Annotated in this window: 53 protein-coding genes and 1 pseudogene; 9 read left to right on the forward strand and 45 right to left on the reverse strand. The window is 30.3% G+C overall.

Features of this window, described 5'->3' with window-relative positions; all coding sequences use genetic code 11:
• Positions 1–97: 97 nt before the first annotated feature.
• A complete protein-coding gene (locus AC2FB1_RS05995) occupies positions 98–1,744 on the reverse strand; it encodes a glycine betaine uptake BCCT transporter (RefSeq protein ID WP_490674376.1) in 1,647 nt (548 codons plus the stop codon).
• Between the two features lie 215 nt (positions 1,745–1,959).
• Between AC2FB1_RS05995 and mscL the strand changes: the two genes are divergently transcribed.
• A complete protein-coding gene (mscL, locus tag AC2FB1_RS06000) occupies positions 1,960–2,313 on the forward strand; it encodes a large conductance mechanosensitive channel protein MscL (protein WP_490674377.1) in 354 nt (117 codons plus the stop codon).
• A gap of 6 nt (positions 2,314–2,319) precedes the next feature.
• Here the strand turns inward: mscL and AC2FB1_RS06005 are convergent.
• The 9 genes and pseudogenes from AC2FB1_RS06005 to sosA all read right to left on the reverse strand — a co-directional run.
• Positions 2,320–3,267 (reverse strand): annotated as a pseudogene (locus AC2FB1_RS06005) (transposase); the annotation flags it as partial.
• A gap of 360 nt (positions 3,268–3,627) precedes the next feature.
• Positions 3,628–6,663: an exonuclease subunit SbcC gene (sbcC, locus tag AC2FB1_RS06010; RefSeq protein ID WP_490674378.1), complete on the reverse strand. Its 3,036-nt coding sequence runs from the start codon at positions 6,661–6,663 to the stop codon at positions 3,628–3,630.
• Between the two features lies 1 nt (position 6,664).
• Entirely contained in the window at positions 6,665–7,789 is a 1,125-nt protein-coding gene (gene sbcD, locus AC2FB1_RS06015) for an exonuclease subunit SbcD (RefSeq protein ID WP_490674379.1), read from the reverse strand.
• A gap of 163 nt (positions 7,790–7,952) precedes the next feature.
• Entirely contained in the window at positions 7,953–8,420 is a 468-nt protein-coding gene (locus AC2FB1_RS06020; RefSeq protein WP_490674380.1) for a CcdC family protein, read from the reverse strand.
• 132 nt (positions 8,421–8,552) lie between these two features.
• Entirely contained in the window at positions 8,553–8,795 is a 243-nt protein-coding gene (locus AC2FB1_RS06025) for a YneF family protein (protein WP_037541068.1), read from the reverse strand.
• Positions 8,796–9,028: 233 nt separating this feature from the next.
• A complete protein-coding gene (gene tkt, locus AC2FB1_RS06030) occupies positions 9,029–11,017 on the reverse strand; it encodes a transketolase (RefSeq protein WP_490674381.1) in 1,989 nt (662 codons plus the stop codon).
• A 101-nt stretch (positions 11,018–11,118) separates the two neighbouring features.
• Positions 11,119–11,358, reverse strand: coding sequence for a DUF896 domain-containing protein (locus tag AC2FB1_RS06035; protein ID WP_490674382.1), 240 nt, complete (start codon positions 11,356–11,358; stop codon positions 11,119–11,121).
• A gap of 181 nt (positions 11,359–11,539) precedes the next feature.
• Complete coding sequence (locus tag AC2FB1_RS06040) at positions 11,540–12,073, reverse strand: GNAT family N-acetyltransferase (protein WP_490674383.1); 534 nt, start codon at positions 12,071–12,073, stop codon at positions 11,540–11,542.
• Between the two features lie 383 nt (positions 12,074–12,456).
• Positions 12,457–12,690, reverse strand: coding sequence for a DNA damage-induced cell division inhibitor SosA (gene sosA, locus AC2FB1_RS06045; RefSeq protein ID WP_490674384.1), 234 nt, complete (start codon positions 12,688–12,690; stop codon positions 12,457–12,459).
• A gap of 143 nt (positions 12,691–12,833) precedes the next feature.
• Between sosA and lexA the strand changes: the two genes are divergently transcribed.
• Positions 12,834–13,454 carry a transcriptional repressor LexA gene (gene lexA, locus AC2FB1_RS06050; RefSeq protein WP_490674385.1) on the forward strand — a complete coding sequence of 207 codons (621 nt, stop codon included), beginning with the start codon at positions 12,834–12,836 and terminating at the stop codon, positions 13,452–13,454.
• A gap of 203 nt (positions 13,455–13,657) precedes the next feature.
• On the opposite strand, the gene AC2FB1_RS06055 is transcribed toward lexA, so the two are convergent.
• The 4 genes from AC2FB1_RS06055 to rpmG all read right to left on the reverse strand — a co-directional run bounded on the left by AC2FB1_RS06055 (position 13,658) and on the right by rpmG (position 16,543).
• Positions 13,658–14,683, reverse strand: a complete 1,026-nt coding sequence (locus AC2FB1_RS06055) for a CAP domain-containing protein (protein WP_490674386.1) — start codon at positions 14,681–14,683, stop codon at positions 13,658–13,660.
• Positions 14,684–14,697: 14 nt separating this feature from the next.
• Positions 14,698–15,675, reverse strand: a complete 978-nt coding sequence (guaC, locus tag AC2FB1_RS06060; RefSeq protein WP_490674387.1) for a GMP reductase — start codon at positions 15,673–15,675, stop codon at positions 14,698–14,700.
• A 278-nt stretch (positions 15,676–15,953) separates the two neighbouring features.
• Positions 15,954–16,223: a 30S ribosomal protein S14 gene (gene rpsN, locus AC2FB1_RS06065; protein WP_490674388.1), complete on the reverse strand. Its 270-nt coding sequence runs from the start codon at positions 16,221–16,223 to the stop codon at positions 15,954–15,956.
• 170 nt (positions 16,224–16,393) lie between these two features.
• On the reverse strand, positions 16,394–16,543 hold the full coding sequence (rpmG, locus tag AC2FB1_RS06070) for a 50S ribosomal protein L33 (protein WP_001265708.1): 150 nt from the start codon (positions 16,541–16,543) through the stop codon (positions 16,394–16,396).
• Positions 16,544–16,796: 253 nt separating this feature from the next.
• Between rpmG and AC2FB1_RS06075 the strand changes: the two genes are divergently transcribed.
• Positions 16,797–18,245, forward strand: a complete 1,449-nt coding sequence (locus tag AC2FB1_RS06075; RefSeq protein WP_490674389.1) for an amino acid permease — start codon at positions 16,797–16,799, stop codon at positions 18,243–18,245.
• 203 nt (positions 18,246–18,448) lie between these two features.
• On the forward strand, positions 18,449–18,763 hold the full coding sequence (locus AC2FB1_RS06080; protein ID WP_490674390.1) for a hypothetical protein: 315 nt from the start codon (positions 18,449–18,451) through the stop codon (positions 18,761–18,763).
• A gap of 84 nt (positions 18,764–18,847) precedes the next feature.
• Here the strand turns inward: AC2FB1_RS06080 and AC2FB1_RS06085 are convergent, their stop codons facing one another.
• The 4 genes from AC2FB1_RS06085 to AC2FB1_RS06100 are packed head-to-tail and all read right to left on the reverse strand — an operon-like array spanning position 18,848 to position 22,966.
• Positions 18,848–19,651, reverse strand: coding sequence for a Cof-type HAD-IIB family hydrolase (locus AC2FB1_RS06085; protein ID WP_490674391.1), 804 nt, complete (start codon positions 19,649–19,651; stop codon positions 18,848–18,850).
• Between the two features lie 51 nt (positions 19,652–19,702).
• Entirely contained in the window at positions 19,703–20,620 is a 918-nt protein-coding gene (thrB, locus tag AC2FB1_RS06090) for a homoserine kinase (protein ID WP_490674392.1), read from the reverse strand.
• 1 nt (position 20,621) lies between these two features.
• Entirely contained in the window at positions 20,622–21,683 is a 1,062-nt protein-coding gene (gene thrC, locus AC2FB1_RS06095; protein ID WP_490674393.1) for a threonine synthase, read from the reverse strand.
• A 5-nt stretch (positions 21,684–21,688) separates the two neighbouring features.
• Positions 21,689–22,966: a homoserine dehydrogenase gene (locus AC2FB1_RS06100; RefSeq protein ID WP_490674394.1), complete on the reverse strand. Its 1,278-nt coding sequence runs from the start codon at positions 22,964–22,966 to the stop codon at positions 21,689–21,691.
• Between the two features lie 201 nt (positions 22,967–23,167).
• On the opposite strand from AC2FB1_RS06100, the gene AC2FB1_RS06105 reads away from it, so the two are divergent.
• Positions 23,168–24,547: an aspartate kinase gene (locus AC2FB1_RS06105; protein WP_490674395.1), complete on the forward strand. Its 1,380-nt coding sequence runs from the start codon at positions 23,168–23,170 to the stop codon at positions 24,545–24,547.
• Between the two features lie 51 nt (positions 24,548–24,598).
• On the opposite strand, the gene AC2FB1_RS06110 is transcribed toward AC2FB1_RS06105, so the two are convergent.
• Complete coding sequence (locus tag AC2FB1_RS06110; RefSeq protein WP_490674396.1) at positions 24,599–25,180, reverse strand: hypothetical protein; 582 nt, start codon at positions 25,178–25,180, stop codon at positions 24,599–24,601.
• Between the two features lie 318 nt (positions 25,181–25,498).
• Here AC2FB1_RS06110 and AC2FB1_RS06115 point away from each other — a divergent pair, with 318 nt between their 5' ends.
• Positions 25,499–26,356 carry a hypothetical protein gene (locus tag AC2FB1_RS06115; RefSeq protein ID WP_490674397.1) on the forward strand — a complete coding sequence of 286 codons (858 nt, stop codon included), beginning with the start codon at positions 25,499–25,501 and terminating at the stop codon, positions 26,354–26,356.
• Between the two features lie 51 nt (positions 26,357–26,407).
• Here AC2FB1_RS06115 and nucI read toward each other — a convergent pair whose 3' ends face one another.
• The gene (nucI, locus tag AC2FB1_RS06120; protein ID WP_490674398.1) at positions 26,408–26,953 is read right to left on the reverse strand and encodes a thermonuclease NucI; all 546 of its coding nucleotides are present in this window, start codon (positions 26,951–26,953) and stop codon (positions 26,408–26,410) included.
• 168 nt (positions 26,954–27,121) lie between these two features.
• Here nucI and AC2FB1_RS06125 point away from each other — a divergent pair, with 168 nt between their 5' ends.
• Positions 27,122–27,313: a hypothetical protein gene (locus AC2FB1_RS06125; protein WP_002448766.1), complete on the forward strand. Its 192-nt coding sequence runs from the start codon at positions 27,122–27,124 to the stop codon at positions 27,311–27,313.
• A 96-nt stretch (positions 27,314–27,409) separates the two neighbouring features.
• Here the strand turns inward: AC2FB1_RS06125 and AC2FB1_RS06130 are convergent, their stop codons facing one another.
• The 6 genes from AC2FB1_RS06130 to AC2FB1_RS06155 form a co-directional block, all read right to left on the reverse strand.
• Entirely contained in the window at positions 27,410–28,012 is a 603-nt protein-coding gene (locus AC2FB1_RS06130; protein ID WP_490674399.1) for a response regulator, read from the reverse strand.
• Positions 28,009–29,103, reverse strand: a complete 1,095-nt coding sequence (locus AC2FB1_RS06135; protein ID WP_490674400.1) for a sensor histidine kinase — start codon at positions 29,101–29,103, stop codon at positions 28,009–28,011. The genes AC2FB1_RS06130 and AC2FB1_RS06135 overlap by 4 nt, the downstream gene beginning before the upstream one ends.
• A complete protein-coding gene (locus AC2FB1_RS06140; protein ID WP_490674401.1) occupies positions 29,104–29,838 on the reverse strand; it encodes an ABC transporter permease in 735 nt (244 codons plus the stop codon).
• On the reverse strand, positions 29,835–30,710 hold the full coding sequence (locus AC2FB1_RS06145) for an ABC transporter ATP-binding protein (RefSeq protein ID WP_490674402.1): 876 nt from the start codon (positions 30,708–30,710) through the stop codon (positions 29,835–29,837). Before AC2FB1_RS06145 ends, AC2FB1_RS06140 begins: the two co-directional genes overlap by 4 nt.
• A gap of 143 nt (positions 30,711–30,853) precedes the next feature.
• Positions 30,854–32,335 (reverse strand): cardiolipin synthase, encoded by a 1,482-nt coding sequence (cls, locus tag AC2FB1_RS06150; RefSeq protein WP_490674403.1) that lies wholly within the window; start codon positions 32,333–32,335, stop codon positions 30,854–30,856.
• A gap of 32 nt (positions 32,336–32,367) precedes the next feature.
• On the reverse strand, positions 32,368–32,562 hold the full coding sequence (locus tag AC2FB1_RS06155) for a hypothetical protein (protein ID WP_490674404.1): 195 nt from the start codon (positions 32,560–32,562) through the stop codon (positions 32,368–32,370).
• Between the two features lie 214 nt (positions 32,563–32,776).
• Here AC2FB1_RS06155 and AC2FB1_RS06160 point away from each other — a divergent pair, with 214 nt between their 5' ends.
• On the forward strand, positions 32,777–33,802 hold the full coding sequence (locus AC2FB1_RS06160) for a threonine aldolase family protein (protein WP_490674405.1): 1,026 nt from the start codon (positions 32,777–32,779) through the stop codon (positions 33,800–33,802).
• A gap of 245 nt (positions 33,803–34,047) precedes the next feature.
• Here the strand turns inward: AC2FB1_RS06160 and glnA are convergent, their stop codons facing one another.
• The 5 genes from glnA to hflX form a co-directional block, all read right to left on the reverse strand.
• On the reverse strand, positions 34,048–35,388 hold the full coding sequence (gene glnA, locus AC2FB1_RS06165) for a type I glutamate--ammonia ligase (protein WP_490674406.1): 1,341 nt from the start codon (positions 35,386–35,388) through the stop codon (positions 34,048–34,050).
• Positions 35,389–35,408: 20 nt separating this feature from the next.
• Positions 35,409–35,747: a MerR family transcriptional regulator gene (locus AC2FB1_RS06170; RefSeq protein WP_490674424.1), complete on the reverse strand. Its 339-nt coding sequence runs from the start codon at positions 35,745–35,747 to the stop codon at positions 35,409–35,411.
• Positions 35,748–35,991: 244 nt separating this feature from the next.
• Complete coding sequence (locus AC2FB1_RS06175; protein ID WP_490674407.1) at positions 35,992–36,975, reverse strand: tRNA dihydrouridine synthase; 984 nt, start codon at positions 36,973–36,975, stop codon at positions 35,992–35,994.
• A gap of 141 nt (positions 36,976–37,116) precedes the next feature.
• A complete protein-coding gene (locus AC2FB1_RS06180) occupies positions 37,117–38,355 on the reverse strand; it encodes a methionine gamma-lyase family protein (RefSeq protein WP_490674408.1) in 1,239 nt (412 codons plus the stop codon).
• Between the two features lie 25 nt (positions 38,356–38,380).
• Positions 38,381–39,619 carry a GTPase HflX gene (gene hflX / locus AC2FB1_RS06185; RefSeq protein WP_490674409.1) on the reverse strand — a complete coding sequence of 413 codons (1,239 nt, stop codon included), beginning with the start codon at positions 39,617–39,619 and terminating at the stop codon, positions 38,381–38,383.
• A 109-nt stretch (positions 39,620–39,728) separates the two neighbouring features.
• Here hflX and AC2FB1_RS06190 point away from each other — a divergent pair, with 109 nt between their 5' ends.
• The gene (locus AC2FB1_RS06190) at positions 39,729–40,205 is read left to right on the forward strand and encodes a glutathione peroxidase (RefSeq protein WP_490674410.1); all 477 of its coding nucleotides are present in this window, start codon (positions 39,729–39,731) and stop codon (positions 40,203–40,205) included.
• 190 nt (positions 40,206–40,395) lie between these two features.
• On the opposite strand, the gene hfq is transcribed toward AC2FB1_RS06190, so the two are convergent.
• The 14 genes from hfq to AC2FB1_RS06260 form a co-directional block, all read right to left on the reverse strand.
• The gene (hfq, locus tag AC2FB1_RS06195) at positions 40,396–40,638 is read right to left on the reverse strand and encodes an RNA chaperone Hfq (RefSeq protein WP_490674411.1); all 243 of its coding nucleotides are present in this window, start codon (positions 40,636–40,638) and stop codon (positions 40,396–40,398) included.
• Complete coding sequence (gene miaA, locus AC2FB1_RS06200) at positions 40,592–41,590, reverse strand: tRNA (adenosine(37)-N6)-dimethylallyltransferase MiaA (RefSeq protein ID WP_490674412.1); 999 nt, start codon at positions 41,588–41,590, stop codon at positions 40,592–40,594. Before miaA ends, hfq begins: the two co-directional genes overlap by 47 nt.
• A 3-nt stretch (positions 41,591–41,593) precedes the next feature.
• Positions 41,594–42,529 carry an alpha/beta hydrolase gene (locus AC2FB1_RS06205; protein WP_490674413.1) on the reverse strand — a complete coding sequence of 312 codons (936 nt, stop codon included), beginning with the start codon at positions 42,527–42,529 and terminating at the stop codon, positions 41,594–41,596.
• 206 nt (positions 42,530–42,735) lie between these two features.
• The gene (locus AC2FB1_RS06210; RefSeq protein ID WP_490674414.1) at positions 42,736–44,406 is read right to left on the reverse strand and encodes a glycerol-3-phosphate dehydrogenase/oxidase; all 1,671 of its coding nucleotides are present in this window, start codon (positions 44,404–44,406) and stop codon (positions 42,736–42,738) included.
• Between the two features lie 147 nt (positions 44,407–44,553).
• Entirely contained in the window at positions 44,554–46,053 is a 1,500-nt protein-coding gene (glpK, locus tag AC2FB1_RS06215; RefSeq protein WP_490674415.1) for a glycerol kinase GlpK, read from the reverse strand.
• 95 nt (positions 46,054–46,148) lie between these two features.
• Positions 46,149–46,967: an MIP/aquaporin family protein gene (locus AC2FB1_RS06220; RefSeq protein ID WP_490674416.1), complete on the reverse strand. Its 819-nt coding sequence runs from the start codon at positions 46,965–46,967 to the stop codon at positions 46,149–46,151.
• A gap of 623 nt (positions 46,968–47,590) precedes the next feature.
• Positions 47,591–48,124 (reverse strand): glycerol-3-phosphate responsive antiterminator, encoded by a 534-nt coding sequence (locus AC2FB1_RS06225; protein WP_490674417.1) that lies wholly within the window; start codon positions 48,122–48,124, stop codon positions 47,591–47,593.
• Between the two features lie 15 nt (positions 48,125–48,139).
• Positions 48,140–50,164, reverse strand: coding sequence for a DNA mismatch repair endonuclease MutL (gene mutL / locus AC2FB1_RS06230; RefSeq protein ID WP_490674418.1), 2,025 nt, complete (start codon positions 50,162–50,164; stop codon positions 48,140–48,142).
• 12 nt (positions 50,165–50,176) lie between these two features.
• Positions 50,177–52,798 carry a DNA mismatch repair protein MutS gene (gene mutS, locus AC2FB1_RS06235; RefSeq protein ID WP_490674419.1) on the reverse strand — a complete coding sequence of 874 codons (2,622 nt, stop codon included), beginning with the start codon at positions 52,796–52,798 and terminating at the stop codon, positions 50,177–50,179.
• A gap of 198 nt (positions 52,799–52,996) precedes the next feature.
• A complete protein-coding gene (gene thiW / locus AC2FB1_RS06240) occupies positions 52,997–53,485 on the reverse strand; it encodes an energy coupling factor transporter S component ThiW (RefSeq protein ID WP_490674420.1) in 489 nt (162 codons plus the stop codon).
• 20 nt (positions 53,486–53,505) lie between these two features.
• Positions 53,506–53,874: a YlbF/YmcA family competence regulator gene (locus AC2FB1_RS06245; RefSeq protein WP_490674421.1), complete on the reverse strand. Its 369-nt coding sequence runs from the start codon at positions 53,872–53,874 to the stop codon at positions 53,506–53,508.
• A 1-nt stretch (position 53,875) separates the two neighbouring features.
• Positions 53,876–55,420 (reverse strand): tRNA (N6-isopentenyl adenosine(37)-C2)-methylthiotransferase MiaB, encoded by a 1,545-nt coding sequence (miaB, locus tag AC2FB1_RS06250; protein WP_490674422.1) that lies wholly within the window; start codon positions 55,418–55,420, stop codon positions 53,876–53,878.
• Between the two features lie 193 nt (positions 55,421–55,613).
• The gene (locus tag AC2FB1_RS06255; RefSeq protein ID WP_002448768.1) at positions 55,614–55,910 is read right to left on the reverse strand and encodes a thiamine-binding protein; all 297 of its coding nucleotides are present in this window, start codon (positions 55,908–55,910) and stop codon (positions 55,614–55,616) included.
• A gap of 63 nt (positions 55,911–55,973) precedes the next feature.
• Positions 55,974–56,594 (reverse strand): poly-gamma-glutamate hydrolase family protein, encoded by a 621-nt coding sequence (locus tag AC2FB1_RS06260; protein ID WP_490674423.1) that lies wholly within the window; start codon positions 56,592–56,594, stop codon positions 55,974–55,976.
• Between the last annotated feature and the right edge of the window lie 200 nt (positions 56,595–56,794).

Here is a 56,794-nt window from a genome sequence, read left to right on the forward strand (position 1 = left end):
CCCCTGTAAAATACAGAGAATTAGCAGCCTAGAACATAGTGTTTTTATTAAGTTCCCATTTTAAGGGTTCAGTGCCATTTTCAAGGTCCTTTTTTAATTATTGTTCTGCTTTTTCAGCATTGCGTCTATTTTTACGTTTTTCTAAAATATCAGATTCATAGTCTTTTTGTTGATATTCAATATATTCTTTTAGTCGATGTTTATTTGGTTGTAACGTTAAACCGAGGAACTTACGTTCTTGGTTAGCATCTTTATAGAAACTAATCATCATCAATATAACTACAAAGGAGAATGGTAATGCACTAATAATTGCAGCACTTTGAAGCGCACCTAAAGCTTCTGCACCATTTCCTCCACCTGCTAATATTAAAATAAAAGCAATAAGTGATTGAGCAATACCCCAAGTTACTTTAACCACATTAGATGGTTCTAATGAGCCATATGATGTTTGCATACCTAATACAAATGTTGCTGAATCGGCTGATGTGATAAAGAATGAACCGATTAATACAAGTGCAACAAGTGATAATACTATTCCTAAAGGTAAATGATTAAATACACCAAAGAGTTGAGTTTCTGCTGACATCTTGAATAGCTCAGGGTGTTTTTTACCAGTTTCAATACCTAATACGCCAAATACACTGAACCATAAGAAACTTACTAAAGCTGGAACAAGTAATACACCTGAAATAAATTCGCGAATTGAACGTCCTTTAGATACACGGGCAATAAATACACCTACGAATGGACTCCAACTTAGCCACCAACCCCAATAATAAAGTGTCCATGATGACATCCATTCTCTTTTTTGGGGATTTAGAGCTGCTGTATCAAAACTATTAAATAAGAATGTATTAAACAAGCTACCAATTGAACTTGTAAACATATTTAAAATTAAAACAGTTGGTCCTACGATTAAAGCAACAATCATTAATATTGTACCTAATCCAATATTTGCATTACTTAGATATTGGATACCTTTACTTAAACCAGACCAAGCACTTGCAATGAATAGAATTGTTACTACAACGATGATGATAGATTGTACCCAAACATTATTAGGCACGCCGAATAAATAGTTTAAACCACCGTTAATTTGTAGTGCTCCCATACCTAATGATACCGCTACACCAACGACAGTGGCGAATACAGATAATACATCTATTATAGTACCAATTGGACCTTCTACTTTATTTCCAAGTAATGGACGTAATGTTCTAGAAATTAGTCCAGGTTCTCCTTTTCTAAATTGAGCATAGGCCAAAGCAAGTGCTACGACACCATAAACTGCCCAAGCATGAAAGCCCCAATGGAAAAAAGTAGAACGAAGTGACTCAGTAAAAGCTTGAGTTGTCTTCGGATCTGCTGTAGGAGGCGCTGCAAAATGAGACATTGGTTCTGCTGCACCATAGAATACTAAACCGATTCCCATACCAGCACTAAAGAGCATAGCAAACCAAGAAAGTGTGTTAAATTCTGGCTTGTCCTCTGGTTTACCCAATTTCAATTTTCCAATCGGACTAAAAATTAAAAAGATACAAAAGAACACAATAATTGTAGTTAGTATCAAATAATACCAACCAAGTTTATCAGTAATCCATCCACTTATTGAACTAGTAATTGAATTGAATTGTTCTGGAAGAAAAGCCCCAATTATTACAATAATCGCTACAATAATAGAACTATAGATAAATACTGAGGAAAACTTCTTTCCTTTTTTACTTGTTTCAGAAGAAGAATTCATAACTAATAATAACTCCCTTCACTCTATTAAATTTTTACAGAACAGAAAAAATAATCAATTATATATAATTTATAATTAATTTATTTTTCAAAAAGCTACTTTATAGGATAACAAACGTTCTATTTTTAATCAAATTTCATTAATTTAAATATTTACTAATTTATTTATTTTTTGTATAATATATTTTATAATTTTTAAATATGAAGGAGAATATTATGCTGAAAGAGTTTAAAGAATTTGCATTTAAAGGAAATGTTTTAGATTTAGCGATTGCTGTAGTCATGGGAGCTGCATTTAATAAAATCGTATCATCTTTAGTTACTTATATTATTATGCCATTAATAGGTAAACTCTTTGGTTCAGTAGATTTTGCTAAAGAGTGGCAACTCTGGGGTATTAAATACGGTCTCTTTATTCAATCAATCATTGATTTTATTATCGTCGCTTTTGCATTATTTATTTTCGTTAAAATTGCGAATACAATTATGAGAAAAGAAGAACCAGAAGAAGAAATCGATACAAATACAGTATTACTTACAGAAATTCGTGATCTTTTAAAAAACAAATAACTAAAACTATAAAATGAGAGGCTGGGACATAAAGTTTCTGGATAAGTGGAAAAAGACAATTTCTATTGAATAATATAGAAATTGTCTTTTTTATAATTTTTTTGATTATTTTCAGCTCGTCGAGCTGCTACTTTTCTTATATTAAGTGCCATTAATACAAATCCTAGTTCTCTTTTGGCTTTATTTATCCCTCGAACGGACATTCGAGTGAAACCCAAAATAGCCTTCATAAATCCAAAAACAGGCTCCACATCAATTTTTCTTTGACTGTAGATGGTTTTTGTTTTTGGTTCTGAAAGCTTTTTATTAATTTGGGCTTTAAAATATTCCCAATTATAATTTTTCATTATTTTTTTATTCGTTTTTGAATTGAATTTCATGCATTGGTGTTTCAGAAGACATTCTGAACAATCATCACATTCATATAATTTGAAGTCTCTCTTAAATCCATATTTATCATGACGATAGGCATATCTTTTAAAACCCAATCGCTTAATAGTTGGGTTTGCTACCATAATCTTCGTCAGCTACAATATATTCAGGTAAATGACCGTAGATCTTTTGAATTGAATTTAAAAATGGTAGCATCGTTCTTGTATCAGTCGGATTTTGATACACACTATAAGATAAAATAAATTGAGAATTTGTCGCTATTTGTAAATGATATCCTGGTTTGAGTTGTCAATTTTTCATATGATCTTCTTTCATTCTCATAAATGTAGCATCATGGTCTGTTTTAGAATAACTATTTCTATCCTTTAAAATAGATTTTGGGACGTCGTATTTATGCTTTCGCCCAGAGTAATCATTAATTTGCTTTTTGTATTGTTTAATTTTAGTTCTTTTGAGCCGTATTTGTTTTCTTATTTTAGTACATTTTTCATTATCGATATGTTGATTTAAATCTTCGATTTCTTTATCCAAATGACTACCAATCAAATCTATTTCTTCTTTTTTACATATAAATACAAAATATTTTGGCGAGACTCTTGTGGGAATAGGACAAGCTAATGACTACAGGCTGAAGCTATCCCCTAAGGAAGCGTGCCAACAATACGTAGTATTGTAAATAAAGACGCCAGTAAATGAATTTATAATACACTCATTTACTGGCTATTTTGCTAGAAATTATGTTCTAGCCTCATTTTTAATATATTGGCAATCGATGATTGAATTGAAAATGTACTTATACCAATCTTTTTTCAATTCTATGGTGTCCTTAGTAAAGAGAATTTTATAGAGAAAATCTACGTTCAACACAAGATAGAGTCGGACAATGAATTTAAAATGACTTTTATTAAACTGCCTTAATTATTATTTCCATTTAAATTTTGTGGAGCTTTGATATTGATTGGTATTTACTTCGAGTATTAATGGGATTCGTTGTTTTAATTCACTCACATGAGAGATAATACCCACCATACGTCCAGAAATTTTTAAATTTAATAATGTATCAAGAGAGGTTTCTAGAGTTTCTTGATCAAGTGTTCCAAATCCTTCATCAATAAACATTGATTCTAACGTAATTCCCCCAGATTCTTGTTGTACGACTTCACTTAATCCTAATGCTAAAGCAAGTGATGCCTGAAACGTTTCGCCTCCAGATAGTGAACTAATATGTCTTGACTTATTAGAATATAAATCAAATACCTCGATTTCTAATCCACTATATCCTTGTGATACTGATTCACTTCGTTTAAGCTGATATCTTCGACCGCTCATTATATCTAATCTAATATTCGCTTGATATATAATTCTTTCTAAATAATAAATTAATACATAGTTTTCAAGGGATAATTTTTGTTGATTCTTTCCTGATAAAACTTCAGATAAATTAAAAATTTGTTGTTGTTCTTTCAATTCTTCATCTAAATAGTGAATATGTTCTTCAATTTTTTCAAATTTTTCATCATTCTTCTTAATTTTATATTGTATTGAGGCAACGTCATTAACACACTGATTATATTTTTCTTCGATATGTTTTTTTTGTATTTCAAGATTAGTTATATTTTCAAGCTTTTTTTCACTTGTGAGATGCGTTAAACGTTCAATTTCAACACTATATTTATGTTGTTGCTTATCAAAGTGATTAATTCTTTTTTCAATCTCTTCTTTATCTTGAAGTTCATGCTTCATTTTTTTAATTTCATCTTCGTTTTTTAAACCTAATCGTTTCATTTCTTTTTGAAATGTTGTTGTAAAATAATCTAATTCTTTTTGTAGTTCTTTACTTGTGACTAAATAGTTATCAATATTATTTTTTTCTAAAGTTAGAGTATTTTGATATGATTGCATATTTTTTTTACTATCATCCACGTGTTGATAATACTCATCAACCTCTTTTTGAAGACTAAGGTAATTCGTTTTAAAAGTTTCAATATTTGAATAACCTGTCCCCTTTTCAAAATCTTGAATTAAAGTTCGATTCTGATGTTTTTGAGAAGCTAATTTCTCAACTTTGAGTTCTTGTTGATGCTTTTGTTGTTGTAATGTATTAAATTTTTGTTTTAATTTATCTAATTCTTCTAATTGTTCTTGTAAGTGTACTTTTTTAGACTTTGCATATTGTAGTTTTTCTTTGAGTTGATCAAAATCAATCTTTTTATATACTATCTCACCTAAATCAGATATTTGTCGAGAGAGCAATTCACATGTTGTTTCAATTTTACTTAAATGATGTTTTTTTTCATTAATTTCATTAGAGAGATTACTAAGCAATTGTTGATTTTGATTAATTGTTTCAAAATCAATATGCTGATTTAAAGATTCAATTTCATTTCCACATATTGGACATGTATCACCAATATGTAACGCTGATTGTATTTCTGTAATAAAGGTTTGTTTATCATTTAAGTCAATATTTTGTTTATCAATTGTTTCTAACTGATAATTAAGTGTTTCAATATCTTCTTTTAAATTTTGCACCTCTTCTGAATGTCGATGATATTGTTCTTTTAATGAAACTTGCTTTTCATAATTATTTTTTAAAACCTGTTGTTCATCTAATTGCTTTTGTAATTGATATATTTTTTCAGTAAGCACATCAATAGCTTTATTATCCACTTTATAACTATCAATGGATTTACTCATTTTATGTTCTTTATCAATCAATTTCTCTTGCTCTTTCATCATTTCATTATAGTTATGAATAATATGTTCTTGCTCTTTAAACGCTTGTTGATATTTATTCAAATAATTATAAAAGGGCTTCGATTGTTCTAAACTCTCACTTTTTAAATGATATGAATCACTCATCTTGTCTAATTGTTTACTTTCTTCTTCCAGCATGTTTATTTTATTATTTAATTGCAATATTTTATTTTCAGTTTCTATTATTTTGGTTTTTATTGTTTGATATTTTTCTTCTTTAAAGCGTTGTTGATCATATAAATTAAACAGCATGCTAGCATCATTTAATTGATTTAATTTTACTTTTAATGCACTTATGTCCTCAATTTGTTCATCTAACTGATGTTTTAATTGATGATATTCTTTCAATTCACTCAGTTGTTGTTCTAACGTTTTATTTAAATCAATACGTTTTGTTATAGAAAGCAATTGTTCGTTTTGTTCATTTTTTAGATGCAGTCTTTTTTCTTCGATTTGATGACCTATTGCTCTAAAGTCTGGAATAGTCTGTATTAATTCTTGAGTTTTCATATGGTGAATTTGTTTAAATTGAATTAATTGCTCATCATCAAATGCTTCGATATCTTCCCATAGTAATTTTATTTGATTGTATCTTTTTTCAATTTGTTTTTTCTCTTCTTTCACTTCATTTTGGAGAAGTTTTTGAATTTCTTCAAAACGTATACTATTAAATAAAGTTCTTAATATCCCCTGTTTATCCGTACTTTTAGATACTAAGAATTTTTTAAATTCACCTTGCGGAAGAATAAATAGCTGTCTAAATTGTTCAGCATTAACTCCTAGTAATGATTTAATATATTGATTTCCAGCGCTAATTTTACTTTCTCTTAATTCGTATGTATTACTTTCAGAATCATATTCATACACGTCTAGTTTCCCAGGTGTCTGACTAGTATTTCCTTCTTTAGTAAAAGCACCTTGGCGAAAAATTTTGAAATATTTTTCATTGAGTTGAAACTCATATTGAACCCACATAGGAGATTTCGCTTCTGCAAAATGACTTCTTAATTCCGCTTCACTTCTGCCTTCTGTAGAAGCTTTTCCAAATAATGAAAATACAATTGCATCAAATATCATGGTTTTTCCTGAACCTGTTTTACCACTAATTAAAAAAAGTTGATCATCTTTAATTTGAGTAAAATCAATAGTCTCATGTAAAAATGGGCCAAAATTATTTAATGTTAATTTTACCGGTTTCATTTTAGTCCTCCTTGTTCAATACCAAATTTATTAGTGTATTCATTTTTTCTTCTTGATACTTTGTCATCTCATTATCTGTAATCATCTTATAAAATTGTTTAATAATGGTTTGGTCGTCTTGTCGTTGTATTTGTGCCTGATGCAAAGACCCCTCTTTTTCAAAAGTTATATTGCTAAGCGCAAGAGTATTTGTGAATATTTGTTTTAAATGGATCATTGGATCACTAATATGCGACATATTTTTAAGTTTAAAATGTATATAATTATCTTTATTTTTAGGTTGAATATGTCCTTGAATCACTTCATTATATTCTCCCTCAACCACTTCAAGCTCTCTTAAAGGTTTAAGTTGAACAAACGTTGTTGATAGGTCATTTTTATCTTTAATTATCAAGCGCTTATACCCCTTAGGCTGGTTTACTTCTGAAAATGAATACTGTAATAATGAACCAGAATAATCAATGATATCATCTTTAATACTAAATGGATGATGCAAATGTCCTAATAACACTTTATCAAACACTTTAAAGCAAGATTTAGTAACACTTTCAACAGTTCCAATTGTTAAAGGTCTTTCTGAATCCGACGTTTTCCCCCCATTTATTGTTAAATGACCAATTAAAATATTTATTTTTTCTTCATTCAAATTTTTTGCTATATAATCAATACATTTTTCCGTTGCTTGTTGATAGGTTTGAATAGATGAATCTTCAAAAAATTCTTTTACTTCACTGATAGTAGCAAACGGAAGTACATAGAAATGCACATCATCAAATACAATAGGCTGATTCATATCTTTTAACTTCGTACGAATAAAAAGTTTTGAATGTTCAAACCATGTAGCACCATAATTTAACCGTTCTTTACCATCGTGATTACCATTAGAAATAATAGTAGGGATATTCATATCTATATTAATAGTACGAATAGTATTTTCAAAAAGATGAATTGTTTCTTTACTTGGATAAGTTGTATCGTAAATATCACCAGAAATCACAACTACATCTGGTCGTTCATTTTTTAAACATTGAATAAATTTGGCTAAAATAAATGATTGATCTTCAAGAAATTGTTTTCCATTAAGTATCTTTCCTAAGTGCCAATCTCCAGTATGTATAATCTTCATAAAATTCCCCTTACTTTTTTAAGAAATATAATTAATTTTCAAAAAAGAGCGAGATTGAATTCCCAATGAACTCATATACTCGCTCTAAATTTCAATTCAATTTAATATCAAAATGTTAATATATTCTATTTATTTTTAGATAACCCAATACTTTAAATCTCAATTATGAAACTAGAGATTTTTTAACTTTTTTATATTTATATAACATGGCTAAACGCCAAGGCACAATCATACTAAACGCCAATAAAAAGAACATACCACCAATTTCTCCTGGATCAATAGAACTACTAATAAATATTTTTATGATTGTTCTAATAATTAAAAGAGAAATTAAAATGATTGGAAATGCTTTTGATCGTTTCATATATATCTCAGTACCTTGAACTTCAAAATGACTTGTCCAAATCAACACTGATGAAAATACTACACCTAAAATAATAGATTCTAATATTTCAAATCCCGTTAATCTAAAATATGGGATGACATACATCAATGCCCCTGTTGACATAAAAATAGGCGGTAAAATGATTTTCTTTTCATTTACAGGGAATTTTTGTGCTTTCATACGAATAACTATAACAGCAATCCCCATAAACAATGCAAATACTATCGAAAAAACTAAATATGCCAAGTTTACACCTTCTTATATTCACAAAACTAAAATTTTAATATTATTATAATCCTTAAATACCCCAACTAAAAATGTTTTACAACAAAAACAAAGGATTGTAAACCCTCATGGCATACAATCCTTTAATAACTATTATTTTTTTGAACTCTTCATGTTTTGATCCATGTTTTTGTTCATCATCGTCATCATTTGATTGATTTTCTTTTGAGACGGTTTTTGTCCCATTTGCATCATCATCATACGTAACATTTCTTCATTGATAGGTGGGTTTTTTTTCAAATAGTCCATCATATATTTTCTTGCTAAGAAGAAACCACCAACTAGTCCGATGATTAGTGCTACAATGATTAATAAAATTGCTAACCAAGTTGCCATTGTTTCACCCACTTTCTATATCCTACTGAATTTTACTAAATAACTATCTTGATTTCAAGAGTTAGTTTTAGAATAAAATCACTTATCTTTTATATTAACAAACTGTTTAGTACGAATACTAATATTTGTAAACAACTTCATATAAAGTGATATTTACATAATAAAAAAGAGTAGGTAAGAATCCTCATTTTGAATTCATTTCCTACTCCCTCTACGTTGACTAAATCATGATATTAAAAAGTACGTATTTGATTTAAAATATTTTCTTTAGTAAAGCCATATTTTTCAACAACTAAGTCTCCAGGTGCACTGGCACCAAAACCATCAATTCCAATGACTTTACCTTCAGTTCCTACATATTTATGCCAGCCTAGTGGTGAAGCCATTTCAATTGCAACACGTTTAGTCAATTCTTTTGGAATAATTGATTCTTTATACTCGTCTGATTGTTGTTCAAAAGCGAACCAGTTTGGCATAGAAACTACTCTTACACCTTTACCTTGTTTATCTAAATCTTTTGCTGCTTCAATCGCTAAGCTTACTTCTGAACCCGTTGCTAACAATAGGTATTCAGGTTTAGTTTCAGTTTCAAATACAACATATGCACCTTTACGAACACCTTTTTCAACAGTTTCTTCGTCTACATCTAAATAAGGAAGATTTTGACGAGTTAGAACTAAAGATGTTGGAGTTTGTTCAGATTCTAATGCAACTTCCCACGCTACTCTTGTTTCATTACCATCTGCTGGACGAATTACGTTCATATTTGGAATAGCTCTTAGCCCTGCTAACTGTTCAATAGGTTCGTGCGTTGGACCATCTTCACCTACAGCTATTGAATCATGCGTGAAGATAAATGTTGCATTCAATCCCATAATTGCAGATAAACGTAATGCTGGTTTTAAGTAATCACTAAACACAAAGAATGTAGCAGCGTAAGGATGTAGGCCACCATGTGCTGCCATACCATTTACTGCTGCACCCATAGCAAATTCTCTTACACCAAACCAAATATTCTTACCTTCTGGCGTATTAGAATTGTAATCTTTAGCTTCTTTAACATTTGATTTATTAGATCCTGCTAAATCTGCAGAACCACCAAAGAATGAAGGAACAGATTTGCTAATTGCTTGAATAATTCCTCCAGAATCCGCACGTGTAGCTGCATTATGATCACTGCCGAATTTCGGTAAATCATCTTTATAATTTTTAGGTAATTTACCACTAATTGCTAATTTAAATTCTTCAGCTAATTCTGGATATTTTTCTGCATAAGTTTCTAATTTTTCTTTCCACTCATCCTCATGCTCATTTGCACGTTTTAACATTGTTGTTTGGAAAATTTCATATACTTCTTCTGGAACATTGAAACGTTTTTCTGGATCTAATCCATATGCTTCAAATGTAAGTTCTCTTTCATCCGCACCAAGTGGAGATCCGTGAACACCATTTGTACCACTAACGTTTGGCGCACCATAACCGATGATTGTTTTAACTTCAATCATAGTAGGACCATTTTGTTGTTTAGCTTTAGTAATAGCATTATCAATTTCTTCTAAATTGTTACCATCTTTTACTAAAATATGGTTCCATCCGTAACTTTCAAAACGTTGTTTTACATCTTCAGAGAAAGCTTTGTTAAGTTCACCATCAAGTGAAATATCATTTGAGTCGTATAAGACAATAAGTTTATCTAATTGATTATGACCAGCAAATGAAGCTGCTTCATGGGAAATACCTTCCATTAAATCTCCATCTGAAGCTAACACGTAAGTATAGTGATCTACAACTTTAATGTCATCTTTATTAAATTTGCCACCTAAATGAGTTTCAGCTAAAGCCATTCCTACAGACATAGCAAATCCTTGTCCTAATGGGCCTGTTGTGACTTCAACACCATCAGTATGACGGAACTCAGGATGACCAGGTGTTTTAGAACCCCATTGTCTGAATTGTTTTAATTCCTCTAATTCTAAGCTTCCAGAAACATGTAATAAACTGTAAAGTAAAGCAGAGCCATGACCTGCAGATAAAATAAATCTATCTCTGTTAAAGTAGTCTTTAGATTGTGGATTAAAGTTTAAATGGCGAGTCCAAAGTGTGTAGGCCATTGGTGCAGCTCCCATAGGCAGACCAGGATGACCCGAATTTGCTTCTTCAATCGCATCAATACTTAGTGCACGAATCGTATCAATAGCTAATTGATCTTTTTCATTAAACATCTTACATACTTCCCTTCTAGTATTAATCATCTTTTTTATATTATAACTTAAAAATATAGTAAATGATAAGATTATAATTTTAATGATTAAAATATAGTTAACTATTGATTATGCTTTTTACTTTCTTGGATTTTTTTGAGTTTCTCCGGCGTTACATCATTGCCTTCTGGATCAATAACTTTTGTGCTTTCAATTTGTTGTTTGAAACCTTTTCTAAAAGAATCTAAATATTGTTTACGTAACTTAGATTGCTCTTTTGCCTCAGCTTCTGTTAGACCTTGTTCTTTTTTCTTCTTAGCTAATTCATTAATTCTATCTATATTCAAATTATTTTCAGACATATAATCACTCTTCCTATTTTAAATTTATTAACATCAATTACCTTATTAAATAAAACTAAATAAGAGATAAAAATATCAAATATGAATCATTTCTCTCATTCTAAAATAAAGTACTTTTAATATAATAGTTTATATTCCCATTTCTTAAAATCTTTAACTTCTTTTCACCTTATTATTATTTCTAGTTATTGAAAAATACATCTGGATATTCAATTATACCTGACTCTATTTTTAATGCATTTTCTTTTAATTCAATAGCCATTAAAAACTCATCTGGCACTTCAAACGGAGCTTTAAGCTCCCATTTAGATGCTTTTTTAAATCCAAATTTAGGATAATAATTTGAATGTCCCATTACAATTACTGATCCAAAATTTAACGACCTTGCTTTATCTAAAGCAGTTGTTATTAAACGTTTACCTACACCTCTATTTTGATACTCCGGTAAAACAGACACAGGCGCCAAAGCTAATGATGCTTTTTTATTTTCATTATTGATAATAAAAATTTTAGACAACAATATATGACCTATGATTTTTCCATTATATAGCGCAACTAATGATAAATCAGGAATAAATGCATCTGAATTTCTCAAATTTGCAACTAAACTATGTTCATCTTGATCACTATATGGTTCATTTTCAAATGCTTTTTTTACAATTTGCTCAGTAAACTGATAATCTTCTTTTGTTTCTTTTCTAATTATAAAATTCACTATCTCACCTTATCATTTTAAATTTAATGACTAAATAGTATTAACATGAACTATTCAAATCATTTTTATAAAAGCTAAAGATTATTCATTCATAGTCATATAATCTACTTTCTACTATTTTAACATGTCCACCATATTCAACTTAAATATTGACTTGTTCTTTATGATAAAGAAAACAAACTATTATGCTATTATTTTTTAGTTTACACATTTATCAGCTAATCATTGTAAATTCAAAGATATTAGAATGCTAAGACATCATCTAAAATATGTAAGTATATTATTATAATAAAATACCGCAAATTTTACTAAAATCCACGGTATTTTCATATATTTTAATTTTCTAATGTTGATTAAAAACAAAAACTGATAATCCTCAAACTTTATTTAACTAATGCGAACACTTTATAGTCTGTTTGTTCTGTATTATCTTGAACGTCGTTCTTATTATTCTCATTTAAAATCGCTTTTTTCGGGATAGTATGATCAGTGATTTCGTACGTGTGTTCCATATGAGCGTTCTGATATAAATTTATGAAAAACACCAAAAAAACGATGCAAGATACTACTAGAACAGTTATATTTGTAATGATATTACTAGTATGATTACGAAACATTTAACTACACCCCTAGAACATTTGTTTGTATATAAAGTTTAACAGAACGGATGTTCTTAGTCAAGACTATTGCGAACAAATGTTTGTTTAAAAATTTAAAAAATGCTATACTATATTAAAATAAATCTAGGGAGTGCCTATATATGAGAGAATTAACAAAAAGACAAAGTGAGATTTATGACTATATTAAACATGTTGTTCAAACAAAGGGCTATCCGCCAAGTGTAAGAGAAATTGGTGAAGCAGTTGGTCTTGCTTCAAGTTCAACAGTTCACGGTCATTTATCTAGACTAGAAGAAAAAGGTTATATAAGAAGAGATCCTACTAAGCCTAGAGCAATTGAAATTGTTAGTGATCAAAATAATGACATGACTAGAGAAGAAACTATTTATGTTCCTGTTATCGGTAAAGTTACAGCCGGAGTTCCAATTACCGCAGTCGAAAATATAGAAGAATACTTTCCATTACCAGAACATTTAACGTCTACACATAATAGTGATGTATTCATTTTAAATGTTATTGGCGAAAGTATGATTGAAGCAGGTATCTTAGATGGTGATAAAGTTATTGTTAGAAGCCAAACTATTGCTGAAAATGGAGATATTATCGTAGCAATGACTGAAGATGATGAAGCTACTGTAAAACGCTTTTTCAAAGAAAAAAATCGATATCGTTTACAACCAGAAAATAGTGCTATGAGTCCTATATATTTAGATAATGTAACAGTTATCGGTAAAGTCATTGGTCTATATAGAGAATTGTAGTTTATATCTTTTTCGTTACGTTAAAATCTCTTATATATGTTTAATATATAAAAAACTAGAAGCGCATAGCCGCTTCTAGTTTTATTTTTTATTTAAAATCTCTTTTACTTTATCAAGTATGTCTTTTTTCTTATTTTTCTTTGTAGGCATAATATCAACTTCCTTGCAAAAAGAAAATACCCCTATATACTATAAATCAAACATTATCCTGTGTAGTTTTCTGTCCAAAATGGTTGTCGATGATTATTAAAATCTACACCTACACCTAATGTATTAACGTGCGTATTTAAAATATTTTCCCGGTGTCCTAGAGAATTCATAAGTCCTTCGTGAGCATAAATACTACTTTGTTGACCATAAGCTAAATTTTCGGCAGCAGTATTAAATTGAATACCATCACGTTTCATTCTATCGAAAGGTGAATGACCATTTAAATCAGTATGATCAAAATAATTATTTTTAACCATATCTTCACTATGTTTTCTTGCAGTATTAGATATTTTTTTAGAATAATCCAATGTATTTAATCCGTGTTGTTTTCTTTCTGCATTAACTAAATCAAAATTTTGATATTCAAAGCTTTTTTCTAGCGTTGTAGATGGTGCACCATATTGCTTTTGTAATCGATTTTCCATTGATTCACTCACTTGCAATAAAGCTGTTAAGTTATTTTGATTATGTTTATCGTAAAATACTGTTGTATAAATATTATCTTTATAAAAAATATCATATTCATTATTTTTTACAACAAAACGATAACGTCCTTTTGCAATTTTATCTACTGGTTTACCAAGACGCTGTTCGACCACCCTTTTAGGAGTATTGTATTTGATTTTAGATTTTGAAGTTATAATATTTTGATTACTAAACAAAGCAGTTACTTTATTATTAATGTAACTTACCATTAAGAAATTTTGATAATCATTATTATAATAAGTATACCATTTTGTACCATATTCATTTGAAGTCACTCTTTTGGGTCGTCCTATCTTACTTTCTACTTCTTTTTGAGACATATTTAATTGAATATTATTAACTGCAAATTCTTGTTTGTTTGGAACCTTAAGTAGGTTATTTTTAGAACTTGTGTCCTCATTCATTAAATATTCTATTTTGTCTCTTACATTATTTTGCAAATTAATAAAAAATTGAGTTTCTTCCATAGGTTTTATAAAGATAAATAACAAAAATATTGCAGTAAATAAAAGAAACTTTTTAATAACATTCACCCACTAAACATGTATTAATCTCTATCGCCATTAAAAATTGAGTTTCTTACAATAACGTAGTCAACTGTAGTTAGTGATTTTAAATCCTTGCCACCTGCATACGAAATCGAACTTTGAAGGTCTTGTTGCATTTCAATTAATGTATCTTGTAATGAACCTTTGTGTTCAACAAACATTTTTTTACCTTCAACGTTTTTATGTTCACCTTTTTGGAATTCAGAAGCACTACCAAAATATTCTTTATAACACTTTCCATCTAATTCAACCGTTTCACCTGGAGATTCTTCATGAGCAGCGAATAATGAACCAATCATAACCATAGTAGCTCCAAATCGAATAGATTTAGCGATGTCTCCATGTGTTCTAATACCACCATCAGCAATTATGGGTTTACGTGCAGCTTTACTACAAATATTTAATGCAGCTAATTGCCATCCTCCTGTACCAAATCCTGTTTTAACCTTTGTAATACATACTCGTCCTGGACCTATACCAACTTTAGTAGCATCTGCACCAGCATTTTCTAATTCTCTTACTCCCTCAGGTGTTCCAACATTACCAGCAATAACAAATGATTGAGGAATATGTTTTTTTATATGCTTAATCATGTTAATAACCGAATTAGCATGACCATGAGCGATATCAATCGTAATATATTCAGGTATTAGGTGCTCAGATTTTAGCTTTTCTATAAATTCAAATTCAGTTTCTTTTACACCAACTGAAATCGAAGCGAAAAGCCCTTTATCTTGCATTTTTTTGATAAATGGAATACGGCTCGCTTCATCAAAACGATGCATAATGTAAAAATAGTCGTTTTCTGCAAACCATTCAGCTAAAGATTCATTCATAACTGTTTGCATATTTGCAGGAACCACTGGTAACTTAAAAGTTTTAGGTCCGAATTGTACAGTCGTGTCACACTCAGATCTACTATTAACAATACATTTATTTGGAATTAATTGAATATCTTCATAATCAAAAATTTTCATACTTTAAATTTCCCCTATACATTTTAAATTTAAAAAACGATGTAGGACATAAATAAACTCTTAGACGATTGAATCACTTATAGGTTCTAAATAATTAGAATAATATAACTATAGAGCAATTTAATTTCAAAACTAGATAAAGTATCTAATCTTTACAAATTCATTTATAACATAAGTTAGAGCGAGAAATCACTTTTTTCTCGCTCTCATTATTTATATCCTTATTTACTTTACAATTTTTTAAATACAATGTAAATGGACTAAAGTATTAGTTTTAATTACCAACTAGATTTTTTCACACCAGGAATTTGTCCTTTATGTGCATGTTCTCGAAATGCAATTCTAGACATTTCAAATTTTCTCATTACACCTCTAGGACGTCCTGTAACTTTACATCTTCTTGTTAAACGTGTTGGAGATGAATCTCTTGGCAATCTTTTTAATGCTTCATAATCTCCTTTCTCTTTAAGTTCTTTACGTAATTCATAATACTGATTTACTAATTTTTCTCTTTTCAATTCTTTAGCTATTTTAGATTTTTTAGCCATACATAATCTCCTTTTTACAAATCGTAATTATTACGTTTTATATATTAACATACTTTTAAAAATTTACAAGGCTCTTTATTTTAAAATAAAAAACTCATACATGTTATTTGTCTTAAACATGTATGAGTCTAAATTATTTTATCTTTTTGTCGTATTTAAAAGATAAGGAATTATTTAGTTTCACGGTGTAGCGTGTATTTATTTAATCTTGGGCAATATTTTTTCATTTCAATACGCTCAGGATTATTACGTTTATTTTTTGTTGTAATATAATTACGATCGCCACATTCAGTGCAAGCTAAAGTTACATTAACGCGCATCATTAACATCCTTTCTTGTTGTATATAATTAGGAATTCTTACGATTTAAAATTTTACCATATCCTTTATTCCTACGCAATAAATTTTTTGATTTCATCAAGTCAATCCTTCTTCTTTAATAAAAAATAACGATTATTTAAAAAAGTCAGAAAATTTAAAATTTTTAAAACAAATTGTTCAAAAGTTATTGAATACTTGAACTAAAACGATTAAAATGATTTGTATATTTTAATTTTAATTTAGGAGATATTATATGGAAGATAACAATATGAAACGTGGTCTTAAATCAAGACACATATCTATGATTGCTATCGGAGGTGCAATAGGCACTGGCCTTTTTGTTGCTACAGGTAGCGTCGTTTCTCAGGCAGGTCCCGGAGGAGCTATTTTAGCTTATTTATTGATTGGCATCATGCTTTACTTTTTAATGTCATCTATTGGAGAACTTGCTACATTTTATCCTGTATCTGGTTCATTTAGTTCATATGCTACTCGTTTCATTGATCCATCTATCGGTTTTACAATGGGATGGTTATATTACATTCTATGGTCTTTAGTATCGAGCGTTGATGTAATGGTAGCTTCTAATGTTTTATTTTTTTGGGATGTATTTAAATTTTTCAGTCCTCTAGTATGGAGTTTAATTTTTATAACAATTATATTCCTATTAAATATCTTTACAGTTAAAGCATTTGGTGAAACAGAATTTTGGTTATCATTAATTAAAGTAGTCACAATCATAGTATTTATTGTAGTTGGTATATTAATGATTTTTGGTATTCTTGGTGGACATACATATGGATTTGAGAATTATACTAAAGGGCAAGCACCTTTTGTAGGCGGTTTATCTGGTTTCTTAGCAGTATTACTTGTAGCAGGTTTTTCTGTGGGTGGTACAGAAGTTGTGGCTGTCACTGCAGGTGAATCTGATAATCCTGAAAAAACAATGCCAAAAGCTGTTAAACAAGTATTTTGGAGAATTTTATTATTTTATGTTTTATCTATTGTAGTAATTGCAGCTATTATTCCTTATACTGATCCATTATTATTAAATAAAAATCAATCGGTATCTCAAAGTCCGTTCACTATCGTTTTCGATCGTATCGGTATAGCTTTTGCTGCATCAATTATTAATGCTGTTATTCTTACATCATTACTATCTGCAGCGAATTCTGGAATGTATACAACAAGTAGAATGCTTTTCTCTTTGAGTAATGAAAAACAAGCTCCAAAGTTTTTAAATAAATTAAACAATAAAACAAAATTGCCAATGCGTGCTATAGTCACTACATACATTTTAGTAGTAGCAATTATTATTCTCGCTAATTTCTATGCTAATGCAGTATTTAGTTTATTAAACATTATTGGGTCTTTAGTTATTATTGTATGGGCAATAAGTGCATGGGCTCAAATACGTTTACGTAGAGGTATTAAACATCAAGGTAAAGATATTAATACTTTATTACCTTACAAATCACCACTTTTCCCTTTAGGTCCTATCATTGTATTCGCTACTTTAATTTTCTTATACTTTGGTAATTCTATCGGTGATTTATTTAACGGTAATATAGGCGATTTTTTCACTAATATCATGCCTTTGGTTATCTTAGCACTTATTTTTATCGTGCATAAACTTATTCGCAAAACTAAATTTGTAAAATTAGATAACATGGACCTTACCCCTCACCATTATCATGATTAATATCATCATTTATCTAAGCCTGGGACAAAATTAATTGTCTCAGGCATTTTTAATACGTTGAGTTCGAGGCCGTGATGAGATAACAAATTCAAAATGAATTCAACTCCACACCACTTTTATTACTGAACATAATATTGATATTTTCTAATAGTAGTTTATTTTGTATAATGAGTATAACAATAACGACTTAGAGGTGACTAAGTATGGTAGGTCAAACAAATCTATTTGATGATGTAATAAAGAGTGATGAACGTTTTGTTATTGTCGTACAATCTCTAGAAGAAAGAAATGGACAACTACTGAAGCGTACATTACGAGAGTATCCTAGTCTAACTCATGATCAAATGGAAAACTTATTTACACATTTAAAAGATGTATTTCTAGATGAACCATTTCAATATAACCAATCTGCATATACAATAACGGTATATACAAATTTAGATTATGCAGCTGATCAAGTATATGCCCATGTAAAAAGAAATAAAGGTAAACATGACTGGACACACACTGCTAAATAATTAGTAATGCTCACAAAAAAACAGGAAGCGGAACATCATTCAATATGAATTCATTCCGCTTCCTCTTTAATTTATATAAATGTTTTATAGCAATTCTTTAAGTGCTACTGGTATACCATTAGAATCATTATCTAATGTAACTTTATCTGCAATTTTTTTTAATTCTTCACTCGCATTTCCCATTGCTACTGCATATCCCACAACTTCAAACATTGATTGATCATTGAGACTATCTCCAAAACAAATCACTTCTGATAATGAAATATTTAACTTTTCGCATAAAGCTTTAATTGCATTACCTTTAGAAACATCTTTAGCCATGAATTCCAGGAAGAAAGGTTTACTCGTTGTCACATCAATATCCGAATTAAATGTTCCATTTAATTCGTTACGTGCTTTTAAAATATTTTCTTCATAATCAACGCCCATTGCTTTAGGTACGTCAGACTGAATATACGCTTTAATATCATCCACTTGTTTCATAGGTAAACCAGTTAATTTTGATTCAATTTTACGATATTCATGTTCTGTATCAAAGATAATTTGTCCGTCTTGATACGTTAATGTTAAAAAGCCTTTTTCGCGACAATAATCTGTAATTTCATCAAAATTATCTTTAGTTACACTTTTACTTACTTCAATTTCATCTGTTTTAGCATTAATTGTTTTACCGCCATTATAACTAATGATGTAGCTTTGATAATAACCTAACTTTAATTCTTTAGCTATTGGAATCATTCCTTCAGTTGGTCTTCCAGAGGCTAAAACAATCTTATATCCTTCTTCTTGTAATTGAATTAAATAGTCTTTGGTTTCAGGACTAACTTCATTATTGCTTGTCATTAAAGTATCATCCATATCCATAACAATCATTTTATAGTTACTCATTTCTTAGTTGCTCTCCTTTCATATTTTGCTCTTATCTATTTTACAATAATTTTATGAAGGATACACAACTTCTTCAATAACACCTACATTATTAATTGTAGCATGTTCAGAATCACAGGTTGTTATTTCTGATTTTAATGTTCTAACAAGTTCTCCACTTTTTTCTTTACGACTAAACGTCAATATAGTGGGACCTGCTCCACTAATCACAGTGGCATAAGCATCATATTTTTTAGCTAGGGCCTTTACTTTTTCAAATTCAGAGATCAAGTGCTGACGATAAGGTTCGTGAAAACCATCTTGTGTCATCATTTTTCCAGCAAGTTCATAATTATGTTGAATTAATGCACAAATCATTGTATTGCTAATCGCACTATTTTGAACTGCTTTTTTATGAGAGTAATTGTCTGGAAGTACACTACGTGACTCTTCAGTTTTGAGTTCATATGTTGGAATAGTAAGAATCACATCTACATCAGGTATATCAATATGTGCCACATTTGTTTCTTTCGTTTCAGGATTATAATATCCTGCGAGTAATCCACCATAAATTGTAGGCGCTACATTATCAGGGTGTCCTTCTATTTCAGTGGCTAGTTGAAGTAATTCATATTTAGACAATTGAATATTACCGAAGTAGTTAGCAATATATAATGCTCCAACTAAAGCGGATGCAGATGACCCTAAGCCTCTTGCTAATGGAATTTCACTTCTCATTGATACTTTTAAATTAGGTAATGTCACATTATATTTTTCAGCTACTTGTTGTGCAACTTGATAGACATAATTACTTTTATCTTTTGGTAAAGATTCTAATTCTTCATTTAAATATTTAAATTCCCAGTTACTTCCTTCCGCTTTCTCAGCATATAAGTATAAATACTTATTAATTGCCATACCAATAGAATCAAATCCAACTCCTAAATTAGCAGTTGATGCAGGTATTTTTAGATAAAGTGATGGTTTCATATTAAAGCGTTCCCTTAATATAATTGATAATACTCTCTTTATTGTTAGGAAGCGGTTGAATTGGATTGTCTAAAATTGAAATGGCAGTATCCGGATCTTTCAGGCCATTACCAGTTAATATTGCTACTACTTTTTTACCTTTCGGCAATTTTCCTGCGCGATGTAATTTAATTAAACCGGCAATCGAAGCATTGCTTGCTGGTTCACTAAATACTCCTTCTTTAGATGTCATTAATTGATATGCTTCTAAAATCTCATCATCAGTCACGCTATCGATAAGACCTTTTGATTCCTCTAATGCAGTAGTTGCTTTTTTCCAACTTGCTGGGTTGCCGATACGGATAGCTGTAGCAATTGTTTCAGGATTTTTAACTACTTTATTTTGAACCATCGGTGAAGCACCTTCTGCTTGGAAACCAAATAATCTAGGAAGTTGACTTTCCTTTTTCTCATGATACTCTTTAAACCCTTTCCAATAAGCAGTAATGTTTCCTGCGTTTCCTACTGGTATTGCTAGTACATCCGGAGCTCCTTCTAATTGCTCTACAATTTCAAATGCCCCTGTTTTTTGTCCTTCTATTCTAAATGGATTAACAGAATTTACTAATTCAATGTCATCATCATTTTGTGCAATCTCTTTAACAATCTCTAACGCTTCATCGAAGTTACCTTCAATTGAGACAATTTCTGCACCATACATAACTGCTTGTGAGAGTTTACCTAAAGCAATCTTTCCTTCTGGAATCACTACGATTGCTTTTAAGCCTGCACGTGCAGCATAAGCTGCTGCTGAAGCAGATGTGTTACCTGTTGAAGCACAAATAACTACTTTTTTTCCTTGTTCTTTCGCTTTTGTTACAGCCATTACCATCCCTCTATCTTTAAAAGAACCGGTTGGATTGGCGCCTTCATATTTAACATATAAATCAATATCTAGCATTTCTGATATATGTGCACAATGAATCAGTGGCGTATGCCCTTCATTTAAAGTAAGTTTAGGCGTATTTTCATTAACTGGTAAATACGCTTTAAATTCTTCTACTAAACCTTGCCATCTTTTCATAATCATTAAACTCCTTCAACTGGGTAAATTTTTTCAATGTTGTAATCTGCTTTACTAAATAGTTGCTCAGGTGATCGATCTACCCCAATAATCACAACTCCATAAGAACTAGCATCCCGTTGTTCTATTTGAAGCGATTTATGAAATGGTAAATCTAATTTAAGTTGATCTTTAAGCTTATCAATTGATTCATCACTATGAATGACAACGTAGTAATTTAATTTTTCTCCAATAGCAATTGTGTCATCATTATCCATTAATTCTCGAGTTTTATTTGTTTTTAATTCAAAATGAGGTGGTAGTGTATGCAGATTTGATTCAAAGAAAAGTGCCACATTTAATAAATCACTCACTACTGCACTTCCTGTAGCTAAACTACCTGCCCCTTTACCATAAAACATTGTATCTCCTACAGCATCTCCAATAACGTAGATTGCATTGTATTCATTTTCTACCGCTGCAAGTTGATGTGATTTATGTATTAAGGTTGGTTCAACTGATGCTTTAACTTTGCTATGATGATATGTACTTTTACCAATTAATTTAATCTTATAACCCAATTTATCAGCTACATTAATATCAGATAATGTTATTTCACTAATACCTCTTACTTTCACATCATTTAACTTAATTACTTGGTTAAATGATAGATAAGATGTGATGACCACTTTTCTAGCTGCATCAATACCTTCTACATCATCAGTGGGATCCGCCTCAGCAAAGCCTAATCTTTGGGCTTCATCAAGTGCATCTTCAAAAGAAGTTTGTTCTTTTGTCATTTTTGAAAGGATAAAATTTGACGTACCATTTAAAATACCCATGAACTTAGAGATGTTATTTGCATTTAACCCATTGTTAATTGCATTAACAATAGGAATACCACCTGCAACACTTGCTTCAAACTTTAAAGCTACGCCCTGTTGTTCTGCTAGATTCTCTAGTAATTCTAAATGCACAGCTAGTAAATCTTTATTTGCTGTAATGACATGTTTTTTTCTTTTTAAAGACTCTCTCAACCAATCAACAGTTGGTTCAATCCCTCCCATTACTTCTATAACTATATCAATGTCATCATCATTTAAAATTTCATTAACGTCTTCTGTTAAATGATATTGACTAATATTAATAGATCTTTTTTTAGAAGCATCTCTTACTAAAATATGTTTAATAACAATATCTTTATTTAGAGTATCTTTAATTTGTTGCCGATTTTCTTCAATAATTTTTACTACACCAGAGCCTACTGTTCCTAAGCCCAATAAAGCGATGTTTAATTCTTTCATAACTTTTATCTTCCTCCTATTTGTATTATTGAGAAGTACAATTGTTTTATTGAAAAATACTTAAATTTATTATACTATTAAATCGAATTAATTGAATAGGCCTTTTTAAGAGTAAAAAGTGAATATGTAGATATATATTATCATGTAGAATCAGGAAATTAAATAGAATTTTCTGATTTTTTAGAAAGGTTGGTAAATTTTATGAAAGTTGCTAAGTTTGGTGGAAGTTCTGTTTCAAATGCAACACAAATTAAAAAAGTCCTAAATATCGTCAATGATGACCCAGACAGAAAAATAATTATTGTATCTGCACCAGGTAAAAGACATAAGGATGATGTTAAAACGACTGACTTACTTATTCGTTTATATGAAAAAGTAATCAATCATTTGGATTATCAAGATAAAAAAAGAGAGATTATTCAACGTTATGCAGATATTTTAGAAGAATTAAATATGGAGTCTACACTCTTAGAAACAATAAATGAAACACTTGAAACACTCATTAAACAATTAAACGATAAGCATGATCGTTTATATGATGCATTATTATCATGTGGTGAGAATTTTAATGCTCAACTCATTGCTAAATACAACGATTCACAAGGCATCAAAACAACCTATCTATCACCAAAAGATGCTGGTATCTTAGTAACAGACTTACCACAACAAGCACAAATTTTAGAAGAATCTTATGATAAAATTTATAAATTAAGAGAAATTGAAGGGAAAATTATTATTCCAGGTTTCTTTGGTGTTTCTAAACATAACTATGTCGTTACATTTCCAAGGGGCGGTTCGGATATCACAGGGGCAATCATAGCGCGTGGTATTAAAGCTTCGTTATATGAGAATTTTACAGATGTATCTGGAATTTTTAAAGCAAATCCAAATGTAATTGAAAATCCTGAACTTATTGAAGAAATTACATATAGAGAAATGCGTGAGTTATCATATGCAGGATTTAGTGTATTTCACGATGAAGCGTTACAGCCTTTATATAAACATAGAATACCCGTAGTAATTAAAAATACAAATCATCCAGAGGACAAAGGAACCTTTATTCGCCATGATCGTGAAGTCACAGATAAAAATCAAATTATTGGCATTAGTTGCGATAAAGATTTCACAGTTATTAATATCAAGAAATACTTAATGAATAGACAAATTGGTTTTACAAGAAGAATTTTAGAAATATTAGAAGACTATCATATCTCTTTCGATCATATGCCATCAGGTATTGATAATATTAGTATTATAATGCGTTCTAATCAAATCAAAGACAAAGAGAATGAAGTATTGAGTGCTATTAGAAAAAAATGTGATATTGATGAATTAAGCATTGATCATGACCTTGCCATATTAATGATTGTCGGTGAAGGAATGACTCAATCTGTCGGAACTGCTAACAAAATCACACATGCTCTAGCAGAATCCAATATCAACCTAAAAATGATTAATCAGGGGGCTTCTGAAATTTCTATGATGTTTGGTATTTCAAGAGAAAATGCAGATAAAGCTGTGTTATCAACTTATGAGTATTGCTATCATGGTGTATGCTTAAAAAATTTATGTCCTAAATGACAATTACACAAAAAAAATCTGAGACATTTATTTTATCTCAGATTTTTTATATTAAACTTTTTGTGTAAGTGCTTTTTTAATTTTATGCTCTCCCACTACCATTTTTAAAATCACAAATTGATAATAGCTCAGAGCATCTAAAACTGACTTATAATTAGCTTTTGAATTGTTTAGTTGATAATCTAGTAAATCATACATTAACACGATTTCAGGTTTGATATAATCGACATCCCAAGTTAATGAATGAAAATAAATACTATTTTTAGGTAGTCGGATATTAGTGTTTAGTCTAAATATCCATTCCTCATTTATAACATCATAAATAAAAATACATAAAATAACTTTATCATTATTAACAACGTTTATATGAGAAATAGATGGAATATCTAAATTATCATTATCCATGTTATGATTGGACTTATCATAATATTTAAATGTATAACTTGAAGGAATAACTTTTAAAACCTCTACGATTCGTTTTCTTTCTACACAAATATCGACTTTCGAAGGTAATTCAAAAAGTTCATTTAAAAATAGTTGAATAGCAACTTCACCGTGAAATTTGAATGCTGTACGGCATTGATTTTTTAATATTCCAACTAGTTCTTCTACATGATTTTGGTGATGAGACATACAACTGTCCTCCTTAAAGGAAACGCTTTCATATGTTAATTATACAAACACAATTTAATGTTTTCAATTTTTAATTTGTGAAAAATTTGTAAATCTTCTAACTCTTCTTTAGATTAGAGGACAAAATTTTATACAATTTTATATTTATAATAATGAATAAATTATATCCTGTTATTATGTTCTTTTTCAACTTAAATTATCATTTTTTGTTTATTGAACAATAAATATATTTTGTTTATAATTAATTATTGATTTCTATAGAAAATTAATTTAATCATTAATCTTCTAATTTACAAATATGAAACAGGAGGTGAGAATATGACACATACGATTATTCTGATGATTATTATTGTTATTCTTATATTTGCATTTGTACTCAATCAAAGATACATGCAAGATAGAATAGATACTGAAGTTTACGCTAAAAATCAAATAGTCTCTAAAAATTCTTTACTTAGTAAAGAAAATTTAGAACTTAAAAATAAAATATTAAGTTCTAATAACGAGATTAGTCCTCATTCAAAACGTAATGCTAAACGTGCGTTACAAGATATCTTAGACCGTTTTAAAGATTCAGGAAAATTAAAATATTATAATATCATTACGACTAGTAATTTAGCTACTAAACATCCACTGTTTGAGTATGCAAGAACATTTGACTATATAGTTGTGTCTGACGTAGGTCTTATTAATATTGACGTTAAAAGTTGGAAACAAAAAACATTTTATCATTTTGATTTACCTACTTCTGATCACTTAGAGGGTGATGATCAAAGTGTAGAACAAATTGTAGGTCATTATATTAGTAAACAATATCATAGTCAATTTGATTCAAATCGTAATGAAATATATACTTTTGTTGAAAAAATTCAAAACAATCGAGTCATCTATGAATTTTATCAACATGATCCTTATGAACAAGCTGCTATTAACGCAAAAATCTTAAAAGATGGCATTGAAAAATATTTTAATCATAAAATTCAAAGTATTGGTGTCATTTATTTTAGTGATGGTAGTGTTAATATAATTGAAGGTGCCGATGAAAGAGAGAAATATATTGATACAGTATCCACTAAATCTTCTTTAGAATCTGTTATTAATAATGCTATTGAATTATCTAAACACCCACTATCTAAAACTCAAGTTAATACTATTGTTGAAAACTTTCATAATTAAAAAATGAGTATGGGAGAACATTCTTAACGAATGTTCTCCCATACTCATTTTTTAACTCCAAAGATTCACTTTATCTTTTTTAGCTTGCTGTTCATCTTTTTCAAATGTACTTCTATATTTACCGTTAGGTGAGAAGTATTTTTCACGAGCTAATCCTTTTTTAACTAATTCTTCGTTATACATTGTTTTTTCATCTAACCATACATAGGCTAATGTACGACCATAACGGTCTTCTTTTTCCTTATCATATTCTAAATACACATCTTTATTATTTAAATGTTGTTTGCTGTAATTAGAAGCTTCCTTCCCATAAGGTTGAACTGGTGTGTTAGGTTTAACCGTTTCTGGTGTATCAACACCAATTAAACGTACCTTAATTTGCTCACCATTTGATTTCTTAGCCACAAATGTATCTCCATCTACAACACCCTCAACGTGGACTTTCTCTTTTCCTTTAAATTCTGTCTGTGTTGAATTAGATGAAGGATGCTGACTACCGTCTTTAAATGGCCCTGTATGATTTAAAAATTGAAATGCTAATACGCCAATAACAATGACAGCAAGAACAATTATTGTTAAATTTTTCTTTGAATTCATAGGTGCCTCCTATATTATATTTTTATTACTCAAATATAATATATAATATGTATTTAATTATCAATCAATACTTTCGACCTAAAAAGTCTACCTATATTAAATTTATTTTCAAAAAATGATTAATTGATATTCAACATGATATAATTATACATGTTAGGAGTGAAATATATGAGCGAACGTAATGAAAATTTAGTCACGATGATTGCTGTTGTAATTGCTATTATTGTTGGCGTTATTTTACAAATCGTTTATAAACTGCCTATTATTGTTTCGGTTGTTATAGCAGTATTGTTAGGCATTTTAGTTGGATTTATTGTTTATATTATTCAAAGTATTATACGTAAACGAAAAGATAAATAAGGGAGTATCATACAATGTCACTCTCAATAAAAGACTGAATTAAATATCATTCAATTCAGTCTTTTATATATATGATTTAAAATCTTTTACTTACTTTTATATCCATCCTTTTTCTTTTGCCTTCTTCCAAGCATTAAACCGATTATCTGCATTTAATTTATCAATTATATTAGACGTATAATTTCTTACTGTTCCATCTGAGAGATAAAGTTTTTCTGCAATTTCTTTACTACTTAGATTATTTCCAATTTCACGTAATACAACTTGTTCTTTATGTGTTAAGGGATTAGATTCTTTAAATAAAGTAGTCATTAATGAAGTACTATACTCCTTTTCACCTTTCATGACGTTTTGAATAGTTTGTATTAAATCTTCTACCGAACGTTCCTTCAATACGTATGCATCTACATCATTAGCCACAGCTTTTTCGAAATAACCTGGTCTTTTAAATGTTGTTACAATAATGACTTTAGTATCTAATTTAAATTCTTTTATTTTAACTAATACTTCTAATCCTGTCAGTCCAGGCATTTCAATATCTAATATAGCAATATCTGGATGATACTTTTCAATAAACTCAAATGCGTCAACCCCATTAGCACAGTCCTCAATCACTTTCATTTGGTCGTTGAATTCAATCAGTTGAACCATCGCTTTTCGCAACATATATTGATCTTCTGCTATTATAATGCTAATCATTTAGTATCCTCTCTTGGTATTATAATACGTATATGCATACCACTTTCATCTTTAATTTCTAGTTTTCCATTAAGAAATTGAACTCTATTTTCTATACTTTCTAACTTAATGTCTTCTTTATCGTTTAAACCTTTTCCATTATCTTGAATAATTAAGTAGAGTTCATTTTTTTCTTGTCTAACCTCACAACAGATTTTACTAGCATTTGCATGTTTAATAACATTATTTATTGCTTCTCTCAAAATCATTGACAATATAGTTTGTTTTGTTGGATTTAAAACATTAACACTTCTTATATTTTTAAATTCAAATTGAATATTTGCATCTTTTAAAATAGTTTTTACGGATTGAATTTCTTCTTCAAAGCTCTGAGATTTCAAATTTTCAATAATAATTCTTACTTTGCTTAATGTATCTTTTGAAATTTGGTTAATCGCTAATATCTCATTTTTAGCTTTTTCTTGATCTTTATCAATTAACTTATATGCCAATTCTGATTTTAAACTAAGACTTGCAAATACATGACCTAGTGTATCATGTAAATCTTGCCCTATACGTTGTCGTTCTTGTTCTGCAATTAATGTATTAATATACTTATTTTTCTCTTTTATTTCTTTTTTTAATGCTCTATCTTTTTTAGTTTTAAAATTTCCTAGTGTAATAATTAAAATAACTAAATAAAAGATAATTAATACAGAAACATATTCTATTTGATAAAAACTTGTAATTGTGAGACATAAAAGCATTACAATTATAAATGTAATAAATTCTTTAGACTTAATTGTTACTTCAAACATGAAAGGTAATGCAAATGCGCTAAAGAAAAAGAATAAGCTATTCATTGGATTAATAGTATAAACAAAATATATAATTCCTAAATAATGAAGCACTAGTAAGATATATAATACTTTTTTATTGAATCGATAATAATATAATACCAACATAAGATATGAAATAATAAAAATTACTAAAACAATTAAATATACAGTTTGAGAACCTCGTTTTTCATTAAAGATGCTTATAATTGGAAATAACAAATATAAAAGTGTAGAAAGTTCTCCTAACCTAATACTCCATTTTCTTTTTTCCATCTAGTTCACTTCTTTTCTTTGGTTAATCCACATTGCAATAATTAAAAACATTATACTATATACAATTAAAGTAAATAATGAAGTAATATTTAATCCTTGATTTTTAACTAATTCCAGTGCCAAATTTTTCAAATGATATGTTGGAGTAATTTTCGAAATTTTTTGTAACCAAATTGGAAATGTTTGAACTGGAAACCACAATCCTCCTAATATCGCTAACACCATATTAACTATATTGGCTATACTACTTGCTTTTTGTGTCTCATTAAATTGAGCGATTACTAATCCTAAGGTTAAAAATAAACTTGCACCTATCCATAACGACACACCTGAAAGTAACCAATGTTGTATACTCATATTTACATTTTTATAAAGATGAGCAACAACAAATATTAAAAGAATAGATAATAAAAATAACAACATTGTTTTTATTACTTTAGTGATAAAATAGATTTTACTGGATAAGGGAGTAACCATTAATCGTTTAAACCAACCTGTATTTCTTTCTTCTATAATGTCTAAAGGAAATTGCGTTAAACAAAAACTCATCAAACTAAACACTGTCATACTATACATATATTCTTTATAGAACTGCTGTTTCGCCTCTTCTGGTAAGTCTAGTAAAGAAGTAAATAATAAATAAAAGCCTACCGGTAATATGATTGATAAGAAAGTAGTTAATTTCTTTCGAAAAATAATTTTCAATTCTGTTTTTAATAAAATAATATTATTCATCTCGAATCCCTACCTCTTTTTACGTCCGCAAATAAAATTGTTTCTAACAATGTTTGCTTTTCAATAGTAATATCATTTAAATTTATATTTAATTTTTCCAAATAATATATTACTTTCTTAACATCAGATGTTTTAATTTTTAAAATAGTATCTTCAATTTTTACATCAAAATAATTTGTTAAATTCTGTAAATTATTGTCTACTGTATTTGGTACTTTAATTATTGAATAATGTTGGTTGGCTAATATATTTCTAGGTGAATCATTTAACTTAATAATGCCTTGATCAAGAAATATAACTTTATCTGCCATTCGCTCCACTTCTTCAATATAATGAGAAGTATAAAAAATCGATACTTTTTCTTTTTTTAATTTCCCTACCATTGTCCAGAAATGTTCTCTCATTTCAATATCCATAGCTGCAGTAGGCTCATCTAAAATGAGAAGCTTTGGTTTACCTATTAAACACAATCCAAAATCTAATATACGTTGTTGTCCATCAGATAAGTTATTTGCATACAGATTCAACTGGCTATCATTCAATTTTGTAATTTTTTTAAATTCATCTATTGAAATTGCATCCTTGTATAGTTGACAAAATAATTTATATAATTCTTTTACTTTTATTAGCCTAGGAAAAGAAGTTTTTTGAAATAATACACCAATATGATTTAAATTTAATAAATGATCTATATCTATAATTTCTCCCGTTTCTGCTTTCAAATGATTAATTAAAATATTGATTAAAGTTGATTTTCCGGCTCCATTTTTTCCTATTAATGCAGTACTAATACCCTTTTCTATATTTAGTGATATATTTTTCAATACTGTCTTCCCATTATATTTTTTGGATAAATGTCGAATTTGAATCATAACTCATCACTTCCTTTTGTTAATATAAATAATTTATCAACAAACAAGTTATAATTTCAGATAAAAATGTCACTATTTTCAAATGACAATTGTCACATTAATAAAACCGACAAAGCACAATGCTTTGTCGGTTTTATTAATTCTTACAAGATTGGTGATAATAATTTGGAAATATCTTCTTTGAATTTAATTGATAATGGACGTTTTTTATATTTCTCAAGTGTAAGGTGTTTAGACTTTTTAATATCTTCTTTATACGCCTCTTTTAGCTTCTTAGCTAATTGTTCATCATATACGAATGCATTAACTTCAAAGTTCAATACAAAGCTTCTGTAGTCCATATTAGATGAACCTACACTACTGACTTCATCATCAATCATTAACATTTTAGAATGTATAAATCCATTTTGATACGTATACACTTTTACTCCATATTCAAGTAATTCAGCAACATTTGAAAATGTAGACCAGTAGACAAATGGATGATCAGGTTTACATGGAATCATTATGTTAACATCAACGCCAGTATTGGCTGCCATTTTCAATGCGTTAATGTAAGCTCGATCTGGTATAAAGTAAGGTGTTTGAATATAAATAGATTTTTTCGCACTCATAATCATTTTGGTATATCCAAACTCAATTTGGTGTAGTTCATATGCAGGTCCACTTGAACCAATTTGAATGGCTGAATGACCATCGTATACTTTCTTTTTAGTAAAATACTTATTATCGTATTCGAATTGTGGACGATGTGCTTGAGAGTTCCAATCAAGAATAAATCTAATTTGAAGTGCATTTACAACATCACCTTGTACTCTTAAATGCGTATCTCTCCAGTATCCTAGTTTACCTAAACCTAAATAAGCGTCACCTACGTTAAATCCACCAATATACCCGATTTGACCATCAATAACAATAATTTTACGATGGTTGCGATTATTCATTCTAAAGTTAATAATTGGTAGTTTAGATGCAAAAAATGCTTCGACTTCTCCACCTAATGATTCAAAACGTTTAAATTTGCGACGCTTTAATTTTTTTGAACCCACATCATCGTAGAGTAATTTAACTTCTAAACCTTCTTCCAACTTTGTTTCTAGAGCATCGATAATTCGTTTACCTAGACCATCTAACTCAAATCCAAAGTACTCTAAATGTACGTAGTTTTTTGCATTATAAATATCCTCAATTACTTTCTCATATAATTCATGACCATCAGTAAATAAATCAATTTTATTGTCTTCAGTAATAAAAGCATCTTGTTTCTTTAATAGCATTCTTGCCATGTCTTGATGATTTTGTAGCTGTTTATTTTCTGTATGATAGTTATGATGATCAATTTTATGTGCTTGTTCATCAATCAAATCTTTATAAACATCTAATTCTTTACCATTATTTTTCTCCATTTTTCTTTTTGAAACTGTTCTTCCGAAAAATAGATATAGAATAAATCCAAGCACTGGTAATACAAATAAGACAAATAACCACGCCCATGTTGATGATGCACTACGTCTGTTACGCTCTAGAAAAATTAAAATAAATGCTAATACTAAGTTAACTAAAAATCCAAGCGCTAAAATGATATTAAATATTGTGCCTATCTTAGGGCCAAAAAGACTTATCATAAATCTAAACTCCTACTTCTAAAATTCAACTTTTATTTATCGACTAATATTAAAAAGGCGCTTAATACTTCTTCATTATTAGGAAATTGACGTTCTTCAATTTTATCAATTGAAACATTTAATAATTCATAGCGACTTCCTTCTTCACTTGCTAAATATTGATTAATTTCATTTTCTAATTCTGTAATTGTATGTTCTTGAATCCTCTTAAATTTTATTTTACTCATTTGTACCACTCCATTTCATATATTTGTTTAAATAGTAGTCTTTTTACATATAATTATCAACTAAATTGTATAATTTTTTTCGAAGCGCTTACAATTCAATTTTTATTCTATTAAATTCACATTAGTAAAAAGGTAGTGTATACTAAAGACATTCTATTAAATTTTTCAGAATAATCAGTTTAGAATAAGCATAAGGAAATTAGGGAGGAATTCGATGATATCTTTTGAAAATGATTACCTAGAAGGTGCACATCCAAAAGTTTTACAACGTCTTATTGATACAAATTATATTCAAGCTTCGGGTTATGGGGATGATCAATTTTCAAAACACGCCGCTGATCAAATTCGAAAAACGATTCAATGCCCTGAAGCCACTGTTCGCTTCTTAATTGGCGGTACACAAACAAATCAAGTTGTTATAAATACTGTATTAGAGCCATATGAAGGGGTTGTTTCAGCTAATACAGGTCATGTGGCAGTACATGAAGGCGGAGCTATAGAATTTAGTGGTCATAAAGTATTAGCAGTACCTTCTCAAGAAGGTAAGATTTCACCTAAAGAAGTGAATAGTTACCTTGAAACTTTTTATAGTGATTTCAAACGCGAACATATGGTATTTCCGGGTATGGTTTACATTTCTCATCCTACTGAATATGGAACGTTATATAGTAAAGAAGAACTCAAAAACTTATCAGAAGTCTGTAAAGAACATAATATTCCATTATTTATGGATGGCGCACGTTTAGGTTATGGTTTAATGAGTGATGAAACAGATGTCACAATTGAAGATATTGCTAAATACTGCGATATTTTCTATATAGGGGGTACTAAAATTGGAGCATTATGTGGTGAAGCAATTGTTTTCACAAAAAATAATGAACCTAAACATTTCACTACACGTATTAAACAACACGGTGCCTTACTTGCAAAGGGTCGCTTAGTTGGTATACAATTTTTAGAATTGTTCACTAACAACTTGTATTTCGACATTAGTAGACATGCTATTAATATGGCGAATAAAATGAAGAAAGGATTTATCGATAAAGGATATAAGGTATATTTTGATTCACCTACTAATCAACAATTTTTCATATTAAATGATGATAAAATTAAAGATCTTCAAAGTAAAGTAAAATTTGCTATTTGGGAAAAACATGATGATACACATCGTGTAGTTAGATTTGCGACAAGTTGGGCAACAACTGAAGAAAATGTAGACAAACTTTTAGAATTAATTTAGTCATAATAAATTAAAAACAGACCTTAAGATACTATGCTTATGGTCTTTTCTAATAAGTTTACATAATATGTTTATAGTTTATCATGATTTCTTTATATCCTTTAATAATTATTAGAGAAAGTATCATTACCCAGAAGATTATATTCATTTTAATAGCTTTATTTACCTAAAATAATTAAAAAAGAAGCTAAGGCAAATGCCTTAACTTCTTATATCCCTAAGTCTTTCCCCTTTTTGCTTAGCGATTAGTATTGTTTCATATATTGATCGCGTTCCCATTCAGACACTTGAGTTCTGTAATAGTCCCATTCGATAGATTTAGAATTAATAAATTGATTGTAGATATGATTACCTAAAGCTTTTTTAACTGAATCGTTTTCACGCATTGCTTTTAATGCAGTGTAAAGTGTAGATGGTAAATCTTGAATACCTACTGCTTCACGTTCTTCACGATTCATTTCATAGATATTTTGGTTTACTGGTTCTGGTACTTTAGTTTTGTTTTTAATACCGTCTAAACCAGCTTGTAAGATTGTAGCTAAAGCCATGTAAGGGTTAGCAGCTGGGTCAACTGAACGTACTTCAATACGAGTTGATAATCCTCTTGAAGAAGGTACACGTACTAATGGAGAACGGTTTTTACCACTCCAAGCAATGTAACATGGTGCTTCGTAACCAGGTACTAAACGTTTATATGAGTTTACTAATGGATTACATACAGCTGTAAATCCACGTGCATTATTTAAGATACCTGCAGTAAAATGATATGCATCTTCAGTTAATTGATCTTTACCATTTGGATCAAAGAATGCATTTTCTTTACCTTTAAATAAAGATACGTTAAAGTGCATACCGCTTCCGTTTACACCAAATAATGGTTTTGGCATAAATGTCGCATGTAAGTGATGTTTACGTGCAATTGTTTTAACAACTAATTTAAATGTTTGAATGTTGTCACATGCTGAAATTGCATCTGCATATTTGAAGTCAATTTCGTGTTGCCCTGGTGCTACTTCATGGTGACTTGCTTCGATATCGAAGCCCATATCTTCTAATTCAAGTACGATGTCACGACGGCAATTTTCACCTAAATCAGTTGGTGCTAAGTCGAAGTAACCACCATCATCGTTTAATTCTAATGTTGGTTCACCTTTTTCATCCAACTTGAATAAGAAGAATTCTGGTTCAGGTCCTAAATTGAAATCTGTATAACCTAATTCTTCCATTTCTTTTAATACACGTTTTAAGTTAGTACGTGGGTCACCAGCAAATGGTTCACCGTCAGTTGTATATACATCACAAATTAAACGTGCTACTTTACCTTGACCTGCTGTCCATGGGAAGATAACCCAAGTGTCTAAGTCTGGGTATAAGTACATATCTGATTCTTCAATACGTACGAAACCTTCGATTGAAGATCCGTCAAACATCATTTCATTATCTAACACTTTCTCTAATTGACTTACTGGAACTTCAACATTTTTAATTGTACCTAAAATATCAGTGAACTGTAATCTTAAGTATCTTACATTTTCCTCTTTTGCAAATTTGCGAATATCATCTTTTGTAAAAGTACGTTTTGGCATGGTAGACATCCTCCAAGTTATTAATTAATAAATCGTGATAAGTCGCCACGATTTATCGGTAAAGCTTCACTTCGCGGTTTCTGAGTTGCATCTACAATCATTCTTTTTCTCGTCTCTTGTTCATCGGTAGTTAAATGCCCTTGATTATTTGTAACTATTTGTTTGATACCTTTTAAATTAAAACCTTTTTCAATTAATGCTTTAATTTCTAAAAGTCTCTCTAAATCATTCATAGAGAATAACCTTTTATTTCCTTCGGTACGTTCGGGCTTAATGAGTTCATGTGTTTCATAATAACGTATTTGTCTTGCTGTGAGTTCTGTCAATTTGCAAACAACACTCATAGAGAACACGGCCATATTACGTCTTATTGTATCATTAGACACTACAACCTCACCTCTACTTTTGAACTTGTTTATAATTTAGCATAGATTAATATGAAATACAAAAATATGTTAGGTTTTCTGACATAAAGTTCAAATATCTCTCACATATAACAATAAAAGCCCGTAGATACAGTCATCTATGGGCCTTTACTATTCAAAAAATATTTTTTAATTCATCAACAAAATAACTTATTCTTATTGTTAAATTTTAAAAACATTAAGCTTCAATATGGTTGTTTTTCATTTTTACTTCAAAGTCATCAAGTAATGTTCTAGCTTCATCAACAGTTTCTGTACTCATTAGTTGATGGCGTAATTCACTTGCACCTCTAATACCTCGCACATAAATTTTAAAGAAACGTCGTAAACTTTTAAATTGTTGTGTTTCATCATTTGAATACTTTTCAAACAACTCTAAATGTAATCTAAATAAATCTAAAAGTTCTTTGCTTGTATGTTCACGTGGCTCTTTCTCAAATGCAAAAGGATTATGGAAGATACCTCTTCCAATCATGACTCCGTCAACACCATATTTCGTTGCAAGTTCCATTCCTTTTTGTCTATCGGGAATATCACCATTGATAGTTAATAATGTTTGAGGTGCCACTTCATCGCGCATTTCTTTAATGGCTTCAATTAATTCCCAATGTGCGTCGACTTTACTCATTTCTTTACGAGTACGAAGATGGATGGATAAGTTTGCAATGTCTTGTTTAAACACATGTCTTAACCATTCTTTCCATTCATCTATATTATAGTAACCTAAACGTGTTTTAACACTTACAGGTAGTCCACCTGCTTTGGTCGCTTGAATAATTTCAGCTGCTCTTTCTGGTCGCAAAATTAATCCAGAGCCCTTACCTTTTTTAGCAACGTTTGCGACTGGACACCCCATATTTAAATCAATACCTTTAAAGCCCATATCTGCTAAACCGAAACTCATTTCTTTAAATTGTTCTGGCTTATCGCCCCATATATGAGCAACCATAGGCTGTTCATCTTCACTAAATGTTAAACGTCCTCGTACACTATGTATTCCTTCTGGATGACAAAAACTCTCAGTATTTGTAAATTCAGTAAAAAATACATCAGGTCTCGCTGCTTCACTTACTACATGTCGAAAAACAATGTCTGTCACGTCTTCCATCGGCGCTAAAATGAAAAATGGACGTGGCAATTCATTCCAAAAATTTTCTTTCATAATTAAATTAAACCTTCTTATTTATTAGTATCACATATAATTAACCATGATATATTACCATAAATTAAATCTATATACAAAAGAACATTCACTCTTATTACTTATATTGCTATATATTTATAAATATTTTCTAGTACTATTTTAAATTAAATTCTGTTCTTTTAAATTCATTACCGCACGTGTTACTGCGATTTTAACATGTTCATAAGTTAGACCACCTTGCACATATGCCTCATAAGGTGGACGAATCGGACCATCTGCTGATAATTCAATAGAGGAGCCTTGCACAAATGTTCCCGCTGCCATGATGACATCATCTTCATAACCAGGCATATAACTAGGTTCAGGACTAAAATGTGCATTTATTGGTGACGCATGTTGAATACTTTGACAAAATGCAATCATCTGCTCTTTTGTATCAAATTGAACGGTTTGAATTAAGTCAGTACGCTTAGCATCATACTTTGGTACTGTGTTCATATTCATTTTTTCAAGAAGTAAACTTGTAAATAATGCGCCTTTTAAACTTTGACTCACAACATGTGGTGCTAAAAAGAAGCCTTGATACATCTCTTGTAATGAAGATAATGAAGCACCCGCTTCTTTACCAATACCAGGCGCAGTTAAACGATAACCACATCGTTCGATTAAATCTTTTCTTCCTGCAATGTAACCGCCAATTTTCGCTAATCCGCCACCAGGATTTTTTATTAATGACCCTGCAATTAAATCAGCACCTACTTCTATTGGTTCTCGACGCTCTACAAATTCTCCGTAGCAATTATCTACAAAAATGATTACATTTGGATATTGTTGTTTAATTTGAGAAATAGCATTTTCTATTTCATCAACTGTAATTGAAGGACGTTGTCCATATCCTTTAGAACGTTGAATAGCTACGACTTTTGTTTGCTTTGAAATAGTATTTAAAATCGTTTCAATATCCATCATTCCATCTTTTAATGCAACTTCTTTATACGTTACGCCATGCTCTTTAAGACTTTCAATACCGTTTCCATTAACACCAATCACTTCAAGTAGGGTATCGTAAGGACTTCCAGTAATGTACATCAGTTCATCCCCATATTTAAGTGTACTTTGCAACGCTAATGTAATGGCATGAGTACCTGAAATAATTTGAGGTCTAACAATTGCATCTTCCGCTTTAAACGTATGAGCATATATTTCTTCTAAATGATCACGTCCAAAATCGTCATAACCATATCCTGTAGAACCTACTAGATCATTCTCGCTCGCCTTAACATGATGAAAAGCATCAAGAACTTTTTCTTGATTGATATAAGCAGTTTCTTCAATTTCTTTAAAAAAAGGTGCTAACGTTTCTTCTACTTCAGAAACGATGTGTTGAATATCTAACATGCAATTTATCTTCCTTTATATATAATTATTTTTTATACCCTTTAACGATATAATTTTCATTATTCTCATCGAATTTCATTTCTTCGATAAGTGTATGTTGTTTTAAGAAATATAATCTATCAGCATCTATACTAGATACAGTTTCTTCGTAATAGGATAATGATGCTTTTATTTGTTCAAATAGTAACTGTTTCACTTTTAATTTATCTTCATTATTACGACTTGATACAAATACAGATGGATGATTTGATACCGGTGCATCAATCTCTACAGAGCACTGATCTTTTTTATTAAAAATGACCGCTTGTGGAAGGTCATCCATATCTAAGTCTTTCACCAATTGATTAACTGTATCATATTGGGTGCGATATTCTGGATGACTCGCATCAACAACATGTAGAAGTAAATCTGCGCTTTTTGCTTCTTCTAATGTCGACTTAAATGCTGCTACTAACGTTGTTGGTAATTTTTGAATAAAGCCTACGGTATCAGAAATAATTAAATTAAAACCATCATTAATTTGTATTTGTCGTGTTTTAGGGTCATGCGTGGCAAATAATAAATCTTTTTCAAATGTTGTTTCATTTGCTAAAACATTAAACCAAGAAGATTTTCCAGCATTGGTATAACCAATAAGTGCAATTTGAAATACTTGATTTTGTTCACGTTGATTACGATATCTTTCACGATGTTCGACCACTGTGTTAAGTTGATGCTTAATTTCATTCACACGTGTTCTAATATGACGTCTATCCATTTCTAATTTTGTTTCACCAGGACCACGCGTTCCAATTCCTCCGCCTAAACGTGATAAACTTTTTCCATGTCCTTGTAATCTAGGTAATAAGTAATCAAGTTGAGCTAACTCAACTTGTAGTTTACCTTCTCTACTACGCGCTCTTAAAGCAAAAATTTCAAGAATGAGTTGTGTTCTATCAATAATTTTAATGCCCAAACTATCATTTAATGTTTTTGATTGTGCTGTTGTTAATTCATCATTTGTTACAACAACATCGATATCATGAAACTCTATAAAAGCTTTAATTTCGTCAATCTTACCTTTCCCTACATAATATTTATAATCAAATTGGTCTTTATTTTGAGTGACTTGTCCTTTAACATCTAGTTGACAAGTCAACGCTAAAGCTTCTAATTCTTCCATTGTGGATTCAAAATTATATTGATGATCAATTTGAGCATGTACACCAACTAATACAGCAGTTTCTAGCCTTTTCTTTGTATCATAAGTGCGTTGCTGAGCCATGATATACATCTCCTTTTTTAATATGTCTTACATATTCTATCATAGAGCAAGTTTAAAGACTAACGACTAAAATTGTGTTAAATTAAACCTAAATTGAAAGGGTGATAGTATGAAAAATATTTATGATTTTGAAGTTCAAAAATCTAATGGTGAACATTATAAATTAGATGCATATAAAGGCGATGTCATACTTATTGTTAATACAGCTAGTGAATGTGGATTTACGCCACAGTTTGAAGGGTTACAAGAATTATATAATAAATATAAAGACCAAGGATTTATTGTTTTAGGTTTCCCATGTAATCAGTTTGGTGGTCAAGAACCTGGTTCTGGGGCTGAAGCAAATCAAAATTGTAAAATTAACTACGGTGTAACGTTCCCTATTCACGAAAAAATTGATGTTAAAGGTGACAACCAACATCCATTGTTCCATTTTTTAACAAATCAGGCTAAAGGTATGTTAAGCGAAAAAATTAAATGGAATTTCACTAAGTTTTTAGTTGACCGTGAAGGTAATGTGGTTCAACGCTTCTCACCTCAGAAAAAACCTGCTCAAATTGAAAAAGATATTGAAAAACTTCTATAAAATAAACAAAAGCCTCAATACAGATTGCTATGTCATAGACAAGCTTTCTATATTGAAGCTTTATTTTATTACAAACATTTCCTTTATTTGTTCAAAAGTGCAAAAATTGATGAGAATTTTGCAAGCTACGTATAATTCTCGACCGTGGACTACGCTCTGAAAGTCAGTAACTTGGCACTTTAATTACAACTTATTCTTCACCCTCAACTGTTTCTTCTGAATCAGTAGATTCAGTATCTACAGTGAAAGTGCTGATCGCATGTTTGTAAATCAAATGTTGTTTGCCTTGAGAAACTAAGCTAATCATGTATTTATCAAAGTCTTCAATAACGCCTTTCATTTGAAAACCATTTAAGAAAAATACAGTAATTTCCGTTTGTTCCGCTTTAAAGTTCTCTAGCGCTTGATCTTGGATGTTTTGGTTTGCAATCATGTTTAGAACTCCTTTTATTTATTTGGGTTGTAATCTCATCTAACATCATTTGAAGTGACATTGTCTCTCTATTAAACCATTGAACATTCATTTTGTTTTTAAACCATGTGAGTTGTCTTTTTGCATATTGTCTTGAATGTTGTTTCAATAATTCAACAGCTGGTTCTAATTCCATTTCTCCCTTTATAACAGGGACAAGTTCTTTGTAACCAATTGCTTTCATACTCTGACTAGATTCAAAACCTTGTTCAACTAGTGCTTTCACTTCATTAAATAATCCGTGGCCCAACATAATATCAACACGTTTATTTATTCTTGCATATAATGTTTTGCGCGACATTTCAACCCCTATTAATAATGTATCATAATTTTCTGTAAATTGTTGAACTTTCTTTCGAGAACTTAAAAGTTTTTTTGTTTTTAAGTAATATTCAATCGCTCTGAGCACTCTTTTTCTATTATTTGGATGAATATCATTAGCTGATGCTTCATCAAACGATGCTAAATAACGATGTAATTCATTATTGTCTAAATCATTTAACTCATCTATTTGTTCTTTCACTTTTATTTCTTTTTCTGCTGAGATATTCTCATCATCAAACGGATAGTCATAAATTAAAGATTGAATATATAAACCTGTACCTCCCGCAATAATAGGTACTTTCCCTCTTTTTGAAATATCTTCAATAATCACTTCCGCTCTTTTTTTAAATTCATATGCTGAAAATGATTCATCAGGATTTAAGATATCTATTAGATGATGGGGAATTCCTTCCATCTCAGTTTCTGTTACCTTTGCAGTACCTATATTCATTTGACGATACACTTGCATCGAATCGCCACTAATAATTTCCCCACTCACTTTTTTTGCTAATTCGATACTTAATTCTGTCTTACCCGAAGCTGTTGGTCCTACAATAACTATTAGAAAAGGTTTTATTGATACTTGCAATGATTACGCCTCACTCTGATTATTTTTCAGTACTTGTCTTTGAATCCAATCAAACATATGATTCCATATCATTTGTTGATCATCTTCAAATAATATTTCGTGTCTTCTATTTGCATAAAGTTGTACCGTAATATGTTTAATACCAGCTTTTTTAAACTTTCTGGCCAGAGATTTAATTCCTCTCCCATATTCTCCAAAGGGATCATCTTTTCCTGAAATCATTAATATTGGTAACTGATTATTCATTTTTTTTAATTGATTATAATGTGCTGTACGTACCATATTTTTTACTGTTTCATATATTAAATGGTTTGAAACTAAAAAACCGGTATACTCGTCTTTTACAAATTTATCAACTTCTGTAGATTGCGATGACAGCCAGTCACTTTCAGTTCGCGGTTGTTCAATTTTTTTGTTAAATGATTTATAGACAAGTTGATTAACCCATTTTAAACGATTGCGTTTACCAGTAAAAATAGAAATTAATTTTAATCCGGCTACTGCGGGAACACTTTTCCATTTAGGATATTGGCCTGTTCCAGTTAATATCAATCCATCAGCAAAGTTTGGATAAGTTTCAACAAATAAACGTGCAATAATAGACCCCATTGAATGGCCTAATACAATATAGGGCAATCCTTTCTCACTATCATATAATGTTTGTGCAATTTCAAATGCATCTTGAACGACTTGATTCATACTGTCGTAATGGCCTCGTTCTTTCTCATCAATCTCTTTTCCATGGCCTCTATGATTATGTCTAATAACATCATAGCCTTGATGAGTTAAAGCATTAACAAGTGTTTCGTATCGATCCATATGTTCAGCCATGCCATGAAATATATGAATAATACCATAAGTTGCTATATTTGCTTTATCTATTTTAACTTCTAAAGTTGTTCCATCTTCTACAGTTATTTTATAAGCACTTTGCCCCATGCATATGCCTCCAATCTCTTTCTATAATGGTATGTATCTATGTACTATTCCTACTAATATACCTATACTCTTTAATGTTATCAAATAGTTTGTCACATTTTAATAGGTTATATGCACTTTAAATTCAAAACTTTTAACAAAACATAAAAAAACTGAGATTGAGTTTTTTACCCAATCTCAGTTGCTTCATACTATTTTAATTATAATTATTTTTCTGCAGGTTGATGATTACCATGTGTTGCTTCTTCAATTGCTTCATCAACTTCTTTAGAAAATTCATTTTTTTGTTCAGCAGTATAATTTAATAATTTATCTAATTCATCAATAATTGCTTGTTTGTATTGTTTAACTGTATTGATATCGAAGTATAATTTACCAGTACGACGAATTAAGAAATCTGTTGGTTTATACACCATTTCGTTTTGTACACTATAAACTAATTGAACATATAATTCTAATGGCATATTTAAGTCTTTTTCATTAGTTAATTGTGCGATTGCGAATAATTTATCGACATTTGAACCATATTTTGCAGCTAATTTATAGGCCACATCTGTGCTTAATCCAAGTGCTTTACCTTCTTGGACTTTACGATTTACATAGTTTTCATAGTTTTTACTACCGCCAACATCTCCACCAGAAATAGGTGTATTTTTAGTTTTGCTATCCGCAAATTTCAGGCCATATTCTTGTTTTAAACGTTTAGCTAATAAATCAACAATTTCTAATGCCATATGACGATATCCAGTTAACTTACCACCAGCTATCGTTAATAATCCTGATTTACCTTCCCAAATTTCATCTTTACGTGAAATTTCTGAAGGGTCTTTTCCATCTTCTAAAATTAATGGACGTACGCCAGCCCATGTTGATTCAATATCAGCATCAGTAACATGCACATCAGGGAACATATAATTGATTGCATCAATTAAATAGTCTCTATCTTCTTGGTTAGTTAATGGTTTTGTTTTTTCATTATTATAAAATGTATCAGTAGTTCCTACATATGCTTTACCTTCACGAGGAATAGCAAAAATCATACGACCATCTTTTTCAGTATCAAAGTAAACTGCTTGACGTAATGGGAATTTTGATTGGTCGATAACTACGTGAACACCTTTTGTTAAACGTAATTGCTTATTGTTACGTGTATAGTCTTTCTTTCTCACTTCGTCTACCCATGGACCAGCAGCATTAATTACTTTTTTAGCATTAATTTGATACTCTTCACCTGTAAGCATATCTTTTACTTTAATACCACTTACTTTATTTTTAGCATCGTATACGAAGTCAGTAGATTTAGTGTGATTAATGACTTCAGCACCTTTTTCAGCAGCACGTTTCATTACTTCAATTGTTAAGCGGGCATCATCAGTACGATATTCTACGTAGTAACCGCCACCTTTTAAACCATCTTTTTTCACAAGAGGTTCTTTATTTAAAGTAGCTTGTTTAGATAACATTTTTTTACGTTCATGACGTTTAACGCCTGCTAAACGATCGTACATTGTTAAGCCGATATTAGTTGTGAATTTACCAAATGTACCCCCTTTATGCATCGGTAATAACATCCATTCAGGAGTTGTTACGTGGGGTCCATTTTCATAAACTATTGCACGTTCTTTACCTGTTTCAGCAACAACTTTGATTTGTGCTTGCTTCAAGTAACGTAAACCACCATGTACTAATTTAGTTGAGCGAGAACTTGTACCTTGCGCAAAGTCTTGCATTTCTACTAAAGCTACTTTCATACCACGTTGTGTAGCATCTAATGCAATACCTGCACCAGTAATTCCTCCACCGATAACTACAACGTCAAATTCTTTATTTTTTAAATTCTTTTTAATTAAGTTCCTATTAAAAGTAGATAATGCCATAATATACCCTCCAAAATTTATATTAAAAAAGAGAGACCTATACACACAGAAGTATACTGCATGATAACAGGTCTCTCAAATCTCGACTAATGTATTAACTTAATTACATTATAACATATTCTTAGTAACTAAGCCATAATTAAAAAACTAATCTTCTAATTTAAAGACCTGAGTAGCTTCTACTGCTTTCTTCCAACCTTTATATAACTTAGTTCTTGTTTCTTCAGACATTTCTGGTTTGAATTCTTTTTGTAATTTCCATCTATCAGCAATATCTTTTTTATCTTCCCAGAAGTCAACTGCTAAACCTGCTAAGTAAGCGGCACCAAGTGCAGTTGTTTCTTGAACTTCTGGACGTTCTACTGCTGTATCAACTATATCTGCTTGGAATTGCATAATAAAGTTATTTTTTACTGCACCACCATCAACACGTAAGTTGTTTACTTCAATACCTGAATCTTTTGACATTGCTTCCATTACATCACGTGTTTGGTAACATAAAGATTCTAATGTTGCACGAATGAAATGTTCTTTTTCAGTACCGCGAGTTAATCCGAAAATCGCACCACGTGCTTCAGAATCCCAATATGGTGTACCAAGTCCTACGAATGCCGGAACAAAGTAAACATTATCAGTAGAATTAACACGTGTTGCATAGTTTTCAGTTTGTGGTGCAGCATTAATAATTCTTAAACCATCACGTAACCATTGAATCGCTGATCCAGATACAAAAATTGATCCTTCAAGAGCATAGTTTACTTTACCGTCGAGACCGTAAGCAATTGTAGTTAATAAACCACTGTCAGACGTTACAGGTTTTTCGCCAGTGTTCATTAACATAAATCCACCAGTGCCATAAGTATTTTTCACATCACCGCGTTCGAAACAAGCTTGACCGAACAATGCTGCTTGTTGGTCACCAGCAATACCTGCAATTGGTACTTCTTGGCCAAAGAAGTGATAATCTTTAGTATGGGCATAAATTTCACTAGATTCTTTAACTTCTGGAAGTATAGATTTAGGAACATCTAATAATTCTAGTAATTCATCATCCCATTTAAGGTCGTGAATGTTATACATTAATGTGCGGCTTGCATTTGAATAGTCGGTGATATGCGCTTCTCCACCAGAAAGTTTCCAAACTAACCAAGTATCGATAGTCCCGAATAATAAATCGCCATTTTCTGCTTTTTCTCTTGCACCTTTAACGTTATCTAATAACCATCTTACTTTTGTGCCAGAGAAGTAAGGGTCTAATAATAAACCAGTTTTATTACGAAATGTTTCTTCATGACCTTGTTCTTTTAATTCATTACAAATATGTTGCGTTTGACGTGATTGCCAAACAATTGCATGATGAATTGGACGACCTGTTTTCTTATCCCAAATAACTGTTGTTTCACGTTGGTTTGTAATACCAATACCTTTAATTTGTTCAGGATCAACTTCATTTTCATTAATCACTTCAGCCATCACCGCTAATACTGAGGTCCAAATTTCATTAGCGTCATGCTCTACCCAACCTGATTTAGGAAAGTATTGCTTAAATTCTCTTTGCGCAACACTTTTAATTTGTCCCTCTTTATCAAATAAAATTGCTCTAGAGCTAGTTGTGCCCTGATCTATTGACATGATATATTGTTCCATAATTTTTCTCCTTCTTTCATTCTGACTATATGTGGTAAATATCCTCTAAGTCACATAGTCAATATATTACACTATTTAAAATTAATTCTTTATCTTTAATAAATTGATTCAACATCTTTATTTTTATTTGATTTATTAAGTGCTAAACCAATAAGTAATGTAATAATAACAACTACTATGCTAACACCACTCATAAAAGTAAATTCATTTTTGTAAAATACTTGATAAATCACGGCACCCAACATACCACCAGCAATTGGTCCTAGTACCGGTACAATTGCATACCACCAATTAGATCCACCTTTACCAGCAATTGGTAAAATCGCATGAGCAATTCTTGGTCCTAAGTCACGAGCTGGATTAATGGCATAACCTGTAGGGCCACCTAAACTTAAACCTATTGCAATAATTAAACTACCCACAATTAATGGATTTAATCCATCTGCAATTTTATTTACCCCAATGAATAAAATACCTAAAGTTAAAATAGTAGTTCCAATTATTTCACTTAAAAAGTTAGCAAAATAATTTTTAATAGCAGGTGCAGTAGAAAATACTCCTAATTTTGCACCTTGATCTGTCGTTACTTTCCAATGTGGTAAATACATTAACCACACAAGTGCAGCACCTACAATTCCTCCAAGCATTTGACAAACAATATATCCTGGTACTTTTGCCCAGCTAAAACCTCCTTCAACTGCTAAAGCAATTGTCACAGCTGGGTTTAAATGTGCTCCAGAAAATTGACCTACTGCGTAAACTCCCATTGTTACAGCTAAGCCCCATCCAGCGGCAATAACAATCCAATCCGATTCTTGTCCAGCGCTGCGTTTTAAATTTACATTCGCACATACGCCTCCACCAAACAAAATAAGAATGGCCGTGCCTAAAAATTCTGCTAAATAAGCATTCATGCTTTAACCTCCTAAAAAGCAAAGAGATTTCTACAAACTTACATAATTCGGCTTGCAGAAATCTCTTCGTCTCTCATTCAAATATTAACTTGTATAAATCATACAAAATTGTTGTAAGCGTTGTCAATAGCTTTTGTAAAAAAATTGTCACAATTTATATTTTTTTAATTTATTTGTAGATTAAAACATCATACTTTACAAATATTTTTAGGGGACAGCTTCAGCCTGTAGTCTACAGCTTGTCTTGTTCCCTCAAGAGTCTCGCCAAAATACTTTGTATTTATATGTAATTTTACATTGGAATATTTAAAAAATAAGGCACTTTCGTATAATTTAATAAATATCAATAAACTAAATTAACAAGGTTCCTTATATATAAAGAATATCACATGACTCTACTTACTCTACTAATGGCACTCAATATAAGAAAACGAGCAACCCAACGAGTTGAAAATAATCAAAAGTTTATAAAAAAGACAAGTTCTATATTATTTCAATAGAAATTGTCTTTTTTCACTTATCTAGAAACTTTATTTCCCAGACTCTTTTTTTATTATTTACTTGTCTACTTGACTAGGTACAAGCACACTTCAAATTATTGTCTCAGGTTAAAATTTTAATTTCTACCATAGTTTCCTATTACTTGTAGTTACATAGCTTGCGCCACTGTTGATTGCATCATTCACTTCTTTTTCTTCTTCAATTAACCCACCTGCTATAATTTTAGCAGCTGTTGCTTCTCCTACATTTTCAACAATTTTATGCGCAATACCTGGTAGTACTTCAACATAATCTGGCTCTACTTTCTTTATGAGTTGGATACTACGATTGAGCGCTTGACTATCAATAATAAAGACCCTAAAAATAGTAAGTACATTTAATGACTTTGCTTTTTGGATGACTTTTGTTTTTGTTGAAACAATACCTTTTGGTTTGTATGTTTGAATGATATATTCACATGCATATTCATCATGTGCCATTCCTTTAATTAAATCAATGTGAATATATACCTCAATGTCATGTTTTTTAAGTAATTCCATAATACTTTTTAAATGTCCTACATGCATATCTAAAAGGACACACACTTTATAATCCGTTTGAGTTAATTTTTCTAAATCTTTCATATTTCGAATTGCTGGTAGTACGTGTTCTTTCATTTCTACGCATCCCTTCTACATTACTCGCTTAAATAATTTCTCTAATTCATAATTTGAAAAGTTAATAATAATTGGTCTACCATGAGGACAAGTAAATGGATCTTCGGCTTCTCTTAATTGATCAATTAAATCTGCCATTTCATTATTTTTCAAGTAGTGATTTGCTTTAATTGACTTCTTACAACTCATCATAATAGCTGCATCTTCACGCATTTTTTTTACGTCAATTTTTTTATGATTTAATACTAATTCAATCATATCTTTGATAATTTCCTCTGCTTCAACTTTAGGAAACCATACTGGATAACTATTGACAATATAATCATATCCACCAAAATGTTCTAAATGGACTCCTACTTTATCAAGTTCTTCTCGATATTGATCAATAATTAATTGCTCATCTTTTGAAAAGTGGAATGTTAAAGGAATTAACAAATCTTGTACTTCATTTGATACTTCGCCTATTTTTTCTCTGAAGTATTCGTATTTAATACGTTCTTGCGCAGCATGTTGATCTATCATAAACATTCCATTTTCATTTTGAGCAATAATATACGTACCATGCACTTGACCAACTACTTCCATATAGGGCACTCGTCGAGATGGTGTTGAACTTACTTTACCTTTAATATCTTGTACTTCTTGGTTTATATCATTCTGCTGAGTATCATTTTTTCTATCAAGACGATAAAACTCATTCTCTTCATTTTCACTATTGCTATTTGAATCTATTGCACGATCTAAACTATTTAAAATATCTTTTTGAATGTCGAAATAATCTTTATCCGTACTACGTTCATTATTATAGACACTAGAACTATCGTTATCTTCTCTAGTATAAGAATCATTAGACGTTTGTTTTTCATCATATTGATAATCTATTGTTGAAAAAGTATCGTTAGACAAAGTGTTTAGTTCATTTTCGTTTTCTAATTGTTTTGATTGATTTAAATCATTTTGTTGTTTTTGCTCAAAATTAATTTTTTGCTGTTCAAATGTATGCAATACTTTATTTTTTTTAGATGTTCGATCTAAATCATTTTTAGGTATTAATATTCTATCTTTGAAGGCATTTCTGATTTTTTCAATAATTAAATTATAAAGTTGTTCTTCTTTTGAAAGTCTAACTTCAAGTTTTGTCGGATGAACATTGACGTCTACTAAAATTGGATCCATTTCTATATTGATATAGCAAATTGGATAACGTCCTATCGTTAGAAGTGTATGATATCCTTCAGTAATAGCTTTATTTAAAGCAAAATTTTTGATATATCGCCCATTAATAAAAATTGAAATATAGTGTTTATTACTACGAGAATGTTCTGGTTTAGCAACAAATCCTTCTAAATGATAGTCACTTGTATCTCCAGAAATATGAACTAAATCTTTCGCAACTTTGATACCATATATTTCAGCCATTACCTCATTGGTTCTTCCAGAGCCATTCGTTTTTAACATTGTTTTTCCATCAGATACAAGTGAAAAACGAATATTTGGATGACTCATTGCCATCCGATTAACAATATCTGTAATTTTACCTAGTTCTGTATATAAACTTTTAATATATTTTAAGCGAGCTGGCGTGTTATAAAATAATGATTCTACTTTAATATCTGTTCCTTTTTTAGCTTTTGCTGGTTTTTGAGATAATATTTTACCATTTTCAGCATAAATTTCATGACCATTTTCATTATCTGTACACGTTTTAAGTGTCACTTTAGCTACAGATGAAATACTCGCCAGTGCTTCCCCACGAAATCCTAATGTTCTAATATGAAATAAATCGTCATCATCATTTATTTTACTAGTAGCATGACGATGAAAAACAAGTTGCAAATCATCTTGCTCAATTCCAGTTCCATTATCTACTACACGAATTGATGAAATACCTGATTGTTCTACTTCTATATTAATTTCAGTCGCCTTGGCATCAATTGCATTTTCAAGCAGTTCTTTTACTACTGAACTAGGGCGTTCAACCACTTCTCCCGCTGCAATTTTATTTGCTAAAGATGTTTGTAATTCTTTAATTTTACCCATAGATTAACACCTCTATCTTAACTGATTTTGTAATTCGCTTAACTTAAGTAATGCTTCAATAGGTGTCATATTTGAAATATTTAAATTTTTAATTTGTGCTTCTATTTCGCTTTGTGTTTCATTCAAATTAAATAAGTCAAAACTTGTTTGTTCAAACACATCTGTTTGTTCAGTAGTTGAACGTTCTTTCTTATCGGTTAACTGATTTTTATTTTCGATATCTTTAGATGTGTCATTATATGGTTTACGATTAGCATTCTCATTTGGTAAATCATTTTGCTCAAATGCATTTAAAATGACTTGAGCTCTTTCAATCACTTTTTCAGGAAGATTTGCTAGCTTAGCAACTTGAATCCCATAACTATCGTCAACAGCACCGTCTTTAACTTTATGAAGGAAAATAAGTTCACCTTGATACTCATCTGCGGCTACATGTACATTTTTCAAACTAGACAATTGTTGATCTAATGTCGTTAACTCATGATAATGCGTTGAAAAAAGCGTCTTAGCATGTGATGTTTCAGCTACATACTCAATCATAGCTTGAGCAAGAGATAAACCATCATATGTTGAAGTTCCTCTTCCGATTTCATCGAAGATAATTAAACTATCCTCTGTTGCATACGTTAATGCTTTTTGTGCTTCTAGCATTTCAACCATAAAGGTACTTTTACCAGATACTAAATCATCTGCAGCACCAATTCTTGTAAAAATTTGATCGAAAATAGGTAATATCGCATGATCGCATGGCACATAAGCTCCCATTTGTGCCATGATGCTAATGATTGCAACTTGACGCATATAAGTTGATTTACCAGACATATTTGGACCAGTAATCAAATAAATAAAGTTATTTTGGTCAAGATAACAATCGTTTGGCACATAATCATTATAATCCATCACGCGTTCTACAACAGGATGTCTAGAATTTTCTAATTTCAATGTCTTGTCATCACTAAATTCTGGTCTAACATAGTTATACTTTTGAGCAATTTCTGCAAAGCTTTGTAAACAATCAAGCTCGGATATCACTTTTGCTTGCCTTTGTAATCTTTCAGTATATGATTTAACATGCTCTCTCAGTCGAATAAACAATTGATATTCTAGTTCAATTGCCTTGTCTTCTGCACCTAAAATAATATCTTCTTTTTCTTTTAGTTCATCAGTAATAAATCTTTCCGCATTAGATAATGTTTGTTTACGGTGATAGCCATAATCGCTTGGTTCGAATCCTTGGAGATTAGCGCGCGTGATTTCAATAAAATAACCAAACACTTTATTGTAGCTGATTTTTAACGATTTGATACCTGTTCTTTCACGTTCTTTCGCTTGAAGTTGCGCAAGCCAATCTTTCCCATTTCTAGAAGCTTCTAAGTACTCATCCAATTGCTTACTAAATCCTTGCTTAAAAAGACCTCCATCTTTAACTGAAATGGGTGGTTCTTCTACTAAACTATCATCCAAGACTTGCAATAAATCTTCTAAAGGTTCTAATGTGCTAAACTGTGTTGTTGCCACATTATCCATTTGTTCAAGAAGCGATTTAATATTCGGAATTTCAGAAATAGAATGTTTAAGTTGAATCAAATCTCGAGCATTTACATTTCCATAACTTACTCGTCCAACTAATCTTTCAATATCATATACTTGATTAAGATAGCCTCTTAAAGTGTCTCTTTCTATAAAATGATCTATGAATGATTCTACAATGTCTAATCGCTGTTCAATATTATCTTTATGAATGAGAGGACGATCAATCCACTGTTTCAAACGTCTTGCCCCCATAGGTGTTTTCGTTTCATCCATTAACCATAATAGTGTTCCTTTTTTACTTTTTAAACGAATACTTTCTGTAAGCTCTAAATTACGCTTTGCATAATAATCCATTTTCATAAAGTCAATTGCTGCATAGGTTATCACGTCTTCAATATGCGATAAATCTCTTTTTTGAGTATGATGAATATAATCTAACAATAATTGTGTTGTCAAAAACATTAATTTATTTTCCAATGTATTGACACTGTACTCCATCTCAGAAATTTCTTCTCTAACTGTAATCGTTTCTGTAGTAAGTGAAATTTGTTTTTTTAAGTCTTCATCTATGTCTTCTTGTACTACAATTTCATTAGGATTAATCGTAATAATTTCATTAATTAACGTACTTTCATCTTCAAAATTTGTCGTTTTCAATTCACCAGTTGACACATCACAGTAACTTAATGCGTATCCCTTTTCATTCTTAATGAAACTAAGAATATAATTATTTTGATTTTCATCCATTCCACCTTGTTCCATCATTGTTCCTGGTGTAACTACTTTAACGACTTCTCTTTTAACCATACCTTTTGTTTGTTTTGGATCTTCCATTTGCTCACAAATAGCAACTTTATATCCATTATTAATGAGAGTTTCAATATAGCTATTTGCTGAATGATACGGAACACCACACATTGGAATTGGATTTTCTTTTTTAGCATCTCTTTTAGTTAAGGTGATTTCTAATATTCTAGATGCTTCTTTAGCATCTTCAAAAAACATTTCATAAAAATCGCCTAATCTAAAAAATAATAAACAATCTTGATATTGAGATTTTATTTTTAAATATTGTTGCATCATAGGTGTCACATTAGCCATATTTTTTCACAACCTTACTGATATATACTTTTTTCTACGCACTTTTCAACTTGTATATTTTAACATATGTCATAATGAAGCGCTCGTCATCTAATTGGGATATTGCTTTTCAACTTAAAAAAGATTATCATCTCTCTATTACTCTTACTAAGCACTTAGCTTATTAAGAGTGTGAAATGATAATCTTAAATAAAATATTTACTTGAATTTATCTAATAATCCACGTTTCTTTAACACTATAAGTAAGATATAACTAATCGTTGCACCAAGAAAACTTGAAACAATAAATACAAGCATTAATGGCTTAATAAAGAAATGTTGCAATCCTAATATCCAAGATAGTGGAATACACGTTAAGCTACCAATAATTCCTGTTCCAATCACTTCTCCAATTGCGGCCATAAATATATGCTTTCTATACATATAGAAGATGCTAGCTAGAAACACACCAATCATACTACCAGGAAAGGCAAATGCACTACCTGTGCCAAATGTTATTCTTATTAAAGAAGAAATTAAAGCTTGTGCTAAACCATACCATGGTCCTACAAAGACAGCACATAATACATTTACAAAATGTTGTACTGGAGCTGCTTTGACTGGACCTAAAGGTATGATAATAAAACTACTAAATACGACATTAAAAGCAATAAGTAAAGCTGTAATGGTAAGTTTTTTAGTTTTCATCTTTGTATATTCCCTTCTGTTTATGAATCGTGATGCGCTTTTTCATTATGATCATTTAAACGTTGTTCCATAGTAGAAACCATCAATTGTAACAACTCATTTGCTTCAAATTGTGCTAAACGAAACTCTTTCACAATAGGTAATGCATTGATTTCTTTTTCAAGTTGGTAGATTTCTTCTTCGGATTTTTGAAAGGCTTGATGCTTACCATAATTTTGAAAATTCACTGACTGTTTTTGTTGCAATTTTAATTGTTTCATTTTTTGTTCAATTGATGAATTCTCATGAATTTGTTGCTCTACATTTTGGTATTGTTTAATCAATTCTAGTGACTTTATTTTGTTCGACACACAATTTGCTTGTTTTAGAATCTCTTCTTTATTATACATGTTAATTAGTCACCATAACTTGATCATGAAAATGTAAAAATTTTCCGTTTAGTGAGTATTGCTTGGCTTCTTCAATTTTGACATCAACAAGTTGACCAATAGCTTCACGTGGCCCTTTAAAGTTAACTAATTTATTTTTTTCAGTATAGCCTGCTAGAACGGTTTCATCTTTTTTACTTGTTCCTTCACATAAAACAGTAACAACCTGTCCATCATAATTTTGCATTGCTTTTTCTGAATATTGTCCAACTTTTTTATTTAAACGTTGCAAACGATCTTTTTTCACTTCAGTTGGAACATTATCTTTCATTTTAGCAGCAGGCGTACCATCTCTTTGTGAATACAAATACGTATAAGCGTGTTCAAATTGAACTTCATCATACAATGAAAGTGTTTCTTCAAATTGTTCTTCTGTTTCATTAGGATAACCTACTATTATATCAGTAGTAAGAGCGACATTAGGAATAGCTTTTTTAATTCTATCAACTAAATCTAAGTAGCTTTCACGTGAATATTTACGTCCCATTATTTTTAATACAGCGTTATTTCCAGATTGTACAGGTAAATGGATATGAGGAACGATATTGCCACCTTTTGCAATCACTTCAATCATTCTATCTGTAAAATCCCAAGGATGACTTGTTGTAAAACGTACGCGTGGAATGTCAATTTTAGAAATGTCTTCTAATAAATCACCTAAACCATAATCTAAATCTTTAATATCTTTTCCATATGAATTAACATTTTGTCCTAATAGTGTGATTTCTTTATAACCTTCACGGGCTAAGCCACGAACTTCTTCAATGATATCTTGTGGTCTACGACTACGTTCTTTTCCTCGTGTAAAAGGTACAATACAATATGTACAGAATTTATCACATCCATACATAATATTAACCCATGCTTTTGTACTTCCTTCACGTACTTTAGGTAAGTTTTCAATAACATCACCTTCTTTAGACCAAACCTCAACGACCATTGCTTTTGATAAATATGCTTCTTCTAAAATTTCAGGTAATTTATGTATGTTATGCGTGCCAAAAATCATATCTACATTTTGATAAGATTTTAAAATTTTATTTACAACTGATTCTTCTTGTGACATACAGCCACATACACCAATCAATGTTTCAGGTCTATTTTTCTTTAAGTGTTTTAAATTACCAATTTCACTAAACACTTTATTTTCTGCATTTTCACGAATAGCACATGTATTAATTAATATAACATCCGCTTCATTAATGTCATCTGTTGCTTGATAATCTAAAGCTTGTAAAATTCCTGCCATTACTTCAGTATCATGTGCATTCATTTGACAACCATATGTTTTAATTAAAAATGTTCTTCCTTTACCCATGCCTTTATATTTATCTTCAATATGAAAATCTCGATTGTATTGAACATCTTGTTTACCACGTTTTTTTGCTTCTTTAAGATTTGGTGGTTGATAAACATGTTCGAAATATTTGCTATAGTCTTTTTCTTCTTTTTTATTACGTTCGTTTAAGATATCTATCGTACCAGCTTTTCTTTGCTCTTCATTCACTTTAAAAAATCCTTTCTATATGCCCTAATATTATTAGTACATTATATTAAAATTAGCATTAAAGTGCAAAAAGAGTTTACAAATTAATATATTTCATTTGTTAATTATTGAATAAAAAAGTGGAATAGATATCACTATGAATCCTACTCCACTTAAACTATACTTTAATTTATTCACTTAACTTTTAATTATATTATGCTTCGTCATATTTACCAGTTAATGTTTCAATTGAAATACCTTCTGGTACATGATAAAACTTCACTTGGCTAATAATACTAGGACATTCTAATTCAACCATTCTTTCATTTAATTTTTGAATTAAAATTAAGCATTCACTCATATCACCTTGCACAGTTGTTTCAAGTGGTCCTACTCTGTAATGCAGTCCTGACTGATCGATAATTTTAATAGCTTCATCTACATAAGGAATAACATCATCGTTATTAGGTGTTTTAGGAACAATTTGTACACTCATTAACGTATCTTGCATAAATTTCACCTCTATATTTTATTCATAATTTTATTTTATCATGATTAGCTTTTTAAATCTGAGTTATTCCCTATTTCCTATTGCACATTGAATCGCTTTTGCGAAGTCGTACATTAATTTATCCCAATTTGATTTTTCTTCTCTACTTTTTCGATTTGTTTTATTATTTTTGAAAAAAGCTTTACGTAGCGAGGTAGTTAATTCAATTTGTACACCCATGCCCTTAGCTGTACAATTAACTATGTTATTATCCTGTTCACCTGAAATATGACTTGGTGCTTCTGTAGCTTTTATACCTATATTATTTAATTCTTTTATGATTGATGATTTTAAACGTTCGTCTTTTCCACCAATATAAGCAATGTTCTCGTCTCCTTCGCAACCATGTATAATAATAGCTTGGCTACTATCAGTTACCAAGTTCATTGCCTCTTCATTATCATAATGTGTAGAAGTTACGTGTAATTCTTGATTTCCTTTACTACGTAAACCTTCGAAAGTAAAGTAATTGTAATCTCCTTCATCAGCAATCATACATGCTAACTCAGTTGTAGCGGGTTCAATGCCTCCCCCATGAATTGCTAATATTGAAACATTGCTATTTCGATTTCTAGTTATTATTTTCCAGTCTTCATTTTCAGTCGTTCTTTTTTCCAATTCTTGCATTGAATTAAATTTGTCCAACATCCCCACTCCTTTTATTTACTATACGATTCTCTTCCCTAATGAGAATAAATAACTGGAGTTTAACAAAATTTTTATAAATTTAAACTTAAATTAAAAAACATTCCTGAAGTCATATAATACTGGACTGACCCCAATTAGTGGGAATGATATAAAAACACTTTCGTTGAATTCATATTAAAATGAATCATGCGGAGGTG

Source organism: Staphylococcus sp. CoH_129_LAB_1 (assembly GCF_058191515.1).

Coding starts and splice junctions, on each gene's coding strand:
- AC2FB1_RS06190 (WP_490674410.1), top strand. CDS start 39,729: ATGAAAAATATTTATGATTTTGAAGTTCAAAAATCTAATGGTGAACAT.
- rpmG (WP_001265708.1), bottom strand. CDS start 16,543: ATGCGCGTTAATGTAACTTTAGCTTGCACTGAATGTGGCGATCGTAAT.
- AC2FB1_RS06110 (WP_490674396.1), bottom strand. CDS start 25,180: ATGTCTCATCACCAAAATCATGTAGAAGAACTAGTTGGAATATTAAAA.
- AC2FB1_RS06245 (WP_490674421.1), bottom strand. CDS start 53,874: ATGTATAATAAAGAAGAGATTCTAAAACAAGCAAATTGTGTGTCGAAC.
- AC2FB1_RS06180 (WP_490674408.1), bottom strand. CDS start 38,355: ATGTTAGATATTCAACACATCGTTTCTGAAGTAGAAGAAACGTTAGCA.
- AC2FB1_RS06155 (WP_490674404.1), bottom strand. CDS start 32,562: ATGAGTAAAATAAAATTTAAGAGGATTCAAGAACATACAATTACAGAA.
- hfq (WP_490674411.1), bottom strand. CDS start 40,638: ATGATTGCAAACCAAAACATCCAAGATCAAGCGCTAGAGAACTTTAAA.
- thrB (WP_490674392.1), bottom strand. CDS start 20,620: ATGAAACCATCACTTTATCTAAAAATACCTGCATCAACTGCTAATTTA.
- thrC (WP_490674393.1), bottom strand. CDS start 21,683: ATGAAAAGATGGCAAGGTTTAGTAGAAGAATTTAAAGCGTATTTACCA.
- AC2FB1_RS06115 (WP_490674397.1), top strand. CDS start 25,499: ATGACACATACGATTATTCTGATGATTATTATTGTTATTCTTATATTT.
- guaC (WP_490674387.1), bottom strand. CDS start 15,675: ATGAAAATTTTTGATTATGAAGATATTCAATTAATTCCAAATAAATGT.
- glpK (WP_490674415.1), bottom strand. CDS start 46,053: ATGGAACAATATATCATGTCAATAGATCAGGGCACAACTAGCTCTAGA.
- hflX (WP_490674409.1), bottom strand. CDS start 39,619: ATGGCTCAGCAACGCACTTATGATACAAAGAAAAGGCTAGAAACTGCT.
- tkt (WP_490674381.1), bottom strand. CDS start 11,017: ATGTTTAATGAAAAAGATCAATTAGCTATTGATACGATTCGTGCACTA.
- AC2FB1_RS05995 (WP_490674376.1), bottom strand. CDS start 1,744: ATGAATTCTTCTTCTGAAACAAGTAAAAAAGGAAAGAAGTTTTCCTCA.
- mscL (WP_490674377.1), top strand. CDS start 1,960: ATGCTGAAAGAGTTTAAAGAATTTGCATTTAAAGGAAATGTTTTAGAT.
- AC2FB1_RS06170 (WP_490674424.1), bottom strand. CDS start 35,747: ATGGCCGTGTTCTCTATGAGTGTTGTTTGCAAATTGACAGAACTCACA.
- sbcC (WP_490674378.1), bottom strand. CDS start 6,663: ATGAAACCGGTAAAATTAACATTAAATAATTTTGGCCCATTTTTACAT.
- AC2FB1_RS06130 (WP_490674399.1), bottom strand. CDS start 28,012: ATGATTAGCATTATAATAGCAGAAGATCAATATATGTTGCGAAAAGCG.
- AC2FB1_RS06025 (WP_037541068.1), bottom strand. CDS start 8,795: ATGGCAACTTGGTTAGCAATTTTATTAATCATTGTAGCACTAATCATC.
- AC2FB1_RS06175 (WP_490674407.1), bottom strand. CDS start 36,975: ATGAAAGAAAATTTTTGGAATGAATTGCCACGTCCATTTTTCATTTTA.
- AC2FB1_RS06135 (WP_490674400.1), bottom strand. CDS start 29,103: ATGGAAAAAAGAAAATGGAGTATTAGGTTAGGAGAACTTTCTACACTT.
- thiW (WP_490674420.1), bottom strand. CDS start 53,485: ATGAAAACTAAAAAACTTACCATTACAGCTTTACTTATTGCTTTTAAT.
- AC2FB1_RS06255 (WP_002448768.1), bottom strand. CDS start 55,910: ATGCAAGATACGTTAATGAGTGTACAAATTGTTCCTAAAACACCTAAT.
- AC2FB1_RS06210 (WP_490674414.1), bottom strand. CDS start 44,406: ATGGCATTATCTACTTTTAATAGGAACTTAATTAAAAAGAATTTAAAA.
- sosA (WP_490674384.1), bottom strand. CDS start 12,690: ATGTTTCGTAATCATACTAGTAATATCATTACAAATATAACTGTTCTA.
- sbcD (WP_490674379.1), bottom strand. CDS start 7,789: ATGAAGATTATACATACTGGAGATTGGCACTTAGGAAAGATACTTAAT.
- AC2FB1_RS06035 (WP_490674382.1), bottom strand. CDS start 11,358: ATGTCTGAAAATAATTTGAATATAGATAGAATTAATGAATTAGCTAAG.
- glnA (WP_490674406.1), bottom strand. CDS start 35,388: ATGCCAAAACGTACTTTTACAAAAGATGATATTCGCAAATTTGCAAAA.
- AC2FB1_RS06085 (WP_490674391.1), bottom strand. CDS start 19,651: ATGAGTAACTATAAAATGATTGTTATGGATATGGATGATACTTTAATG.
- AC2FB1_RS06080 (WP_490674390.1), top strand. CDS start 18,449: ATGGTAGGTCAAACAAATCTATTTGATGATGTAATAAAGAGTGATGAA.
- AC2FB1_RS06225 (WP_490674417.1), bottom strand. CDS start 48,124: ATGAAAGAACACGTACTACCAGCAATTCGAAATATGAAAGATTTAGAA.
- mutL (WP_490674418.1), bottom strand. CDS start 50,164: ATGGGTAAAATTAAAGAATTACAAACATCTTTAGCAAATAAAATTGCA.
- AC2FB1_RS06205 (WP_490674413.1), bottom strand. CDS start 42,529: ATGGGGCAAAGTGCTTATAAAATAACTGTAGAAGATGGAACAACTTTA.
- AC2FB1_RS06075 (WP_490674389.1), top strand. CDS start 16,797: ATGGAAGATAACAATATGAAACGTGGTCTTAAATCAAGACACATATCT.
- AC2FB1_RS06125 (WP_002448766.1), top strand. CDS start 27,122: ATGAGCGAACGTAATGAAAATTTAGTCACGATGATTGCTGTTGTAATT.
- AC2FB1_RS06140 (WP_490674401.1), bottom strand. CDS start 29,838: ATGAATAATATTATTTTATTAAAAACAGAATTGAAAATTATTTTTCGA.
- AC2FB1_RS06220 (WP_490674416.1), bottom strand. CDS start 46,967: ATGAATGCTTATTTAGCAGAATTTTTAGGCACGGCCATTCTTATTTTG.
- mutS (WP_490674419.1), bottom strand. CDS start 52,798: ATGGCTAATGTGACACCTATGATGCAACAATATTTAAAAATAAAATCT.
- nucI (WP_490674398.1), bottom strand. CDS start 26,953: ATGAATTCAAAGAAAAATTTAACAATAATTGTTCTTGCTGTCATTGTT.
- AC2FB1_RS06160 (WP_490674405.1), top strand. CDS start 32,777: ATGATATCTTTTGAAAATGATTACCTAGAAGGTGCACATCCAAAAGTT.
- cls (WP_490674403.1), bottom strand. CDS start 32,335: ATGATAAGTCTTTTTGGCCCTAAGATAGGCACAATATTTAATATCATT.
- lexA (WP_490674385.1), top strand. CDS start 12,834: ATGAGAGAATTAACAAAAAGACAAAGTGAGATTTATGACTATATTAAA.
- AC2FB1_RS06105 (WP_490674395.1), top strand. CDS start 23,168: ATGAAAGTTGCTAAGTTTGGTGGAAGTTCTGTTTCAAATGCAACACAA.
- AC2FB1_RS06100 (WP_490674394.1), bottom strand. CDS start 22,966: ATGAAAGAATTAAACATCGCTTTATTGGGCTTAGGAACAGTAGGCTCT.
- AC2FB1_RS06145 (WP_490674402.1), bottom strand. CDS start 30,710: ATGATTCAAATTCGACATTTATCCAAAAAATATAATGGGAAGACAGTA.
- rpsN (WP_490674388.1), bottom strand. CDS start 16,223: ATGGCTAAAAAATCTAAAATAGCTAAAGAATTGAAAAGAGAAAAATTA.